Source organism: Alteromonas gracilis (assembly GCF_036870955.2).
In the GTDB taxonomy this organism is placed as follows: domain Bacteria; phylum Pseudomonadota; class Gammaproteobacteria; order Enterobacterales; family Alteromonadaceae; genus Alteromonas; species Alteromonas gracilis_A.
On record NZ_CP145482.2, the window covers coordinates 922,744 to 980,414 of the forward strand.

Genomic DNA, 57,671 nt, shown 5'->3' on the forward strand with positions numbered 1-57,671 from the left:
CATAGGTTTGCGCAGTGCCTTCAATAGTAACGCGCATATAGCCAAGGCCAGGTGCAATTCCGCCACCTTGTGGGTTGTACAGCCTAACAAAGAACAGTTCGTCACCTTCGTTGGCAGCATTCGGTGCAATAGCAAGCGAGATGTTTTGAGCGGCATCATCACCTTGTGCCCACGTAAGCTCGCCTTGGCTCATTACAACATCATCAGCATTTGCTGAGCCGCGAATGACTTGGTAGCCGACGCTAAGCGCATCGTTACCCATTTTCATCACAGGCAGCGTAAGTATTGTGTCGCTTTGGGTCGTTGTTACACTGTCAGCAAATGCCGCGACGGTAGAAGAGGCTAACGTATTGTCTTTTAATACAAAAAGTCCACGCTGAATATCGCTGATTAATACGTTACCACTTGGCAGAAAAGGGTATACACCCCACGCGCCATTAAAATTAGTGGTATTGAGAGCAGGGTAGGTATCGAAAAAGCCTGCCTGGAAGGGAGAACTCGGATCTGAAATATCCAAAATAGTGAGTCCGCGCTCGTAATTCGACATGTAATATCGATTTCCCCTCACATATCCATTGTGGTCGATGGTTGGGTTGTCGCTAGTCCATCTACCTAAGCAAATACTGGCGTGGTCAAAGACGTAATGTCGAACACCAAAACACGGGTGTTCAGGTTGAAATTTCTTTCATCTAACTCGTCGTGAACAAACGCATAGCGCTGGTCTTCGCTAAACCATCCGCTGTGGGTGTAAGCTACATTCGAGTAACTTATGCTACTAAGTTCTTCAACAGAAGCGGCATCGCTATGATCCCACAGCCGCATTTCGCTTTCGTTAAAGTCCAGCATCACGGTGCAGCCCTCATCAATGGCATTGTTGCAATCGCTTTGTGCCCTTGCGTCGGTAATCAACATAGATGAAGCGTCGTGAGTATAGTATCCCCCAGACGAAACAGTAGGTTCATAGCTGGCTGAAGGTGTCTGTGGTACTTGTAGTGCATAGGAGCGAAATGCACCGCCACTGCTGTCTTGCCCCATTAAGTGTAGCTGTGGGCGTGCATCGTTAAGCGCCGTATTAAAGGTATAATCGACATTAGAGATATAGATGTTATGAGCGCGGTTGTCGTCGTTGTTACGCTTTAATAAACTTACACTGTTGGGTAAGTCGTTAAGGTCAATAATAGTAAACCCTTCTGTAACGCTGTCAGCGCTAGAATAAGCATAAGCTCGCCAACGCGCTGCATTGCGATCAAAGTACTGATAAACCTTTACGTCGCGCCATGAGGTACTTTGCCCCGTTACTTCACCGACTACATTAGGTGCAGTGGGCTCGGTTACGTCAACCACCACAATACTGCTGCGCATGCCTACAATGGCGTACTCACGCTGCGTATTTAAGTCAACATGACCCCAAATGTCATTTGCGCTTGTTGATACACTAGACAGCAAACTAACGGGTACATTTGCAAGTAGCTCAACCTTGTCGCACGGATAACGTCCTGCCGCTAGACCATCTTCACACGCTTCGCTAGTAAGGAGTTGGTTGCTAACCTGCATGGCATTGGCTGCTGTTTGGAAGGCCGCGGTTGAACTTTTGCCATCGGCGATACTGTTGAACCCCTTGGTGTATAAAGACTCAGTCAAATAGGCGGGTACGTTTACTAACGTCGTTTTATTAATGGTTGGGTTTTGAACTTGAAAGTGGTCGCTACGAGAAAAACCACCCAACACTGGGAGTAAGCTGTCGTTTAGTACCTGGCTATGTTGTGCACTATCAAAGGTGTACTGGCCTTCAGCAACTAAAATTTTGTCGCCTTTATTTGCTTGGCGTGCGGCGTAAAGAAGCGTTTTACAGGGTCTAAACCTGTTGTCACACTTTCCGCTATCTACACCATCTTGGGCCACGAAGCGCGCTTTATCATGGTCGGTATGCGCGGTTGTGCCTTGACTAATAAATGCTAAAAGCAGCACTATTGGCAGTAATTTTGATGGGGTCATCTTGTCATCCATGCTTTTGATGATTGTGAGTTCTGTTTAGAAAAGTATCAGATATTTAAGGGAAGTACATAAACGAATGAAAATGCTTTTGCGCAAATGTGGAATCACTACGTTACTGGCAGCGTTAATGCTCTCGTTATCAGGATGCGACGGGCTTGATTTTGGAAGTCGACAGCCTGGCGAAATACTCGGTGAAAATAGTAGGTATAGATTCAGGTGCATGCCCCATGATTATGCACGTTGGCCAACAGGGGTGGAACATTGACTACTTTGGTTTTTACTTAAGCAAGCCCGAAATGAAAATTGATGGGAAATGGCAGCGAGTGAAGTTCAAGCAAAATGAGTGGCAAACTCAGGATGTGGCGCTTTTAAAATTTCATACGTTATGCAATTCGCCTGCAGACGCGAATGACAAGATACTCTTGGACGTGTCTGATGCATTTTTGAAGCTATCAACTAGTTTGCGTTTTACGATGGGCTTACCTTTCGACACAAACCATGCCAATCCACTTACTCAGCCATCGCCACTTAACGACAGTTCAATGTTTTGGAGTTGGCAGAATGGGCATAAGTTTTTGCGTTTAGACTTATCAAAAAGCGGCGCTGAATCGAGCAAATGGTCTTATCACCTTGGCAGCGTAGGGTGTGAGTCTGATTCGGCCGTTAGACCTCCTGAAACATCTTGTGCATTTACTAATCGCGTTGAGTTTGTTTTACCTATGGTTCAGCTCGACAGTGACCTCGATTTAGAAGTGTCATTGGCCGACATCATTACCAAAGTGGATATTAATGAGGCGCCTAATTGCATGTTCGAGTCGCCAGATAGTGAACCGTGTAAACGCCTAATTCAAAATCTGGTAAATCGACCATGGATAAAGTGGCAATCTGTTGTCTTTTAACCCGTTGTATATTTACCTACTATGACAACCTGCCTAATCAAGCGGTTTACACTTTGTCTTTTATGTGGCGTATTATTAAGCTGCAGTAAACCGCCTACCCCTTACCAATGGCCCCTGCCTGACTACGTACCAGCACCTATTGTTCCTTCGGATAACCCCATGACAGAAGAAGGAGTGTTGCTGGGGAAAGCCCTTTTTTTGACAAGGCGTTAAGTGGTGACAAGAGCATGTCTTGCAGTAGTTGCCATTTACCTGAACATGCATTTGCTGAGCCCAAGCGCGTTTCGGTAGGCGCAAAGGGTGAGCAACTCAATCGTAATGCGCTGGCGCTGGTAAATGTGGCGTATAACGCGTCGTTTACGTGGGCACACAACAATCTCGATAGCATAGAAAAACAGATTCTTATCCCGTTGTTTAACGAGCATCCTGTCGAAATGGGCGTCACAGGAAATGAACAAGAAATATTGAAGCGAATAAACACACCGCATTACCAACACTTGTTTAAAGATGCCTTTGGCGATGACGAAGTAAATATGAATAGGGTTGTTTTGGCGCTTGCCAGTTATGTAAGAAGTTTAGTGTCGTTTAACAGCGCCTTCGATGCCTATGCCTATCTTGGCGATGACAATGCGTTAACACCGCAGCAGATAGAGGGGCTCAACTTGTTTTTCTCCGAACGTACTGAGTGCTTTCATTGTCACGGCGGGGTTAACTTTACCCAATCATCAAAACATAGTTTTCAAATGTTCTCTGTTCAGCCTTTCCACAATACAGGGTTATATAACGTAGACGGAAAGGGAAGTTATCCAAAATCTGATATGGGGCTTTACAGTGTTACGCATAACAAAAGTGATATGGGCAAATTTAGGGCTCCTACACTGAGAAATATTGCGCTAACGGCTCCTTATATGCACGACGGCAGCATTACAAGTCTTGAAGAAGTGATAGATTTTTATGCTCGAGGGGGTAATAAAGTAGATGAAATTAACCCTCATCGTAGTCCTTTTATTAAGGGGTTTGTAATTTCAGATAAGGAAAAAGCAGCGTTAGTGGCTTTTTTACACAGTTTAACGGACGATAATTTTGTAAAAACGCATAATGCACCCAAAAATTAGCGTTTTTTTGTCCAATACCACTAATATATGGTTATACTTTGTACTTAGATATCAACCAAATGCTTATGTGCTGTTTGTTAACATCGTGGTAGACTCAACAAATTGTGTTCGTTGTTAATATTTTGAAAAAAGCAGGTAAGTAGTCGCGGAGATGATAATGACTGAAAAACCTTTTATTACTAGTGGTCGTAATACCATCATTCACAAAATAAGAAAATTAGATCTATTGGTAATCAATGGTGATGAGCATCCGCCAGTCCTTGTAACTTACAAGGGTATTAAGCAGTATGAAGGCAAAGTGCCTGAGAACAAGCGTGATGCAAAAATGATGGATATGGAGTTGGTGGATGTAACTACCAGCGACGTGTTTGGTGACGAGAAAACGCTTCTGTTTGTCCAAACGCTAAATGGTAAAGAGTACAAAATCGATTATTCGAAAATTGGTACAAGCATGTTTATTAAAATCCACCAAGACAGCTTTTTTTGATTGTGGCGCTGTGCACTCAAAGTGCACAGCTTTGTTATTGGGGTCAGGCGATTTGCCCCCAATTGTCTGCCTCTAACGAGTTGAAGCCCCCAATAGCTCGTCCTTTCCCTTTTAGTTGAACATAACGTTGTTTAAATATATTAAATCGACAAATGTCGACAGGTGTCACTTCAGAAGCATTAACACCGCTAATTATTCCAGCAGTTTCTAAACCTTCAGCAATAAGTTCAGAGCAAAACCAGCTATTAAAATCTTCTTGATTGTAACTGATACCACCAAATATAGGGTGGTCGTCTAGGCCGTCAACGGCCGAGCCAAACAGCTGCAGTACGTCGTAGGGTTTGCCGTCTTGTTCAAACATATAATTGAAAAAACGTTTTTTATTTTGCTCGAAAATGCTTCGAGATTCGCTTGAGAGCGGTAACCACCAAATATCGCCATCATAAGATGCCACGCGTTCGCTCAGCCTATTCGTCATAACGCCGCGTTTCCCTTTATAAGATGTCGCCTCCATTACCTGATTGAAGTATCGGTTGGTGTCTTCATCGCGCATTTTAGTTTGCATCACTATAGCCACGTGAGTCACTGCCGATCGGGTTGTCAGTTTAGTCCAACGAGAAAATAAGCTATTGCCTCCAAATGCGATGATGTCGCCCGGTTGCATGTGCTGTCTTATAAGATGGTATTGCTGTTGTTCTAGCATAACGCTTCCCTGACTGTAATGGTGTTAAAACCTGCAATTCACTCGAATGTTTCAAAGTATGTGTAACGTACGACTAATAACAGTTTATACCGATTATTAAACCTCGCAAATGGGGTACTTATCGCAACGTCGCAAATACAGGGGGTTTAACGAATTTATAGCGTTATGCTCGAAAAGTTTCACTAATTTAATGATGCGGAGGCAAAAAGAGGTAGTCACCGCGTTGCCGAATATTATCAGAGGAACTTGTTATGTTTATGTCACGCCGCATTACTAAAATGGCCCTTATTGGTCTTACTCTTTCACTTGGTGCAACTGCCGCGCAAGCGGGTGGTTACCCTAAAGAAATGGAAAATGATTTAATTGCCGTCTGCGAAGCTGTAAAAAGCGACCGTCCACTTGCCCTTCACAATGCTGTAAAAAGTACTGGGTTGAGCCTACGAGATTTGCATGAAGGTCTAGTGTGCAATGGAGAAGATATGATCACATTTGCACTAACGCATAATGCTGTCAAAAACGGGGCGCTTATAGCACGTCGTGTTAATGCAGAACCTAACGTACTTACAGCGAAGCGATAGTTATATGTTGTTTAACCCTAGCGATTTGGGCTGCAATGCCTGCAGCTCCTTTTTCGCCGAGGTCAACAAGGCGCTATCTATAGTCGTTGGATAGCAGAAGATCATATTAGCGTATTCAAGGAAAGCAGATGATCGCACTGGTTTTCTTACAATCAATATCTTGCCAATCAAGCCTCGTCGATGTTTTGAAAAGACTAGGCTAGGTTCACGCGTATTTTTGAGGCTGAATCAACCGGGCATTGTTTAGCGTTAGCTGAAAAGCATCCTAACTCCATTGGCTTTTATTCTGTTGCACAATCTAGTCGAAACCTTGCGTCTCGCTATTGGATAGCCGTGGGCGAGAAAGAGCAAGAGGCTTTACTGGCATTTCAACATAACGCCTCGGGCTTTATTTCTTTTCCATTTGAAGAAGCGCAAATTGAACATGCAGTCAGTCGAGTGCAAGATAAATATCATTATTTTGAACGAGGCTTTCAGTTTAATTTAATGGTTGAAGGGCTTTGTAAGCAATATGGCGTTACTGAGTCAGCGCTTTTAGCCACGCTTCGCCGCCAACTTTCTCAACATCACCAGCCTAATGTTGTTGGCGTACGCTCAGAAAACGGTTGGAGTTGCCTAAACCCCGCAGAAATAAAATGGATTGAAGCGGCTGGAGACTACATGTGCGTACAAACACTGTCTGAAAATATCATTGTACGTACCACGCTTTGCGACTTACTTAAGCGCCTAGGTGAACACAACTTTAAACGCTGCAATCGTTCTGTCGCGGTTAACGAGCGACATGTCGCTCATCTTGAGCAAAAACTTAATCAGCAGCGTGTCGTTATGCAAGGAGGTGAAGCATTTAAGATCACTCATAAGTATTTCTACCAGTTTTGGCAAACACGCTAGTCGTCAAAATGTTGCAACATTGAGTTCACTAAGACCATTGTCTCGCTGGCATCAATGACTTTCTGTCGTTACACTCGTCTTACTTGCTAACACGGTGTCAAAAGCGGGAAGGGCGTGCGACAGGTTTTACATTATATAACGGGTGCTGTACTTGTTTTTGGTGCGTATTTTCTTGGTACTTTTATCGCCCAGCGCGCGGACATGTCAATTCCTGGCGCCTTGATTGGCCTGCTAATATTGCTTTCAGTACTTCTTTTTTTCCCCGCACTCGAGCGCCACCTAACCCAATTTGCCGCCAGTCCACTTAAACACATGTCATTGTTATTTGTACCAGCTGTACTTGGCATCAGTTTGTATTGGGGTGATATTATCAATAATGCACTAGCTATTTTTATTGCCATCGTTTTGACCACGGCGATAAGCCTAGGCATTACTGCATGGTGTTCTCAGTGGTTACTCAACAAAAAAACGAACACTGATGATTGACGCTCTACAGCAGGCATTTACACTATCTGGATTAAGCTGGATCCTCATTTCTATTTTGAGCTATTGCATTGCGCTCGTTGTTAACCGCGCATTAAAAAGCCACCCTGTCGCTCACCCCCTTATTATCACCGCCACCCTTGTAGGGCTTTGTTTGCTTGGTACTCGCACTAGCGTGACAGAATATCAGCAACATGCTTCTTTGTTACATTGGTTACTGGGGCCCATCACTGTTGCGTTAGCATTACCAATATTTAAGCAATGGCAAAAGCTTAAGCACTATGGATGGCGATTATTTTTGAGTATTGCCATTGGCGGTGTCATTGCTCCTGTTACTGCATGGTTGAGTATTTTCCTATTAGATGCCCCAGTCGCACTTCAGCTAACTATGCTGGCAAAATCAATCACCACACCATTAGCCATGGAGGCCACAGCAAACATAGGTGGTATTCCCGCGCTCGCGGCAGTTTTTGTAATCGTCACAGGTATAGTCGGTGCTATTGTGTCCACTTCCGTATTTTCTGTACTCGGTGTTCATCATCGACAGGCCCAGGGAATTGCTTTGGGAACCGTAGCGCATGCAGTTGGAACGGCCAAAGCCATTAATATGGGCGATGATATTGCTGCCATGGCAACCTTAGGGCTATGTATTAATGGTGTTTTTACGGCTATTATTCTTCCTTTACTTTTTAATGCCCATTTTGTTTGAATAAACAAAAAAGTAGCTGGCAAATTTCTACAGAAGTGCTATTTGTTAGTGTGATGCACGCATCGCAATGTAATCATCTGCAAATCATCGCTTCAGTTCATAGAAGTAATGCCGATACAAAGCTAAGTGTCGAAAATGTCGGTGAAAGCTGGTTTCAAAAACTAGGTGGTAAAAGAGCTTAATGTTTTCTGTTCTCGTCTGTGACGACTCGTTAGTTGCGCGTAAACAAGTAGCCAAATGTCTTCCTCAGGATTGGGAAGTAGCGGTTCACTTTGCAAAAAATGGCCAAGAAGCACTGTCTGCACTTGCCGAGGGAAAAGGCGATTTACTTCTTTTGGACCTAAACATGCCTGTACTCGATGGGTACGGCACTCTTGAAGCTATTAAACAGCAAGGCCTCAAAACTAAGGTGGTTGTTGTGTCTGGCGATATTCAGCCTGAGGCGCATGAGCGAGTGACGACGCTTGGTGCATTAGACTTTATAAGAAAGCCTGTCGACCCCAAAACACTTGCTGATGTACTAGATAAATACAATATCCTTCACGCTGAAGAGGTGGAAGAAGAAGAGGTGTCGCCTCTCGACCCCGATATACGTGACTGTTACCAAGAAATTACGAATATTGCCATGGGACAAGCGGGTGACCATCTTGCGCGGATCATGAATGTATTTGTCGAACTCCCTATCCCTAATGTAAACCTCATCGAAGTTTCTGAACTTCATATGATGTTGTCCGATATCGAGAGTCATGAGCAAGTAACGGCAGTTTGCCAAGGTTTCCTTGGGCCAGGCGTAAGCGGCGAGGCATTATGTATTTTAAGTGACTCCAGTTTTGATGACGTAGCCAAAATTTTGAATGTCGAAGGTGAGGTCGATGATCAGCTCCAGCTTGAACTGCTGATGGATGCCGCCAGTATTTTAATTGGCACATGCCTCACTGGTCTTGCGAACCAAATGGACATCAATTTCAGCCAGGGACATCCAATTGTACTAGGGCAGCACAGGGCGATAACTGAAATTATCAGTATGAACCAAATTAAATGGAAACGGACGCTAGCCATAGAGTTGAGTTACGGTCTTGAAGGTTACAATGTCCAGTGTGACTTGATTTTGTTGTTTACAGAAGAATCGATGAAAATGATGAATTCAAAACTTGCACATTTGTTGGAGGATTTTTAATGAGCCAGCAATTAGACGAGTTACAAGAATTCCATTGGATGATGGACATGCTGCAGTCGGTTGACGTAGGCATCGTTGTACTAGACAGAAACTTTACTGTACAAGTGTGGAACGGCTTTATGGAAAGCCACAGCGGTCTTCTACCAAGTGAAGTGCGTGATAAATCTATTTTTTCTTTATTTCCCGCTATCAAACAAGACTGGTTTATGAAAAAAGCAAAACCTGTGTTTGATCTTAAAACCCGTGCCTTTATGACATGGGAACAGCGCCCATATCTACTTAAGTTTCCCAACTATCGGCCGATTACAGGAAGTGAGTCGTTCATGTATCAGAACATTACCTTATCACCGCTTACGTCAGCAACGGGTAAGGTCGATTATATAAGTATGATGATTTACGACATGACCGATGTGGCTGTGGGGAAAAAGCAGCTGGAAGCGCTTCAAGTAATGGTGTCAGAGGCTCAAGAAGCCAAGGGCACGATGTAGCAAGTAATTGTAGCGAGTATGAGTGCAGCAAGCTTTATTGGCCGCTGCGCTGCTAACCTTCTTTCTAAGCAAGCCCCGTGGTCTCTTCGCTTTAATCAATATATACGCGCACCCAATTGGATTGTTCGTTGTGTGTGCTGGGAGCTGTTATGCCTTCAAGTCATCGTTGGTTTCGTCTTATTAGCCCAAATACTAAGTGCGCTGTATTAATGCTATGTGCCTTAGTCACTATGTCTGCCTGCGGTGGTGGAGGTAGCAGTGACTCAGGTGAAAGTTCGGGTAATCCAACGCTAGTTGTTAATGCTGGCCCAGATGCTACTGTCACTGAAGGTGCGACCTATACGCTTAGCGCTCAGGTAAGCGGTGGAGACGGTACATACACATATAATTGGAGTGCATCGCCGTCGCTGAGCATAACGCACGAAGATACCAGTGCGGCAGCGGCTAGTTTTATTGCACCTGCATTAAGCAGTGAAACACAATACACGCTGACGGTGTTGGTCAACGACCAAAGTGGCAATACTGCAAGTGACGCAACTGTGATTACGGTTTCTCCTGTCAATATTACACCCGAGGCCAGTATCAGTTTACCCCAATGGGAGGGGCTTGCTGCTAACACATTCCCAGGTGGCGTAGAGCTTGTCCTAGACGGTTCGGGAAGCAGCGATGCTGATAGTCAATCTGCTGATAACGCGATAGCGGATTACCGCTGGTCTCAAACGAGTGGTACTAATGTTATTACGGGAGTGGATACCAACCTCTCAACGCTAACCATCGTTACACCTATAGCTAATGACACACAATCAATGTCGTTTGAGCTTGTGGTAACAGATTCTGAAGGTGCGACCGATAGCGACTCAGTATCAATTACGGTTCAGTCCCAACAAGACACGGTACCTGTTGTTGATGCGGGGTTCTCACAAGGTGTTTTTTCCGGGGAAGTCGTGATTTTAGACGGGCAGGCAAGCACTAGTATTCCTGATGCGCAGCCGCTTATTTATTCTTGGGAAAGAAGTAACAATGTCAGTGCTACTGACGTGTCAGATAAAGGTAGCCTCACGGAAATAAGTACTATCGATGATAATAGTGCGTTGTCTACGTTTGCCGTTGCGCCCCTTGTATCAACGACCACGGTTGTCACTTATACCTTAACGGTGGTCGATGCTAATGGTAATAGCGTGGAAGACACCATTAACGTACAAATTCGTCCTATGCCTACGCCGTTGTTAAATGATACGGGATTCTTACAGCAAGCTACCAATGATGCACTGACGCAGGCACAGCAAAACGACTTCCCAGGCCAAGATGGTCAGCGTGGTGCTGACATTATTGAGCAGAACGGATTGATTGAAAAAGCTGGTAGAGGCAAGGCGGGTTTTGACTTCACGCGGCTGAATGCGAACGGTGATGAACAGGATGCCGATGCAACCAGTTGGTCATGCGTGAGAGACAATGTCACAGGGTTGGTGTGGGAAGTAAAAACGGACGACGGCACTTTTCAAGATGGTGACTTCACCTACGCATGGTACAGCGATGAAGTTAACGGTGGATTTGAGGGCGACTTAACTGGCGCAAATGCCACGTGTTTATTGACCAATTGTAACACCAGCGCCTATGTAGAGGCGATTAACACCCAAGGTCTATGTGGCTTCTTTGACTGGCGTATGCCTACCCACGATGAATTGTTTTCTTTGATGCATCTTGGCGTTGCTGATGATGTGGCCATTGATGAAGATTATTTCCCTAATTCAGGAAGTGTGTCTAGCACACCGCTATGGTATTGGACCTCTGTGCCAAGTGCTGATGGAGTTAATAATGACAATGCTCAAAATGCCTGGGCGTTAGACTTTGACTCTGGGGTAGACAATTTTCTTAATAAATCATCGGCAGCACGTGTGCGACTCGTAAGAGCGGGGCGGTAACTATGAACACTATATTTAATATAAAAATTGGTCTTAAAGCGTTGGCCATATCCTCATCGCTAGTGTTATGCGCCACTGCAAGTGCGCAGCAGTGCTTGTCAGATGGACTTGAAACAACGCCAAGTGGAAACTTTTCAGCAGTTACAACAAGTAGTTTGCTTGATACCACCACAGATCTTGTTTGGCGTCGCTGCGCTGAGGGGCAAACCTGGAATGGTTCTACATGCAGTGGTGAAGCAGTAAAATACACCTGGCAACAAGCACTTCAACTGGCTCAGGAAGCAAGCGATGAAGACTTGCTGGGATGGCGCTTGCCTAATGTAAAAGAATTAGCAACGCTGACAGAACGAGATTGCGTAAGGCCAGCAATTAATTCATCACTTTTTCCTGCAACGCCGCCAGATGATTTTTGGACATCTACACCCTCTATCGATGACCCTGATAGAGCTTGGGTAGTTGCATTTTTCAATGCTAGTCACTCTATTAAGCAGAAAGACAGGTTTATTTACGTAAGATTAGTACGTACTTATACCAATGAATAAAACCTAGAGTGCGGATGGAAAAATACGACGTAAAGGCAATGCATTTCCCTTGATAATTGTACTTTGGTATAAGTTACCCTTCTTATACTTTTACTTATAAAAGCACGCCCTATAATGCGTGCTTTCTTATTTGCCCAGATTCAACCTGATTTTTAGCACGTTAGACTCATGATGGCTTTCATTTTTTTGTAAGCTAGCCACAATGTTGTTATGAAAATGATTTCGCGCCTCAAGGCAGCCTTTTTTACACTTTGTTTGTTCGCTGGACTATCAACCTCGGCGCAAGCGGAGTATACCTGCAACATCGATTTTGCTTACGGCATTGCCGTGAACAATAACCAACTTAGGGTTATGGACAAAACCCGCACTGTTTTACAAATTAACGGACAATCTCAGTTATTCATAGGTGGTCGTTGGCAAACTCTGGATGATGAACAGCTTATGTGGCTGAAAGATTATGCGTCGGGACTTCACTATGTTGTGCCCAAGATGATTGTACTTGCCACCGAAGGTGTTGATCTGGCAATCGATACTATCGAGCACGTTTATTTAGGTTTGGTTGGAAGCGACCATGATAGTTATGAACGTTTAAATGCCGCGATGAAACGTGTTCAAAATCGCGTTAAAGATAAATTTCGGCATGCCAGTAATCACTACTTTATTGGTCCAGGGTCGCTAGAAAGCGTAGATGACTTTGTTGATAGTGAAATTGAAGCACAGCTTGAAGAAGCTATTTCTACATCTGTGGGCGGTATTTTGTCGGCAATCAGTGGCATAAATACAAGCAGTGGTGAAGTTAACCAAGAAAAAGTGGCTGAAATTACCCGCCAATTAAACAATGTCGGCGAGCATTTAGATGTAGGTGACAAAGCCACAACATTGAGAAAGAAAGCTGAATGGTTTTGTGAAAAGCTAAAACGTTTAGATATTGCAGAAGAAAAGCTGAGGGCGAGCGTGCCAGCGTTCGAGCCTTATAACATTATTACTAAACAAAAAAGAAAGCCCGATTAAATCGGGCTTTTTTATGTCATACAAAACACGATAGCAGTGAATTCAAATATCTTCTGCCTTTATTCGTGACTTGCCAATGTGAGTCATTAGCAGTAAGCAACTCCTGTTGCTGTGCATCATCAAGTGCTCGCTTTACATCCGTTGATAAACTAATACCTATGAAGCTAGCAAAGTCATCAATAGGGCAGGGTTCAACTAGCCTAAAGCGGTTCATAAAGAACTCAAAAGGGAGGTCGTCACTGGCAACCTGCGTTTCGCTATCCAGATATGGCTAAGCTTAGTTCCATATAGCCACGAGGGTGTTTAACCTTTACTGTTCTATGTATTGTGCCATTCTCAGCATCTGTTATTTTGCCATGCGCGCCACATCCGATACCAAGATAATCTCCAAAACGCCAGTAGTTCAAATTGTGGCGACATTGGTGCCCCGTTTTCGCATAACCTGATATTTCATATTGATGGTAGCCAGCCGCTTCTAAAAGCGCGTGACCTTTTTCCTGAATGTCCCATAACACATCGTCATCAGGAAGCTCCGGAGGACGAGAATAAAAAGGCGTGTTTGGCTCAATCGTCAGCTGGTACCAAGACAGATGATAAGGGTCTAGCGCAATGCCTTGCTGTAAATCAGCCATTGCATTGTCGACGCTTTGCTCTGGTAGGCCGTGCATAAGATCTAAGTTAAATGTAGGCAGGCCTGCACTGTGTGCTTGCTTTACGGCATTTTCGGCTTGGCTCTCATTATGAATACGGCCAAGTACTTTTAGGTGCTTTGGCTGAAAGCTTTGGATACCTACAGATATTCGATTAACGCCAGCCTGATAAAAGCCAGCAAATCTTCCTGCTTCTACCGTGCCTGGGTTGGCTTCCATGGTTATTTCAGCGTTATCACTTAAGTTAACTCGCGCTCTCACGCCGTTTAAAATGTCGGCCATGGCGTCTGGGGAAAGCAAGCTGGGTGTACCACCCCCAATAAAAATGGTTTCTACAGGACGATCGCCAATGCGTTTAGCATCAATAGCTAAATCATCTAATAGGTGTGCAACGTACTCTTTCTCAGGGAGCTCAGATTTAAGCCCATGAGAATTAAAGTCGCAGTAAGGACATTTCTGAACACACCAAGGTATGTGAATGTAAAGGCTAAGCGGAGGATTACGCAAAGTTGGCTCTCATGCTATCAAGCAAAATGGCCAATGCCTTACCGCGGTGGCTAATACGGTTCTTTTCCGCTTTTTCAAGCTCCGCCGCGGTACAGCCATGACTAGGTACATAAAACACTGGATCGTAGCCAAAGCCATCAGTACCAGAGCGCTCGGTAAGTATTTCGCCTTCCCATTTTCCTTGGCTAACTAAAGGAACGGGATCATCTGCATGGCGCAGAAACACTAATGTACAGAAGAAATGCGCTTTACGCTTGGCTTCGCCATCAAGCGAAGCTAGTAGCTTGTCAATATTAGAATCGTCCGTAGCATCAGCACCAGCATAACGCGCAGAGTAAATACCAGGTGCACCACCAAGAGCATCTACCACTAAGCCTGAGTCGTCAGCAATCGCAGGAAGACCTGTCACCTGTGCCGCATGACGCGCTTTTATAATGGCATTCTCAACAAAGGTAGTACCTGTTTCAGGCACATCAGATACCCCTAATTCTTTTTGTGCCACAACGTCTACACCATAATCTGCAAACAGTGACGCAAACTCGCGCACCTTGCCTTGATTACCCGTTGCTAAAACAATTTTCTCAGGAAATTTCATAGTACTCTCTTTTGAACTGGCTGCGGGGTCGCGCGATGAACATCGGCTGCGTGAGGGGTAATGCTTCCACAAACACGCTGTAAACACATCCGTGTGCGCTCCGCTGCCGCATCCATGCGGCAGAGGGTTTGTTCCAGCATTACCCCTCCCACATCCTTGTACATCACGTGACCCCGTGCGCTTTCTTTGTAGTGCTTAGAATCAGGGGAGTATCAAAAGAAAAATATGCTTTCTTTAGCTCGCATACCCTGATTCGTGCCTATTTACTTGCGCTTTTTTGGCTTTGCTTTGCTCTTAGCTTTGTCTTTGGCCTTTACTTTTTTCTTTTTCGGGCCAATCTTTGGTGTTTTGTTTTTGGGGCGGAGCTCATCAATAACACGAGCTTTTAAGGGCTCGCCCATGTAACGTGCTACTTTCGCTATCATTTCAAAGTCGTGTGCTTCAACTAGCGAGATTGCTGTGCCCTTGGCGCCTGCACGACCTGTTCTACCAATACGGTGAACATACACATCGGCTTTGCGCGGCATATCAAAGTTAATTACATGGCTTACGTTTGGTACATCAATACCACGTGCCGCAACGTCTGTGGCAAGCAAGATAGGTACTTCACCGCTTTTAAAACGCGCCAGTGCTGCAATCCGTTTATCTTGTGGCATTTCGCCCTGTAGCCAACACACCGGAATATCTTTTGACGCCAAAAAGTCTTTCAACATTTGTAGGCGGTCGCGGGTTTTAACAAAAACAACCGCTGTGGTGGTCGCTTCTTGCTGAAGAATATTAACCAATAGCGCTTGCTTGTGATTCATGTCATCAGCAAGGTGATACCACTGGTGAATTTTGTTTTTCTCTTTGCGCGAAGGATTTGCCTCAATCACTTCTGGGTTGTTCAGAATGTCATGAGCAAAGTTTCTTACGCCTGCACCTTCTAACGTAGCTGAAAACAATAAATTCTGTTTGCGCCAGCGTGCTTCCGCGGCAATCTGATTTACTACGGTGGAGAAGCCCATGTCTAGCATGCGATCGGCTTCATCAAGAATTAGGCATTCGATATCACGGCAGTCCGCGGTTTCTTTCTCGATGTGTTCAAGTAGGCGACCAGGTGTTGCGACAAGAATGTCCAAGTTTTTGCTTAACGTTTCCTTGTCGGTGCCGTAGTTAATACCATAGGTTATCACACCGCACACAATTTGTGTGTGCTTGGTTATGGCAACGGCTTGCTCGTATACCTGAAGCGCTAACTCACGAGTTGGTGTCAAAATGAGTATACGCGTCGCGCCTGGCTGCTTACGAGGGTAGTCGAGTAAAAACTGACAAGCTGGCAGTAAAAAAGCTGCCGTTTTGCCAGTACCAGTCGGCGCTGACGCTAAGATATCACGCCCGTCTAACGCATGGGGGATCACTAATTCTTGTATGCTAGTTGGAGTTTCAAACCCCATATCTGCAACTGCATGACACAGTGCATCGTCTAATTCGAGTTCTTCGAAAGTCATAGTATAAAAAACGCTCTAAATGAATGGGGCGTATTGTAGCATTGCTGTACCAAAACATAGAGAAAAACTGCGGTTAAATTCGAACACCATGGGTAAATACACATTCAGGTGCCAACGGGTTAGCACTATTGGCATTGAGCAACTGTAAGTGGATAAGACTGAGTTTACTTACTTGGTCTTCGCTCAGCTCGCGCGATATTTCAAAGTAGTAGTTCGCATAAGGCGAGTTTAGCTCCCGTAATTCAAGGTAGGGGAATTGTCGGTATTTCCAGTGACCTTGTGCGCTAACGGTGGACTTATCGATTTCAAGGGTAAGTTGATAGGTTCCGTCTTTATTCAAACGTAACCGTTGGCCATCGCCACATTCCTTACTTACGTAGCTATGTACAAGGTCTTGAGCAAGTAAGGTGCCTTTGGGGCGTTTTCCATCAGGAAATAAGAAAACAGCGAGTGAGTTTTTGGTATACCAGTGATTACCCTGTGAAAGTGGTTGAACACTTTTTATTGGTAAACCATTAGATTGGGCGGCATCGGTAGTGTAGTCGATGGCTTCTGGCGCTTGCAATAACAGCGAGTAAAGCAGCGTATTAGAGGTTATGGTAGTAGGGAATTCAAAGTCATTTACTTCAACGTTGAGCCCTTTATCACCGAGGCTTTCACTTAACGATTGTACTTGCGAAGGCGCTATGTATTTTCCGTAAATATGTACAGTGGGTTTGCTGCTGCAGCCTGCAATGGTTAATAAGCATAACAGTAGTCCGATACCGTTAAATACGGTATTAGTGAGTAAGTGCGTTATGGGTTTCGAATAAAGTATTTTAGATATTGTCACAATGCATCACCCTTATGTTTTTTGAAATTAGACTGGACTTCATCTTTTTGTCATTTGCTTTTGTTTCTTGTTTTGGTTTTATGATTACACTTGTAATCCTTGCTTTGTTGTAGCATAGCGATAAGGGATATGAAAGCAAAGTGTTTTTTTGAAATCACATAGTGGTTACTTATTTCTTTGTATTGATAAACAAAAATTTTTTATCGTTTATCAATAAAATTTTGTTGTTTTGTAATAAATTTGCGCTATAGTTGGTGAGTGAATTTTAAACAGGACTTCGCTATGGACTCGAACACTACAACAACGCCTATATTGGCCTTGCGGTTAAAAAAACTATTTGATGGGGTATTTTATCTTTTTGGTGCACTGATGATTGTTGGTCTAGTGATGATAGCCGTCGTAGGTCTCAATATTCCGTCTGACCAAGAGGCTCGTCATACAGATATTAATTATCCACTGAGTTTTAGGGTATTACCTAGTGATGAAGTCGCGAATGCAACAAAGAATGATACAAATAAGATCAGTGAAATCATACAAGGCCAAGCAGAAATAAAGCTCAACAATACGCTTGGTAAATCGGCTTGGTATATTTCTAATTGTATCTATGTTCTTCAAGCCATTGTTGTGATGATTACGCTTCATTACTTACGAAAGTTGTTCGCTAATTTTGCTCAGCGTCACTACTTTACGCAAGCTAATGCAATGTATATCAGGCGTATCGCATTTATCGTTATAGGGAGTTGCGTTGTATACCCTATCGTTATTTATTCTGGTGGATTAATGATTTTGAACGACATTGGCAGCTTTAATGCTCAAATCGAGCTATCTCCCTCAATATCATTACCTATTACCGGACTTATTATAGGGTTGGCGTTGTTGGTGCTTGCGCAGCTATTAGACGAGGCCGTGGAAATTTATAAAGAGCAGACGCTGACAATTTAAAATGAAGAAAACAATAAAAATAAATTTAGATATGGTGATGCTTCAACGAAAAATGTCACTAACTGAGTTGTCAGAAAGAGTGGGTATTACTATGGCCAACCTTTCTACCCTTAAAACAGGAAAAGCGAAAGCAATTCGTTTTAGTACCTTGCTCGCGTTGTGCGAGGCTCTTGACTGCGAGCCGGGTGATTTAATTAAAACGGAGTGACCAATTATACATTGGTATTGTTTAGAACATATTTTGTGCAGATGGCCTAAAGATAGGATATTGTGTAGTTAAGCTCAATACCGTAATTATCTTTAAGTGGGTACAGGGAAGTATAGGAAGCGTATTAATGTCATTAAAAACAAGATTGTTGTTTGCCGTTGTTCTGCTTGTGTCACTATCTGTTCTTATATTAGCTGCTTTTACGACGTATATTTCCGTGAATAATTCAACTGAAGCATTAGCTGCCTCTTCAGAAGATAAAATGCGCCAGCAGGGCGTTCAAACGAAGCAAGCTATCGAAAACTATATGGCTTTCAATGAAGGCCAAATTCGTAATTTTTCGTCTTCTTCCTTTATCAAACAAGCGGCCAATGATTTTATTCCTGCGTTCGGTCGATATACCGAACAAAGGGGGCAGCTAACGAGCGCGCAAAAAAATACACTTTTCAATTATTACAACACTGATTTTGCGACGCTTTACAGCAAACGAAATGATTCGGTGTTATCTGAACCAACGCGATTAGTGAATGTCCTTTCTAATACTTCTCAAACATTGCAACACGACTTTATAGCGGCATCCCAATTCCCAATTGGCGAGAAAGATAAGTTATTACAACTGAGTAATAGTAGCGATTATGCGAAGTCGCATGCGACTTACCACAGTGAAATTCGTGATTTCCTTCAGGAATTTGGCTATTACGACATTTTTATAGTCGAGCCTAGTAGTGGGAATATTGTTTACAGTGTGTATAAAGAACTCGATTTTGCCACTAGCTTAAAGGATGGCCCCTATGCTGATACGGGTATTGGTGAGGCATTCGCGGCTGTAATGGCGAAAAATGACAGTAATTTTGTTGCTATCAGCAAACTTAAAACATATCTACCTTCCTATGATGCCATGGCGGGCTTCTTAGCTTCAGCAATAACGGATGGTTCAGGTGACATAAAGGCCGTTTTAATTTTTCAAATTCCCATTGATAGAATTGGAGCAATACTTACTCACAATCAAAAATGGAAAGAGTATGGATTTGGTGATTCAGGAGAAACCTATTTAGTGTCTCCTGATGGTTTATTGGTTACCGAAAGTCGGTTTTTCTTAGAAGACAGAGAAAACTACTTAAAAACAATTAGTGCAAGCTCACCTAGTACTGCCAATAAGATACGAGAGGCCGGGACATCAGTAGGGCTTCAGCGGGTGGACAGCGTCTCTAGCCGTAAGGCACTTAACAGGGCAGAAGGCTTCGAAGAGGTAAAAGATTATAGAGGGGTGTCTGTTTTTTCATCGTATTTACCATTAACAATTGGTGAACATACCTATGCTCTCCTAGCTGAAGTTGATGTAGCAGAAGCGCTAGCACCAGCGAAGCAGCTGCAGTCGACATTAGTGTATTCAACCATTGTTGTAGCTGTTGTCATTCTGGCAATCGCTGTAGGGGTTTCTTTACTGCTAGCGAGAAAGATTATTGAACCTTTGGAAGAACTTGGGGAAGCTTTTAAAACATTATCGAGCGGTAATGGCGACCTTACAGTTAGACTGAAGGAAACACGAATTCCTGAAATCAATGGTGTGATATCACCTTTTAATACATTCATAGGCCAAATTCAGCATATTGTAGAGCAGATAAAAAATAATTCAGAAAAGCTGTTGTCGTCATCAGATGAATTGGCTGCACTGGTAGAACAAAGTAAGAGAGGTGTAGCGACTCAGCTTGGTGAAACAGAGATGGTAGCTGCGTCTGTTGAAGAGCTCTCTGTGTCTATTGCTGAAGTATCGCGGAACACAGTGGAAACAAGAGATGCGAGTACATCAGCCATGGCAAGCCTTAAAGAAAACATGGAGCGCGCCGACCTTGCTGCGGGTAACATAAAGTTGTTGGTGAAACTAATTAGAGATTCTCAAAATGTTATTAGCACATTGCAAAACGAAGTTGGCCTTATCAATAGCTTACTCAGTGACATTACCTCCATTGCAGATCAAACCAACTTACTTGCATTGAATGCGGCTATCGAGGCAGCAAGAGCAGGGGAAGCAGGTCGCGGGTTTTCAGTGGTTGCCGATGAGGTCAGAGCGTTGGCAAATCGCTCTCAAGACAGTACACATAAGATATCGGCAATCGTAGAGAGAATGAATGACGCGTCTAGCCTTTCAGTAAAAGAGATGGAAAAAGCTTCAACAGCAGCAGATGGTGGTATACATTTAGTCGACCTTGTGACCACCGCAATGAATGAACTGTCTCACATCATCTCTCAAGTAAGCACAATGGCTGAAACGGTAGCTGCTGCAACGGAAGAGCAAAATGCGACTTCGGATAGCGTTAGCGGGAACGTCAATAGTATTGCCGAGCAAGCTGAAGAGCTTAATTCGGGGATTGGTTTGGTGGCTGACTCAGCGAAGTCACTTTCAACTATGGCTAAAGAATCAAGCAAGCTGGTAAGTGGATTTACTGTGTAACACCCAAAGCTATGATTGCGGTTAGTCTTGCTTCTTCCAGTGCAGGCTTTATGGCAGGCCCTTTTATGCCTTGAGCAATAATTTGTTGCACGTCAACCTGTGTCGCGGCACTTAATGCTGAAAGGATTTGCTTTTGGCGTATGTTCCAATTATTACCCCGGTATTGCGCATAAGGTGCAACCGCATCCAGTATCATTAAAAAGCGTTCTGCTCGTCGCCACGCGTCACACCCATTAAAAAGGGTAAGCAATGCTTGAGCTGTATTGTCTTCCTCTAGCAATAACGCCTTAAATTTGCACACTAGCAGCGCGACATCACTTACTTGGTTTTGCACTTTTAGTCGTGTACACAAGCTCTTTACTTCATCTTCGGATAGGTGTGCTGTGAGTGCCGCGAATCTAACTATTAGGCTATCTGTGTTACTGCTGGTTTTTATTGTTGCTGACAGTGCCAAGGTTGGTAAGGCGTCTTCAATGGTTGGTACAATCTCACAAAACCAGTCTTCAAGCGCGTGTACGTTGCTCAGTACCTGGAAAAATACTTCAGGCGTTTTTTCTTGTAGACTTCGTTTGGTTTCTTGCCATACTCGTTCCGCCGTGAGGCTTTTAAGCTCCCCACTTTTTGCCATTTGCGTCATTAGTGCTTCGGTTTCAGGCGCAATGGTAAATCCTAAATAGGCATAGCGTGTTGCGAATCGTGCCACACGGAATACACGTAGAGGGTCTTCACTAAACGCATCAGACACGTGGCGTAATATACGACTTTCAAGATCTACCCGGCCGTTATACGGGTCGATAATAGTGCCATTGCTATCTTGCGCCATGGCATTCACAGTGAGGTCGCGCCGCATAAGATCTTCTTCCAGCGTGACTGAGGTTGACGCGTCACAAATAAAGCCTGTATATCCTTTTCCCGATTTTCTCTCTGTTCGCGCAAGGGCATATTCGTCAGAGGTTTTTGGGTGCAAAAATACCGGAAAGTCTTTACCTACTTGTGTATAGCCTTTGCGTAACATTTCGTCTGGCGATGCACCCACTACTACATAGTCACGTTCTGTGACATCGCGATTAAGTAAAGCATCGCGCACTGCACCGCCTACTAAATATACCTGCATGCTACCTCGTACAAACCGATCTGAAGAGAACAACGTGGTACTGAATAACCACTAAAGAATAAATATGACGCGAAGTATACCAATCTTAAAGATAATTTCGCAGTGTATGGGCTATCTGCTCCATTCATTATTGTTTCAGTGCTTTCACTAAGGCCTAGCGTCTGGTAGTTTAATCGTCGTTTTTAACTATTTTTAGCAGCGACCATGTATTTGAATTACTTCGGGTTAAGCGATAATCCTTTTTCTATCGCGCCAAACCCCGATTATTTGTATATGAGCCCTAGGCACAAGGAAGCGTTAGCCCATTTAACGTTTGGGCTAAGAGAAAGCGGCGGTTTTGTTATGCTTACAGGTGAAGTAGGTACAGGCAAAACAACGGTGTCGAGAAAGCTACTTCAGCAGCTACCTGATAATACGCAGGTGGCTATGATTTTAAACCCAACGCTTTCTGCGCTTGAGCTTTTGGCGACGGTGTGTGATGAACTTGGGCTTGAGTATCAGCCTCAACAAGCCAGCCTTAAGTACTTCACCGACTTAATTCTTAGTAAGTTAGCCGAAAATCATCAAGCGGGTATTAACACGGTATTGATGGTTGACGAGGCGCAACATTTATTACCTGAAGTGCTTGAGCAACTTCGCTTGCTAACCAATTTGGAAACTAACCGTGAAAAGTTACTTAAGGTAGTGCTAATAGGTCAACCAGAACTACAGCAATTACTAAAGCGTAACGAGCTGCGCCAACTCGCGCAGCGTATTACCGCTAGGTACCACCTTCTGCCGCTAACCGCGCCCGAAGTGAGCGCTTACATAGCGCACCGCCTCAGCGTGGCTGATGGTGACATAAGCATTTTCAGTAAGTCGACACTGCGTGCGGTCCATCAAATTACGGGCGGTATACCTCGCGTGATTAACTTGTTGTGCGACAGAGCACTGACATTATCGTTTACTAAGCAACACGCGGTAGTACAAAAGCCCATATTCTTAGCGGCTGCAGAGCAAATCTTAGGCGATGACGTAGTGAGTCAGCGCGTACAAAGTCAACGTAAGTGGGTGTTAGTGGCGACCTTTGTAATAGCAATTCTGTGTGGCTATGGGGTAGGGAGCTTGTATGTCTAATGTAGTTTCAATAGATAAGCTCAAGCCTGGCATGGTGATCGTTCAAATCACTCAACAAAATGGATCGGTAAAAATAAGAAAGTCTGGGCTTGTGACAAGTGAGGCCATGGTGCAGGGCTTGTCTGAAATGGGCGTTCAAGAACTGGAAATCGACCCTGAACAAACCGTAGAAATAGCCCTTGCGGTAGGACAGCATCGCACGCAAACACAAGCGTTACTTCGTGGTCAGCACGACACGTCTGCTAAATTCGATAAATCGCTTAACGAGCAGTTTAACCGTAGTCTATTCCTGCCAACTGTCGAAAGCTTACCTTCTGCTTGGAAAATATACAGTAAGCAGGTGGCAACGTTTGCCATTGTAATCTTAGGTGGTTTGGCTATTGGGTTTACGGGTGCAACAACCGAACGCTGGTGGCCTGTTATCACAGGTAAATTGTCAGAAAATTCTGTAGCCCAAAGTGTTCCACCCGCCTCAGATGTTGTGCCTAGTGGGCCTACCAGTGAAAAAGCGGCCTCAAATAATGATAGTGGACAAGTTGCTAAAGGCGATTTGAGTACAGTGGGAAAAACAGCGCCTGAATCGGGTACAAATTTAGATACTCCCTCAGCGGGTAGCTTGTCAGAACCAGTTGTTCAAAACAGCGCGCTTGAATCTGCGCAAGTACCTTCTGTTAAAAGTACGTCTGTGTCTCAGCCTCAAACACCAGACAATGACTATGAGGGAAGAGTATTAAATGACGGGCAAAACAATTCAGATGTATCGGTGTCGCCTGAATTGATGGCAAAATTCAACGCTGCGGTAAAAGCGCTAGACTCGCAAGCTCGCGACGATACTGAAGAAGCTGAGATTCCCGTAACGACAAGAGATGACATCCCTCGCGTAGACCAACTTCCAGTGCGACTTTTAACGCGTCTACCCACCATGAACTTTAGTGCACACATGTATGCTTCTCGCCCGTCTGACCGATGGGTGCGTGTAAATGGGCGACAGATGGGAGAAGGAGAGTGGATTGCCGATAAGGTACAAATTGTCAATATTGAAGCCCAGCGCGTAGTACTCTCTTTTGAGGATGAGCTATTTACTATGGCTGCATTAACCGACTGGTAAACGCTAACCTAATCGAGAACCAAAAAGGCCACATGCGTTTATCGCTGTGGCCTTTTTTAGTTTTATTGACGACTAAGGTAGATGAAATCTAGAGAGGCATTTGGTTTACGAAGACATCTTTAAAAAACTTTGGAAGGTTTAAATTGAATTCTTCTGGTCTAACACCTGATACAATTTCGTCGTCGTGAACGGCTAAGTCAATGCGTTTCACTTCATTGAAATGCTGAGACGTAACACTATAGAACGTCATTATCTGAGGACTTACAGGATCTTTCGGGTTAACTCTACTGACAATACCGAGCTTGCCACTTTTTAATCTTACCAGTGAGCCCACTGGGTGCACGCCAATGCATTGAATAAACTGTTTAACCAAATCTTGGTCGAGATGCTCTGAATTCGTCAAGCGCTTAAGCGCCTGAGTTGGTGTAATACTGTCTTTGTGTTTGCGGTTGGACGTCATGGCATCGTACGCGTCTACAATAGCTGCAATACGCGCAAATTCACTTATCTCTTCACCAGCAAGGCCTTTCGGATAGCCGCTGCCGTCCACGTGTTCATGATGCTGTTCAATAATGTTGAGAGATAAGTCTGATATTTCGCCGCATTGCTCAACAAGGTCTACACCAATTTCCACATGGGTTTTCATGACTTCCCAATCATCACTAGAGAACTTTCCAGTGTTGTTTCTAATTTCATCTGGGAGCGATGACATGCCAATATCCATCAGCAAAATACCTAAGCTGACTTGTTCGATGGTATCTCTGTCGTAACCGAGGTACTCGCAAAATATACCGCCTAAGATGCTGCAATTTATTGAGTGTTCCAATAAGTACTTATCGGTTTCTTTTATCATCGTTAGGCAGCTGAGCGCGTCTTTATTGTCGAAAACACTTTCTATTAGGCTTTCAGATAACGACTCCATAGGTGATAGGTCTTTCACCGCACCATTTTTGAGGCCTTTCAAAAAGCTGCTTTGTATTGTCAGTGCATTTTCGTAAAGGTCGCTCGCCTCGCTGATGGACTCTCTGCCAACGGGCTTGGCGACTGCTTTAGGTCTGTCTTCATTAACTTTATCTTGAGTTGCTAGAGAAGGCGTTGAGGTTTTTGTTTCGGGAAGCTTTGACTTTGCCATGTCTACTTCTAGCACTAAAATACCTTTAGCTTTTAACGCGTTGATAATGGCTTGTGTCTTTACAATCCCTTTAGAGCGCATTTTTAGTGCGCCTTTTTGTTCAAGTACTTGATTGACGTACATCCCTGGTATCAATTCATCAATAGGTACTTGTTCTAGCATCATCTCTCCTGCTAGGTCTTGGTTTGACCACTTAATATTACTTACAATAGGTGTGAATGCTACGATAATCCACTGAAAAAGGTGAGTTGTTTCGTCTTTTTTTGAATCAATTAGACGTAGTATATGCGAAAAAAACGACATACACCGCGTTTAGTAATGCGTGCATGCCGTTTTTAATGCATTGCCATTAAATATAAAGTTTAAGCGATGTTGCCTATAAGCTATCGCAATCTACAGCCATGCTGGCTGATTCTTCTCAAAAGTCTCGATAGCGCTTGTAAGCTCTAACGTTTGACCAATAGCATCTAAACCTTTAATTAGGTTATTTTTATGATGCTCGGCAATATCGAAGCTGAAACTAATATCGTTGAAGTTCACAGATTGCGCTGGAAGATCAACAGTAATCTTAGTTGCTGGATCAGCTTTTACCGCAGCAAATAAAGCGTCCATTTGTTCGCTTGATAGCGCCACTGGCACTAACTGATTATTGATGCAGTTACCGTAAAAGATATCTGCAAAGCTGGTGGCAATTACCGCTTTAAAACCAAAATCGGCCAACGCCCATGGCGCGTGTTCGCGGCTTGAGCCACAGCCGAAGTTTTCGCGAGCCAGCAGCAGACTTGCGCTTTTGTGCTCTGGCTTGTTTAACGCAAACGCAGGGTTTGGTTCTTTTTCTTCTAAATCCAAATAGCGCCAGTCGTGAAACAAATGTTTGCCGTAGCCTGCACGAGTTACATAGGTTAGAAACTGTTTTGGAATTATTTGGTCGGTATCGACATTAGCTTGGTCAAGTGGCGCAGCAATGCCTGTGTGTTGTGTAAAACCTTGTTCAGACATAACTTACTCCTGATAATCTCGTACGTCAGCAAAGCGACCAGTAATCGCCGCAGCCGCTGCCATTGCAGGGCTTACTAAGTGAGTGCGTGCACCGCGGCCCTGTCTGCCTTCAAAGTTACGGTTGCTGGTAGAAGCACATCTATCGCCTGCTACTAATTTGTCGTCATTCATTCCAAGGCACATTGAGCAGCCCGGCAAACGCCATTCAAAACCCGCATCGATAAAGATTTTATCTAAACCCTCGGCCTCTGCTTGGCGCTTAACATTACCCGACCCTGGAACCACTATAGCTGTTACTGAATTGGCTACTTTGCCGCGCTTGGCAATTTGCGCTGCGGCGCGCATGTCTTCAATACGTCCGTTAGTGCACGAGCCGATAAATACGTGGTTAACGGCAACGTCGGCAAGTTTTTCGCCCGGTTGTAGACCCATGTATTTAAGTGCTTTTACCGCACTTTCTTTTTCAATTGGGTCGTTGAAATCTTCTGGCGCTGGAACTGGTGTATTTACGCCAATTACTTGGCCTGGATTGGTTCCCCACGTAACCTGAGGCGCGATATCTGCCGCTTCAAGCTCAACGACAGTGTCAAAGGTAGCGCCTTCTTCGGTGTAAAGGGTTTTCCAGTAAGCGACTGCGTCTTCCCAGTCTTGGCCTTTAGGTGCGTATTCACGCCCCTCAAGATAAGCAAAGGTTTTTTCATCTGGTGCAACAAGACCAGCTTTAGCACCCGCTTCGATGCTCATATTACATACGGTCATGCGCTCTTCCATGCTTAAACCCCGAATGGCCTCGCCCGCATATTCAATGACATGGTAAGTAGCGCTAGCATGGCCAATTTTACCGATAATGGCAAGAATGATGTCTTTTGCGGTAATACCCACTGGAAGCTTTCCATTTACGTTGATAAGCATGCTTTTCGCGCGGCTTTGCTTCAACGTTTGTGTAGCCAGTACGTGCTCTACCTGAGAAGTACCAATACCAAAAGCCAGTGCCCCAAATGCACCATGAGTTGCAGTGTGAGAGTCTCCACATACCACTGTCATACCTGGCTGAATTAATCCTAATTCCGGGCCCATGACGTGCACAATACCTTGCTTTTGGTGACCTACTGGAAATAACTGTATGCCGTGTTCTTCACAGTTTTTTGCCAAGGTTTGTAACTGAAGCGCATTGGCTGGGCCACATGCATCAATTGCCAGTGAACGGGTTGAAATACTGTGATCCATGGTGCCAACAGTGCGATCAGGACGTCGTACTTTACGGCCTTTTTCATTGAGGCCAGCGAATGCCTGAGGCGATGTCACTTCGTGAATTAGGTGGCGGTCTATATAAATTAAGCTGTCTTCACCAATTTGGTCGATAATGTGGGCTTGCCACACTTTGTCATATAAGGTCTTGGCCATGAGGGTGTTTTACTCCTGCGCCATTAATTGTTTAACGATTTCATCGCCTACTTGAGACGTGCTCGCCGCTTGGCTGCGTTTGTCAGAAGGGAGTAACTCGCCTGTAAGTACACCTGCTTCTAATGTTGCAACAACGGCTTTTTCAATAGCGTCTGCTGCATTACCTAAGTTCAAGCTAAAACGCAGCATCATGGCGGCTGATAAAATTTGTGCAATAGGGTTTGCTATACCTTGGCCTGCAATATCAGGCGCTGAACCGCCTGCTGGCTCGTAAAGACCAAAGCCATCTTCGTTCATACTTGCCGATGGTAACAAGCCCATAGAGCCTGTCATCATGGCGCATTCATCAGAAACGATATCACCAAAAAGGTTTGAACATAGCATGACATCGAATTGCGCCGGGTTTTTCATAATTTGCATGGTGGCGTTATCGATATAGATGTGGTCAAGCTCAACATCCGGGTAGTCTTTTGCGACTTCCTCTGCAATCTCACGCCATAAACGACTGGTTACCAACACGTTGGCTTTGTCTACGGAGGTAACTTTGCCGCGACGTTTTTGCGCCGCTTCAAATGCTGCAATAGCTATTCGGCGAATTTCACGTTTGCTATAGCGCATAGTGTCATAGGCGAACTCTTCTTCGCCTTCACCTTCACGGCCTTTTGGCTGACCAAAATAAATGCCGCTTGTTAATTCGCGCACTACCAAAACGTCTACGCCTGATTTGGCAATGTCTTCGCGAAGCGGAGACAAGCTTTCAAGGCCCGGATAAATGCGCGCTGGGCGTAAGTTACTGAATAAGTCAAAATGGCTGCGAAGGGTAAGTAGCGCAGCACGTTCCGGGCGCTGTTCAAGTGGTAGCGTGTCCCACTTAGGGCCGCCAATACTGCCAAATAAAATGGCATCGGCTTGCTCACAACCTAACAGCGTTTTTGAGGGCAAGGCTTCGCCTTCAGTATCAATGGCGTAGCCACCTACCGGGTATGCAGTGCGGTTTAGGGTGACGTTAAACTTCTTTTCAACAGCATCTAAAACCTTGTTGGCTTCCTGCATAACTTCTGGGCCGATACCGTCTCCGGCTAATACGGCAATTGAATACTGGCTCATTTAAACTCCTGCAACGCGTTCTTGTTGGTTTTTCTGCTGATCGATTTTGTCAGCTAAATAAGTGTTGTTTAGTACAAATATCAGTGCTTTTACACCTGCTTCTACGATGTCTGTGGCAAGGCCAATACCGTGAAAGCGGCGGCCTTTGTAAGTGGCAATAACGCTCACTTGTGCCAAGGCGTCGGCACCTTCACCTTTTGAATCTAGTTTAAAGTCGACAACTTCTAAGTCTTCGTGACCTAGTATAGACATAATGGCTTTATAAGCCGCGTCTACCGGGCCGTTACCAATGCTGGATTGGGTAATTTCTTCAGTGCCCACTTTCATTTTTACTGTAGCGCTTGGGATAATTTCACGCCCTGAGTTCGCTTGAAGATAAAGCAGCTGGAAGTGCGCTTGGTCGTGTTTTTGTTTGTCAAAGAACAACAAAGCTTCAAGGTCATAGTCGTACACTTGGCCTTTCTTATCAGCTAACTTTAAGAAGGCGTCATAGACTGCTTCTAAGTCGTAATCTTCAGTCTTATAACCAAGCTCGGTTAAGCGATGTTTGATCACATGGCGACCCGAGCGAGAGGTAAGATTAAGGTTGTTCTTATTTATGCCCACACTTTCCGGGGTCATAATTTCATACGTGTTTTGCGCTTTTAAGACACCGTCTTGGTGAATACCCGAAGAGTGACTAAATGCATTTGCCCCTACAATAGCTTTGTTGGCTTGAACCTGCATATTACAAAGCTGGCTGACCAGCTTCGATGTACGTGAAATCTCAGTAGAGTTAATATTGGTGTCAAAACCTAGCATGTTCTTACGGGTTTGTAAGATCATGGCTATTTCTTCAAGTGATGCATTATAGGCACGTTCGCCGATACCATTGATGGTGCATTCAACTTGTCTCGCACCTTGCTCTACCGCAGCCAATGAGTTTGCTACCGCTAACCCTAAATCGTTATGGCAATGTACAGAGATAGTTGCTTTGTCTATGTTAGGGACGCGATTAAATAATTGCTGGATAATGCCGCCAAACTCAGTTGGTGTGGTGTAGCCTACGGTATCTGGGATGTTGACGGTTGTAGCACCCGCCTCAATGGCGGCTTCAACCATGCGACATAAATAATCGATATGAGTACGGCTAGGCGTCTTCGCACGAAAACTCTACGTCATCGGTATATTGTCTGGCGTGTTTTACTGCTTTTACCGCCATCTCTACAATTTCGTCTTGAGACTTTCGAAGTTTGGCGCCTACGTGAATTTCAGACGTCGCAATAAAGGTGTGAATTCGGAACTGTTCTGCAACGCTCAATGCTTGTCCACATGCGTCAATATCACCTGGCAATGCACGAGATAACCCGCAAACAATAGAGTTTTTAACCTCCTTTGCAATCATTTGTACAGAACGGAAGTCTCCTGGCGACGATACAGGAAATCCTGCTTCAATAATATCAACGCCTAAGCGTTCGAGCGCCAGTGCAATCTGTAACTTCTCTTTGGCACTTAGGCTGGCAGGCAGTGCCTGCTCGCCGTCTCGCAATGTGGTATCAAAGATCTTCACTTGATTTGTCATGACGCTCTCTCAGTTGAATAGTTAAAAAAAAACCCGTGCTTGGCACGGGTTTTTGTATGTTTAATCGCTGGTCGCAATCTACCCGTGCAGTCTGGCTGCCATAAGGAGTAGAGATAGAAGAATGAAACGAGTACGCATGTGCTGTTGTTTCTTTGCTGACCAAGTTGATAGCGACAATGTAACCATGTGAGCGCAACAGGTCAACCATTGATTTCTATAATGACTATATTTTTAGTGTATAAAAGTCACATTTTAATTATTTAGGATGTTTGTCCTAATATGTTTGGTCGCAGAGATGATTATTTGGCTTTTTTCACAATTCGATATACTTAGTAGTTGCACTATTAGTAGTAGTTAGGATGTTTGTACTAAATTGATGGCGTACGGGCGTGGGTTGTTTTTGGTTTTTTATGCTTTTTAATAGGGTTTTTATTCTCATTTGTCCGCATTATTTGTTAGGCCGCGTAAAGTTCTTCCAGTTGATTTGGGTCGATAAACGCATTTCACGTAAGGTCAATGCCCGAGGTGAACGCTTCGATTTAAAGCTCCATGCATGGCCACAGCATGCAGCAGTTATTATCGGTTTTGAAGGTCGAAGTAAAACCTTGTTACGAACAGAAAGAGCCTTAGGTGAAGAAAAGTCGTCAAGCTGTGTGGATGAATTAATGTTCTCCCCTGAATTTGCAAACCACCCACTCTTATTGAGGTGAAGTTGTGTGTTGTCTTGATTGACCATATCAATTGAATCAAGCTCAATATGCGAACCCTCTATACTTAACACTAAAACGGGTACAACGAGACCATATTCTGCATTTTTCTTATACCAAATTTTACGTTTTTCGGTGTCATCTAAGTGATTTATTCCTGGGCATTTCTGCGATTGTTTCGCATACCAGCTACCGTTGTGTGTGTCGACTTTTAGCGGCGATGGGTTAGTTGAAGTGTCGTTGTTGACCATGTATCTCGCAATCGCTTTTACGTGATAGGGTAGGCCGCCCATTCGACGCTTCAGTAATGAAAGGTTCGTTATTTCACTGTGGGCAAGAGAGATAACCTCTCTTTCATACAAGGCCGTACATATCTCATTGAACTGCGGATGGCTTGCGCCTAGTTCGCCTGCCTCATTAAAAAAGCCAACTTGAGAGTGAGAAAGTTTGTCGCCTACAGCCATTGGGGGTCGGATACTTATTAGTCTTTTCTTAACCCTAGCAAGATTCGTTGCTTCATGCTACTTAGATTAAAAAGTGCGCACAAAAAAGCCGCTAATGTTAGCGGCTTTGTATTGCTTCTAAGGCAGTATTACTGACCTTTGATTTCGCTACGACCTTTATAGGTAGCTGCATCGCCAAGCGCTTCTTCAATGCGAAGTAGCTGGTTGTACTTAGCAACACGGTCAGAACGGCATAGTGAACCCGTTTTGATTTGGCCTGCGGCTGTACCTACGGCAAGATCTGCAATTGTGGCATCTTCAGTTTCACCAGAGCGGTGAGAGATAACCGCAGTAAAGCCTGCGTCTTTTGCCATCTTAATTGCGTTAAGCGTTTCTGTTAGTGAACCGATTTGGTTGAACTTGATAAGGATTGAGTTACCAATGCCGTTATCGATACCGCGCTTAAGAATTTTAGTGTTAGTTACAAACAAGTCGTCACCAACAAGCTGTACTTTGTCACCAATTTTCTTAGTTAGGCTTGCCCAGCCGTCCCAGTCGCTTTCATCTAGGCCGTCTTCAATAGAAACGATTGGGTACTGTGAAGAAAGGTCAGCAAGATAGTCACCGAACGCTTCTGAATCAAAGCTCTTGTCTTCGCCAGATAGTACGTATTTGCCTTCTTTGTAGAATTCAGACGCCGCACAGTCTAGTGCAAGCGTGATGTCTTCATTCATTTTATAGCCAGCACTTTCAACTGCTTCTACGATTACCGCTAGTGCTTCAGCGTTTGAACTAAGGTTAGGCGCAAAACCACCTTCGTCGCCAACTGCCGTGTTAAGGCCTTTAGCAGAAAGTACTTTCTTAAGTGCGTGGAAGATTTCTGCACCCATACGTAGTGCTTCTTTGAAGCTCTTCGCGCCAACAGGCTGAACCATGAACTCTTGAATATCGACGTTGTTGTCAGCGTGCTCACCACCGTTGATGATGTTCATCATAGGTACTGGCATTGAGTATTGACCAGATGTACCGTTTAGGTCTGCAATGTGCTCGTAAAGCGCTACGCCTTTTTCAGCGGCCGCTGCTTTCGCTACTGCAAGTGAAACCGCTAGGATTGCGTTCGCGCCAAGGGTTTCTTTGTTCTCTGTACCATCAAGGTCAATCATGATGCCGTCGATGTCAGCTTGTGCTAATGCATCTTTGCCGATAAGTGCTGGCGCGATGGTATCGTTAACTGCTGCAACTGCCTTTGTTACACCTTTACCTAGGTAACGAGACTTGTCGCCGTCGCGTAGTTCTAGTGCTTCGCGGCTACCAGTAGAGGCACCAGAAGGTGCTGCAGCACGGCCCATAACGCCAGACTCTAAATATACATCTGCTTCTACTGTTGGATTACCACGAGAATCTAAGATCTCGCGTCCGATAATGCGACTAATTTTCGCCATGTTTTTTCCTCAACAATTGATTGGGGCGCAACGGGAGAGAGCGCCCCTTTATTAGAAATTAGTGATTTTCTTTCTGGTATTTGCCAGCCGCAGCTACAAAACCAGTAAATAATGGGTGTCCATCCCGAGGGGTTGAAGTGAACTCAGGGTGGAATTGGCCCGCAATGAACCATGGATGATCAGGGATTTCGACAACTTCTACAAGTCGCTTATCAGTGGACAAACCACTTACTTTTAAACCCGCAGCTTCAATTTGGTCACGCAAATTGTTATTAACTTCGTAACGATGGCGGTGACGTTCGTAAATTTCAGCACTGCCATACATTTCGTGCACTTTGGTGCCTTCAATAAGGTGGCAAAGTTGACTGCCTAGGCGCATTGTGCCACCAAGGTCTGACTGTTCTGTACGGGTTTCGGTAGTCCCTGCCGCGTCCAGCCATTCTGTAATAAGGCCTACCACTGGGTATGGTGTTTCAGTATCAAACTCAGTACTGTTTGCGTTTTCCATACCTGCCACATTACGTGCGTATTCGATAAGCGCGACTTGCATACCTAAACAAATGCCTAAGTAAGGCACCTTGTTTTCACGGGCATAACGGGCTGCTGCGATTTTACCCTCAATGCCGCGTTCACCAAAGCCGCCAGGTACCAAGATAGCGTCTAACTGCTCTAGAATTTGTGTGCCTTTGCTTTCCACATCTTGTGAGTCGATGTGATGAATATTCACGGTCAGACGGTTTTTAAGGCCTGCGTGCTTAAGCGCTTCGTTAACTGACTTATAGGCGTCTGGTAGCTCGACGTATTTACCTACCATACCAATGTTTACTTCAGCTGTAGGGTTAGACTCAGCGTAAAGTACTTGTTCCCACTCAGATAGGTCTGCTTCGTTGCACTCTAAGCCAAAGCGGTCTACCACTAGCTGGTCCATACCTTGTGCTTTAAGCGCCGCTGGAATGCGGTAGATGCTGTCTACGTCTTTCAATGAAATAACGGCTTTGTCTGCAACATTCGTGAAAAGTGCAATTTTAGAACGCTCGCTGGCTGGCAACGCGCCCACTGAGCGACATACTAAGATGTCTGGCTGGATACCAATTGAGCGAAGCTCTTTTACAGAGTGCTGAGTAGGCTTAGTTTTTACTTCACCTGATGCAGGCATATAAGGTACTAGCGTTAAGTGCATAAACATCGCACGTTCGCGGCCTACTTCAGTACCTAGCTGACGAATAGCTTCTAAGAAAGGTTGTGATTCGATATCACCTACCGTTCCGCCTACCTCTACAATAGCGACATCATGACCTTCAGCACCTTCAATTACACGGCGCTTGATTTCATTAGTGATGTGAGGAATAACCTGAATAGTAGCACCAAGGTAATCACCTCGACGTTCACGCTTCAATACTTCTTCATACACGCGACCGGTAGTGAAGTTGTTGCGTTTAGTCATGCGGGTGCGAATAAAACGCTCGTAGTGACCAAGATCAAGGTCGGTCTCAGCGCCGTCATCAGTAACAAATACTTCACCATGCTGAATAGGGCTCATAGTGCCTGGGTCGACGTTGATGTATGGGTCGAGTTTTAACATGGTTACGGTGAGACCGCGAGCTTCAAGAATTGCGGCCAACGATGCTGCAGCAATACCTTTACCTAGCGATGAAACTACACCACCTGTGACGAAAATATAATTTGTCATGCGAAACCTAGAACGTTTGGGTTGTATGGTAAATATAGGCTGAGTTTAGAACAAAACCAGCTACACTTTGGACGGGGCGATAGTATACGCAAAATCATGTGGGCAGACAATCAATTTGCCCACATGATGCACAATTTGTATGCGCTTAAGATTGGCTTAAGCGTTTTAATGTATAGATAAGATCAAGTGCTTGGCGAGGCGATAGTTCGTCTGGCGCTAAGTTCTCTAGGGCTTCTATAACTGGATGTGGTTTATCCGGGAACAGCATTTCGGCTTGACCGACGACAGAAGACCCCTTGGATTTAGCAGAGGTACTTTGGCTCGTTTTTTTCTCCTCATCGCTACTCATTATGTGCGACGACTCAAGAATAGCGAGCTTTTGCTGCGCAGCTTTTATCACCGGTTTAGGAACTCCGGCTAACTGTGCAACTTGTAAACCAAAACTCTTACTGGCAGCGCCCTCTGACACCGTGTGCATAAAGCGAATGGTATCTTCGTGCTCTATGGCATCAAGATGAACGTTTACCACGCCTGGCTGAGAATCAGGCAGTTCAGTAAGTTCGAAATAGTGCGTTGCAAATAACGTGTATGCATTTAGCTGCTTTGCGAGATAACTGGCACACGCCCACGCCAAGGATAAGCCATCGTACGTACTGGTTCCGCGACCAATCTCATCCATTAATACCAGTGAGTGTTCTGTGGCATTATTTAAGATATTCGCGGTTTCTGTCATTTCCACCATAAAGGTTGAACGTCCAGACGCCAAATCGTCAGAGGCACCAATGCGGGTGAAGATACGGTCTATCTTTCCAATATGCGCATTTTCAGCAGGCACAAAACTACCGATACAGGCCAGTAATGCAATGAGCGCCGTTTGGCGCATGTATGTCGATTTACCGCCCATATTAGGACCTGTGATGACTAGCATTCGTCGTGTATCGTTAAGCACAAGAGGGTTAGCGATAAACGGGTCCTTCATGACATTTTCGACAACAGGATGACGACCAGCGTCATAAGCTAGCGCGCATTCGTGACTTAACTGCGGACGGTGCCAGTCAAGCGAGAGCGCACGTTCTGCAAAACAACAGAGCACATCAAGTTTTGCCAACGCAGATGCAGTTTCAATCAGGTTATTAAGATAAGGCGCGAAGTTATCAAATAACGCCTCGTAAAGCTGCTTTTCAAGTGCAAGCGCCGCGCCTTGGCTGCTAAGTACCTTGTCTTCGTGCTCTTTTAACTCGGGCGTGATGTAGCGCTCGGTATTTTTTAAGGTTTGTCTGCGAATATACTCTGCTGGCGCTAAGGCACTATTTGCTCGGCTTATTTCAATGAAGAAACCGTGCACTTTGTTGTAGCCCACTTTAAGGGTAGAAATTCCAGTGCGCTCGCGTTCTCGCTGCTCCATAGCATCTAAGTAGTCGGTCGCACCTTGCGAAAGTTTGCGCAACTCATCAAGTTCAGCGTTGTAACCTTCAGCAATGACACCGCCATCGCGGATGACTACAGGTGGGTTGTCGATGATGGCTTCGTTCAATAACGCCTGTAGTTCAGGATAAGTGCCAATGATTTCGCTGATACTTTTTACTTGCCCTGTATCGAAACGGCCAAGGGCATCTTGCAAATCAGGCAGTGCGTTAAACGCATTTTTCAAACGCGCAAAGTCTCGAGGGCGAGCAGAGCGAAGCGCCAACCGCGCCATAATACGTTCTATGTCTCCGATGTGTTTTAGGGCGCCGCGAATGTCTTCTGGGTCATCGTTAATAAAGGTCTCTACTGCATCCAAACGGCTATGAAGCTCATGCTGGTCAGTAAGCGGTGAATGGATTATGCGCTGTAACATACGGCTACCCATGGCCGTAGTGGTGGTATCCATTACGCTAAATAAGGTGTTTTCCTGACCCCCAGATAGATTGTGAGTAAGCTCTAGGTTTCTGCGTGTGGCGGCGTCAAGCTGTACTCGGCTGTCTTGCTGCTCGGTTTGAATACGGCGAATGTGCGGTAATGCAGTTCGCTGAGTATCTTTTACATATTGTAAAACGCACCCTGCGGCACCTAAGCCTTTAGTGACCCCTTTGATACCAAAGCCGTCGAGGGTTTTTGTTTCAAACTGCGCATTTAGCTGCTCGTTAGCCGTGTCTATATCAAATTCCCACTCCGGGCGACGGCGAAGCCCTTTGCGGTTTTCAATCAGCGCTAGGCTCTCAAACCCTTCTGGGTAAAGCAACTCGGCGGGGTTTACTCGCTGTATTTCGGCAAGAAGCCCTTCATCGCTGTCGCTTTCAAAAATCACAAAGCGTCCGCTGGTAACATCAAGGGTAGCAAGGCCGTAGTGCATGCTGTGGCCGCACACCGCCGCTAGAATATTATCACGACGTTCCTCTAAGAGTGCTTCATCGGTTACTGTGCCAGGCGTTACAATACGCTGAACAGCACGCTCTACAGGGCCCTTACTGGTTGCTGGGTCGCCTACTTGCTCACAAATAGCAACAGATTCGCCCATTTTAACCAGGCGAGATAAGTAACTTTCAACCGCGTGATAGGGCACACCCGCCATAGGAATAGGCTCACCGCCTGACTTACCTCGAGCGGTTAAAGAAATATCCAACAGCTCGGCAGCTTTTTTGGCATCGTCATAAAACAACTCGTAAAAGTCACCCATGCGATAAAACAATAAAATATTCGGATGCTGCGCCTTAATAGTAAGGTATTGGCGCATCATGGGAGTATGTGATTCCAAAAAAAGCCTCTGTAATTTTGTTGCTGGGTTTAATGCCTGTTGAAGGGAATAAATGATAAACTCACGGCCATTAAGATCAAGCATGGATCTTATAAAGCGTATGCTTATAAAGAACAACCTTGCAAAGCGCATACTTATAAAAGCACAACAGGTGTAATCAGGTATAACGTTATGAATTCGACATTTTCAACTGAATCTAATGCAAACGCTAGCCCTTTACAGCTTGATAGCGCATTAACTGCACAAGTCTTGGCGCTAGGCGACGTGTTAAGGGAAAAAAAGTGGACGGTCTCTACAGCAGAGTCGTGCACAGGGGGCGGAGTTGCCTTTGCGTTTACAAGCGTTGCTGGCAGTTCAGATTGGTTTAATCAGTCGTGGGTGACCTATTCTAATGACGCAAAACAGCGCGAGCTTGGCGTTACTCTGCAAACACTTGAGCAATATGGTGCGGTATCAGAGAAAACGGTAAAAGAAATGGCCCAAGGCGTGTGTAGTAAAAGTGGTGCGCAGCTGGCGGTAACGGTTAGTGGAATAGCCGGGCCGGGGGGCGGTAGTGATGAAAAGCCGGTGGGCACCGTTTGGTTTGGGTTTGTTTGTGGTGATAGCACAGCACAGATAAAACAGGTGTTTAGTGGCGATCGTGACCAGGTGCGATGTGCTGCAATTTCCTTTGCCATCACCCATTTGATAAAAATGTTGAGTGAAAAATAAAAACACCGGTTGAAACTGTATGCTTGTACAGTATAGAATGCAGTCATCATTTGGTAGTGTTATTGATAACAACGCTACTTAATAAAGAATTTAACCGCTAATCCTAGAGGATAATGACGTGGACGATAATAAATCAAAAGCTTTAACCGCCGCAGTTGGCCAAATTGAAAAGCAATTTGGTAAAGGTGCAATCATGCGCTTGGGCGACAACCAAGCCATGGATATTGAAGCTATTTCAACGGGCTCACTTACCATCGATATTGCGTTGGGTATAGGCGGTTTGCCATGTGGTCGTGTTGTAGAAATTTATGGTCCAGAGTCGTCAGGTAAAACAACGCTAACTCTTCAGGTTATCGCTGAAGCACAGAAGAAAGGCAAAACTTGTGCGTTCGTTGATGCCGAGCATGCGCTTGACCCTGTGTATGCCGAAAAGCTTGGCGTAAACATTGATGAGCTACTTGTATCTCAGCCTGATACGGGTGAGCAAGCGTTAGAAATCTGCGACATGCTAGTACGCTCAGGCGCGGTAGATGTGGTTATTGTTGACTCGGTAGCGGCACTTACACCGAAAGCAGAAATTGAAGGTGACATGGGTGACTCTCACGTTGGTCTTCAAGCACGTCTTATGTCGCAAGCACTGCGTAAACTTACAGGAAACATCAAGCGTTCAAATACGCTTTGTATCTTCATTAACCAAATTCGTATGAAGATTGGTGTTATGTTTGGTAACCCTGAAACTACTACTGGTGGTAACGCACTTAAATTCTACTCATCTGTACGTCTAGATATCCGCCGTATTGGTGCAGTTAAAGAAGGCGATGAGGTAGTGGGTAACGAAACTCGCGTTAAGGTTGTGAAGAACAAAGTAGCACCTCCGTTTAAGCAAGCTGAATTTATGATCCGCTACGGTGAAGGTATTAGCAAAGAAGCTGAACTTATTGACCTAGGCGTCAAGCAAAAGTTAGTAGATAAAGCGGGCGCATGGTACAGCTACAAGGGCGATCGCATTGGTCAGGGTAAAGCGAACGTAATGAAGTTCCTTAAAGAGAACCCTGAAATTGCCAACGAAATAGAAACTAAGATTCGTCAGGAGCTTCTGCTATCTAAGACAATGCAGGCAGATGAAGCAATTCCTCAGCAAGAAGATGATGTGTTGCCAGAGTAAGACCCATTGTTAATAAGTTTAGAAAACCCACCGTAAGGTGGGTTTTTTTTTGCTTTTCATATGTAGTTGCAATATTAGGTTTTACATATTTATTAACACTTCTTTTGAGGTTTAATCTTGTGCATTTAAAAAAAAGAGGGAATGCTGTAATAAAAATAAAATTGCAAAGACTGTATCAGTAGATGGCGAAGCAGGTATCTGCCTTATAAAGTAGAGATTTTGGTAGCCGTTTAGAGCGTGTTGACCTTTGCCGTACGTTTTTGCAGCAAAGTGTTTAGCATTTAGACAAGGAAGTGCACACGTCGTGTAGCCATCTACATAAGTGTGCGCAGACGCAGGATAAATGCTAAACAATTGCTGCCTGAAAGGTTCATCCAAGCGAACCTCATGCGGCTTTACTCGTCGCTAATTTGGAATAACCAAACCACGCAACTCGTTCATTGCCTGATACTCGCTTGGAATGAACAAAAAGTGTACCGCAAAGGTCAACACGCTCTAATCTAATAACGAAAAAATGCAAAAAGTCATGTAAAAAAAGAGGGAAGGGAAATGATTGAGATATCAGGTCTCGCAAAGCGTTTTGAGGTTGAAAACCCCAAAAAGCTAAGCGAGCAAGAGAAGAAGGATCCGCGATTAAAAGGGCGTTATTTTCAGTCTGTAAGAGATGTTTCTTTTACATGTGAAAAAGGCCAAGTGCTTGGTCTGTTAGGGCCAAATGGGGCAGGTAAAACAACAACGCTTCGCATGCTTTCGACCGCACTTAAGCCAGACAGCGGTAAAGTGCTAATTGGCGGTGAAGATGTGTTGGCCAATCCCAATATTGCACGTAAGAAGATTGGTTTTTTATCTAGCTCAACTGGATTGTATGGGCGCTTAAGTGGTCGTGAAAATATAAGCTACTTTGGCGAACTTCACGGTATCTCAAAGGACGTAATAAACGCGCGTATTGAAGAGATGGCGGACTTACTTGATATGCAAAGCTTCTTAGATAGACGTGCGGAAAACTTCTCGTCAGGTATGAAGCAAAAAGTGTCTATTGCTCGCGCTGTCATCCACGAGCCTGCGCTTGTAGTGCTTGATGAACCTACTACTGGTTTGGATATTATGGCAACCAGCACGGTAATGGAGTTTATTCAGCGCCTTAAAGACAAAGGCACCCCAGTTATTTTTTCTACTCACCACCTAGACGAAGTACAAACCCTTTGCGACAAGGTTACTGTTATTAATCAAGGTGAAACGGTATTTAACGATACGTTATCAGCCTTTAGTGAGCTGTCTGGCGGACAGATGCACAAGAGCTTCCTAAAAACACTATCAATGGATTCTGAGGAGATGAGCAATGTGGTTAATCTTTAAGAAGGAATTCAAAGAGCTATTGCGCGATAAAAAAACCATTATCTTTATGATTGGTCTACCGCTCTTGTTGTTTCCCGCTATTTTCGGTGTGGCTTTTTTCTTTATGAGCTCCGCCGCTGACAAAGCTGAAAATAAAGTGCTGAAGTATGCCATTGTAGGTGAAGCCTATGCTCCCGCTATCGTACAGTCGTTCAATGATGCGGCAGACAAATTTGAGTCAGTGGCCATTGGTGATGATAAAGACTATGCAAAACTGATTAAAAACGAGACGTTAGATTTTGTGTTGGTTATTCCAGAAACCTTTAACAGTGATGTTTTGCAATCAGGACAGCACAAAATACAGCTGTATTTGAACGATGCGGGGCTGAATAAGGTAATGGGACGAGTGTCAGAAATCATTGACGAATACTCAGATGCATTCCAGCAAACTGCTTTTTCGCAACTTAACCTGAATGAGACGCAACAGGCTGCGGTTCTCAAGCCCATTGAGATTGAAAAGCAAAATGTTGCAGACGACCGAGAGGTATGGGGTGAGCGCTTAGGCGGCATGTTACCTTACTTTATCTTTATCTTGTGTTTGCAAGGGGCAATGGCGCCAGCAGCAGATTTAGGTGCAGGTGAAAAAGAGCGAGGCACGCTTGAAACGCTGCTTATTTCTCCTATGGACCGTCACAAACTTGTACTAGGTAAATTCATTACTATTGCCATGGCGGGGATTATTACTGCCCTTATCACCGTATCATCCATGGCCATATGGGGCTTGGTACTCTCGCAGGGTATGGCAGTGGAATTTGTAGTAAAAATCATGTCTATGATCGGTCTTGTTGACTTCTTACTTATTTTCTTGATGTTGGTACCTGTTGTTGCTGTGTTTGCCGCTATTTTATTGTCGCTATCTATTTACGCTCGTTCGTTTAAAGAAGCGCAAAGCTACATGGGCTCATTGATCATGGTGGTTATCTTTCCGGTAATTATTGCCATGATGCCTGGTGTAGAGCTAAAAGGCGGATGGGTCTGGGTGCCATTAACTAACGTGGCGCTGGCAATGAAAGAATTGTTTAAAGGCACAATGGACTACTTTGCATTGTTTGGTATTTTTACATCAACCGCTGTTATCGCTGCTTAGGTCTAATAATGTTCTGCATCCACTGGTTTAATAAAGAAAAAGTGCTGTTTAGATAAGCCATTATAAGTACAAAAATTGTACGTGGAAGGCGCTTGCTATGCATTGGTGAGCGCCTTTTTTTTATCTAGCGTGGGTAAGTCAGTACGAAGCAAGCACCACCTAAGTCACTCTTCCTTACTGAAGCTGTGCCTTTGTGCCAATGCTGAATGCGCTGGACAATAGCAAGCCCAAGCCCTGCGCCTCCAGAGTAGCGTACTCGACTGTTATCCGGCCTAAAAAAAGGCTCAAATATACGTTCTGCTATACTTTGCTCAACACCTTCCCCGTCATCACTTACAGAAATAGAAATGCTATCAACGGTTTGTTGAATATTGATAACAACGTGGGAAGCGGCATGACGAATTGCGTTAGTAAGCAGATTTGAGATAGCGCGTTCAATAAAATGACCATCTCCGCGAAGTATGACATTCTCGCCCGTTACTGTTAGTAACTTATCAGTGGTCAATGAAAGGTGGTCGGCTAGTTTTTGACAAAGTATTTTCGTGGGTATATCCGCGATACTTAGTTCTGGGGTTATCGCATCATATTGGGTGTAGTCGAGCATTTCCTGTACTAGGCCTTCTAACTCATCGATATCAGCGTGAATACCTTTCCAAGCTACACTGTCGGTTTCATGGTTCATTTCTAATGCGAACTTCAATCGTGCAATGGGGGTTCTAAACTCATGAGCCACTGCACCCGTTAATTCTCGCTGGTCACGCAAAAGATTGTGAACACGTTCACTGAGTAGGTTAAGACGATTGGCAATAGGCTGCATAATGGAGCGTTTCTTTAGTGCAATAGAAAAGCTCTCAGTTTCATGGCCAAGATCGCTGACTTTATTGGTAATGTAGGCAAGGTCACGCCACAACGGCCACAGCCACAGTGCCATTGCAAGCCCCAGTAATAATAAGAAAATCAGTAGGTAAAATACTAAATAAGGCGCCGAAACACGCTCATAGGGCAAAGTGAGTGAGATAAATTCATTTGTTCCAATAGGGGCATAGATGTACTTGGCTTCTTCATCGTAAAGCGTGACCACGTCTCTTTGTGCGAAAGACTGGCGTTCGTCTTTTGACCACCCTACGGCGCTAATGGGCTTTATTTCGAAATCTGCATCTATCTCTTCTAATCTTGAAATGAGCGCTGATTTATCCATTGCTGCTAAAGCCAGAACACTTTGAATAATTTGCGTCTCTTTACTTTCACTGTGGCTTTCGTTCGGCAAAATAAATTCTAGAGCGCTACTTATGACGACAAGTGAAATGGCGACAAAAAGATAAAAACTGACAAAAAGCCTTGTCATACATCTTCCCAAGCGTCACTGACAAAGAAGAAGCCTTTGCCCCAAATAGTCTTTATCCTGTAGGGGTTCTGCGGGTCGTCATTAAGTTTTTTACGCAAGCGAGAAACTCTTACATCTGCAGAACGATCGAGCCCATCATATTCTCTACCAATTAGCTCCTTATAAAGTGTTGAGCGGTCGACCACACTTGAGGCATTGTCAGCAAGCAGACATAAAAGGTCAAACTCGTGACTTGTAAGCGATATCATCTTTTCACCCAGAGTGACTTTTCGCGATGATTTATCAATGCTTAGTGCGCCGAACTGCATAACAGAACCATTGGCAGCGTGTGAACCAAGAGATGTAGTACGTCTTAGCAGTGCATTAATTCTAGCTAAAAGTACACGAGGCTCTACTGGTTTTACGACATAATCGTCGGCACCAATCTCTAGTCCAACCACTTGATCGAAATCTTCATTTTTTGCAGTCATGAAAAGAAGAGGACCTGTGAAAAACTGTCGGAGTTGATTGCATAAAGTGAAGCCATCTTCCCCTGGTAACATGACATCTAAAATGACAACATCGGGAGAAGTCAGTTTAACTAGCTCTATTAAGCCATCGCCATTAGGGAGTCGTTTAACACTAAAGTCATTGCTCTCTAAATACTGGCAAACTAGTGAAGCTAAGCGTTCATCATCTTCAACCAAAATTAACTTTTTCACTAGAATAAACTCCACGGGTTTCTTACGCGCTAAGCGATACATCGACGCCTTTCTGTATTTTAGCTTCAATACAACAGATGTACTCTTGTTACCCTTCTCATCTTTTAAAGTGAACGTTGAATCTTGTCTGAGTTCTACAGTGAACGTGGTGGGGAGCTGATGATTGGGCCAGCAGCCCAAGCGTTCCTCACCTATTAATAAGCAATAGATTTTAGATGACAATTTAGGATATGTGATAGCAAGTGGCAGTTCACATGTATCGCCCTTTTCGCTGGTGATACATTCATTTGGGATAACGGAAAATTCAGCCAAATTGTCTTCAGCGGCTTTTGCGTTGAAACATAAAAAGGGAATGATAAGAATCAACAAACGCATCAAGACACCTAAAACCGATAACCGATGCCAAAAAACACATTTGTTACTTGTCGCTTAGATACAAGAGGGCTATCGCTCATCCCGCTTCCCAGCGTTGTTAATTGATATCGTCCGAGCCAATACCAATGTTGATTTATTTGCTTACTTACAAACAGGCCAGCAGAAAACTGTATAGAATGGCTGGCTTCATACCAAAGGGATTGATCACTGGTATCTCTTTCACTAATTCCATAGTAATAGTCGATAAGGTTGTCGCTTTTATAACTGACTGATAAGTTGGTAGAAAAAGTCCAGTCTTTATAGAAAAAGTCCCGTTGGTAGCCGCCGTTAATACTGTATCCGCTATAAACGCCAAGTGCGTCATGCACAACGCTAAATGACCAACGAGAATTGTCTCTAAACCAATTTAATCTCACGCCAGCGTCGACAGTCCAGCGTAGGTTTGCGATATCGTTGACAGAAATATAGCGTGGCTCTGGTACTTCCCCTTCATCAGGAGATGGAGAGGGGGTGAGCGCACCATCGGTTAGGCTCTCTAGTGGAATCAGAAGATTACTGGGATGCCAGAAGACAAAATAAGCGCGTTCTGCGTTCGTACGTACGAAAGTCTCTGCGGTCACTTCGTCATATAATTGCATCTGATAGCCAAATTCACCATTATCGAAATAGACGTTATCTGAATACCAAGCAACATCTGGCAATACAATAAGCGGAATAGCATCACCGTCGACAAGCGGATTGGTCCGCGCTCCTGCTCCAAATGCGATACCAATTGACCAGTTGTCTTCCTCTATACAAAGGAGTTTGTTATCGCACGCCAACGCCGATTGAAAGCATGACATGGTCAAAAATAAACTCAACAAGAAACGAAGAAACACAAAAAGTCCTTTTTACAAGAATAGGTACCTTGATAGATTATCAAAGTGTGCTGTGTGAAACAGTACTCGATTACAAATTGTCACATTTATACTCAGTTTGGATCTGATTGATAACGAAAGCGATTCTATGATGGTTTTATGGTTTCAATTAACAAGGAAATGGAACATGAAATCGAGACACGGGATAGACAAAATATCAAGATGCATGGCGGTGCTCATTTTTTCTACGTGTGTGATTACAGCATGTAGCAATGACGGTGAGTCTGATAACGGTAACAATCAGCCCCCTCTACTTTCACTTACATCAGAGTCAAGTGCACCGCTTGGCCAACCTACTAACATCGCAGCAGACAGGTACATTAAGAACGGCTTATACGTCATAGGGACACAGGGCTTAGTTGACTCCAATGATGGTGGTACAGATGGCGCAGTAGCTCATCCAACCCCAGAATTTTCATCTACTAATACACAAGTAAGCGGTGTGGATGAAGCCGACAGAATCGAATACGACGGTGAGTACCTTTATGTTGCGAATCTGCCAAGCTGGGATAGCCAGTCGGGTATTGAAAATAGTGTCAGTGTTTTTAAACGAGACGTAGACTTTGCACTTCAATCCATAGCTAACATACCTCTAGAGTCTGACGTAGAGATATCGGGGATGTATCTTCATGAAAATAGTTTAGGGGTGATCACGCGCGTGTTTGGCTTTTATCCTCTAGAAGACGCGTTGACTGTGTCGAGTCCGTGGCAAAACCCGGATAATGATACACGCATTGACATTATTGACGTAAGTACACCTGAAACACCTGCAAAAACGCATCAGGTGAGTGTAGACGGTGGTCTTATAAGCTCAAGACGGATAGGTAACGATTTGTACTTGGCGCTGCAATATGTCCCTTACGTTGAAGGACTGCCTTCAGTAAATAGTAGCAATAGCAGTCTGGTGAATTATTACCGATACTTGTTGCAGCTTGATAATGATGTGTTAGCACCTCAAATTACCATTAACGATCAAACGCTCCCTCTTTACGATATTAACGATTGCTTATTACCTGAAAATGCTTAGGTCCACAAAACGGGCATATACAAATGGTCAGCGTTGTTAAAATAGACATGACGTCTCCAGCAAGTTACTCCGCTTTGTGCATGGTTGTTGAAGCTCGTGGCTTATATATGTCCAGTGAAAACCTCTATCTGCATGCGCAGCAAAATAGAGACACAGTGTTTCACAAAGTCTCATTACAGGATGACATCGCGTATCAGGCATCAGGCAAAGTTAATGGCATGTTCGGCTGGCGCAGCGCCCCCAATTCAAGATGGCTGAGAAAGAGGGGCATTTAATGGCGGTAACATCTGAAGGCATATGGGAAGATGACCCTGAACATTACTTACATGTATTACAGCAGCAAGGGAGTGAGCTTATTGAAGTTGCAACTTTGCCAAACAGTAATGAACCTAGCACCTATTGGAAAGCCTGGTGAGGATATCTATGCAGTACGCTTTTATGAAGACAAAGCTTATGTTGTCACTTTTGAGCGCATAGATCCTTTATATGTCATTGATTTAAGTTCAATCGATGCCCCTGTTATTAAGGGCGAGCTAAACATTCCAGGGTTTTCAAGTTACTTGCATCCTATGGAAAATGGGCTGTTGCTAGGCGTCGGTCAACAGGTTAACGCTGAGAACATTCCACTTCCTGGTGAGCAGCCATCAACAACGCCCATTGAAGAAGGAATGAAAGTAAGCTTGTTTGATGTTCTTGACCCTGAAAACCCCATATTGCTCGATGAGTACGTTTGGGCCGACTCTTACACGCCAGCAGAATACGATCATCGCGCACTTTCTGTATTGAAAACGGAACAAGGTTATCGATTTGCTGTGCCCTCTGAATCTTGGACCACTATAGATGAGGCTTGGACGTTACAATATTCGCTTCATATGCTGGAAGTGAACAGCGATACACGCACCTTGTCATTAGTGGATAGTGTCGAGAAAGCCCCTGAAGAAGAAAATTACTATGGTAGCTATGATGATAGGAGTGTTCTTCACGATGACCACGTTTACTACATCAGAGGAAACAGTGTCTTCCATACACTATGGCAGGAAGGCGCGCCTGTCACTGGGCCATTTTAAACACTAAAGTCGATACGTTTGATAATGGACTCCCAACCGGGGGAATTTTTCCCTGAAGTACGTACGAATAGGCAAGTAATTCAGCAATAACGTAATAAAGAGACTCAGGGATATCTTGCCCGACATCCAGCGTAGCAAGCACCTCGCTTAAATAGGGATCTTCATGGATGAGGATCCCCGTTTCTTCTGCCATTGCGATGATGGCTTGCGCAAGATCGCCATACCCTTTTGCAACCACCTTAGGTGTGTTCTTCTTATTACCGCCCTCGTAACGTAATCCAATTGCACGTTTGGTTTTATTTGTATCGTTCATACGCGCGTCTCGAAGATTTGGTGGGGCCGTGTGCTTAAGGTTTTGGGAATATGCCCCTTTTGAAAGCTAGATTGCTCAATAGTGAGCCCAAGTGATGATAGCCTACGCGTTAGGTAGGGAAGGGTATCGCCTAGTCTTTGTAAGATCGTATCGTTTGATGCGTATAAGTCTAGCGTAATTGTTGTATCGTTTATTTTCGACTTTGCCAACACTTCGCCACTACTTCCTATATCCAGTTTCATCGTCACGTTCCATAAGCTCCTTTGGCCGCGCTGCTTTTGCTCTTGATGAGATTTTTCATGTTCACGCTGTATAAGCAGTTCAGCGGGCAACTGATTTTGGGAAATGGAAGGAAACGCGTAATAAAAGCTGTCTTGACCCTGAATACGACTCTCGGCATTCGCTATCTTTGTTTGTTGGTGGCTTGCTAGCAAGGTCTTTAAGTGAGAAAGCAGCTGCTGTCGATTATCGAGTTGACTGAGTTCTTGACCTACTTTACTGGGCGTAGCCGTAGCGCCCACGTTAGACAGTGTTTTAGCGATAAAAGAGTCGGGCGTATCCATTAAACTCTTTAGGCTTGGTTGACGCTGTATTGCCCTACCTGCCAACGCAAGCTGGACGAGTGCTACTAACCCTTGCACAAAACTTGATGACGCCACGGGCGATGTCAAAGTAAGCGGTGTGGTTAAAAGGGCATTGGCAGTCAGGGCCTGATTGATACGTTGTGATAGTCCTTGTTCAAGGCTATCGGGTGAAGCATTGCCGTATTGTGAACTTGCACCTTTTGATACACCTTGCTGTTCGACGCCTTCACTTAGTTTTACATCGTTCGAAGACGGCACAGATTGGTCAGTTTTGATGCCAGCACCCGTGACGTGCTGCAGTGCACTATTAATAAGACCACTTGACGAAACTTTAGCTTGGGTTGCCAACATTTTAGCTAGTGTCATGAAGTGGCCTTGCTTAAGGCTGTCTTTGACATCAATGGATTCAGCAGAGGCCTTTGCACCATCTAAACGTGGTTTGTCGCCAGCATCTTTAGTTACCTCTATCGGTGATGCTTTTGTACTCTGCGCTGAGTTTGTATTTTGAGAAGAGGCGCTTCCCGTTTGCGTCATCGGTAATGATGGCTTAGCGCTCATCGCGTCAAAACCTTTAACCTGTTGCGCTATTTTATCAAATAGAGCGCGTGTGCCGTCATCTGGATTATTTATAGCACCGCTTTTTCCCTCAACAATCGTCAGTAGTTGGCTCAGCGCTTGGGAAGTATTGCCAGTTTGACTAAGTAAGACACGAGAAAGGGTGCCGATTGCCTTGTGCACGTCGCTGCCATTGAGCGAAGTGACATTCCCTTTTACATCTTTAAGTGTGTCAGCAGTCTCCGGATTTGACGTAGCTTGATTTTTGGTAGTTAAAGATGCGTTCTCTTTGATGCTCCCAACTACTTGGGCTTGTATCAAGGTTGCCGCATTAATTTTTGCGACTTGTTGTTTGTTTAGTGCCTTCAAGTCACTTGGCGCTTGTTCAAATGCTATGCGCATGACTGCACTGGTATTGGCGCTTTGTATATCAAGTCGCGAGACATTCTTCCCATTGGGTTGAAGCGTGAGTAATGCGGCATTTTTAAGCACATGTTGAGACGGAACTATCTCGCTGGGTAAAAAACGTTTTAGTGAATGTGAGTGTTGGGCGGTTAAATCGACTGATACCGTGTTTTGTTTTAGCCCACTCTCGACTATCTGTTTTTGAACCTGAGTAGTTAACTTACTCTGTTCAAGCGTAATTTTACTGTCAGATCCAGATGCGTTTTGAGAAGCGCTAGCTAGAGATAGTTGAGCGGTAACACCATGTTTTGACGAATTGGCTAATGTGAGCGTTACACTGGCGCCCAACCATGCTCTCAAGGCGTTTTTCAATGCGGTACTTTCAACTTCAAACGCGACAAATCGAGAAGACCCTGCGTTCTGCGGTATTGCCAATGCCCATTGGGACGAGCCATCTAGCTGAGTCAGCGTGCCTTTTACCGATGCCGCGCTACCTTCTGCTTTTAAAGCTTGAATGATAGCCGTGAATAAGTCGTTACGTTGGCTGTTGGTTATTGACACACTTTGCTGTGCTAAAGACGTGTTAGTCAGCACAGCTTCTGTACTCTTTTTATCAGATGAAAGCAGCGCTAGCGCCGGATTTTGAATAGTCTTAGAAGCAAATTCGGGCGGCACTTTGACATTAACTGTTTGGGCATTTTGCGCAGTTTGTGGCAACGTGCTAATCGCTAGAATGTGTTCGGGTAATTTGGCTATCGTTACGCGTGCTGCGTTATCCAGCGCTGCGGCTCTTGCAAGCGCGGCTGTCTGCGGTGTTGAAACTACGTTAGGTATTGCAGCATTGCTTTTTGCGCTACCAGCAGTGTTAGCAGATGCAGCTGTTTTCGCGGCTTCAGCGATAAGTGATGATGGAGGTGTTGTCATAGTTTGTATATCGACTTTGAACGCAAAAACATGATGACATTTTGTTATCTAACATTGCAAAAACAAGCATCGCCGTAGTGTCTGAGGTTTAAGTATAGACTGTTCATTTTCACACGTACCTTTGAGTACCAAGCCCAACACATCGAAATCGTCTTGTGATCTTCATTTAATGCGCTTTGTTATTGAAGTAAATCATATTTAATTGGAATTCACGACTGCGAAAAAGCCGTCATGTGGTAAACTGTCGCGGTTTTTTATGTATTGCGATTTTATGGGGTAGGCAAACTGTGTTAGAAGCATGCAGTTTAACGTGTAGCAAGAGAGATAGAACCCTTTTTGAAGGGCTGTCGCTGAATGTATCAGCGGGAGAACTCTTATATTTACGCGGTCCAAACGGTGCAGGGAAAACGAGTTTATTGCGTATTCTTACTGGCCTAAGCGAGCCAGATGTAGGTGAAGTGAAATACGACGGTAAAAACATAAAAATGTTTGCTTCAAGTTTCCACAAAGCGCTTTTCTATTTAGGCCATAAAACAGGTAATAGCAACGCCTTGTCTGCGTTAGATAACCTTACTTTCTGGTTGGCGCAACACAACGTAAGTCAGCCTCAAGAAGCTATTTTTGACGCTCTAGGGCGTGTTGGGCTAGTGGGAGTTGAGGATGTACCCGTGCGGTATTTATCTGCCGGGCAGCAGCGCAGAGTAGCGTTGGCTCGTTTGTGGTTAAAGCCAGCAAAAATGTGGATCTTAGATGAGCCATTTACTGCGTTAGATGTGAAAGGTATTGATTTGCTTGAACACACAATGAGGCGTCACGTTGAACAAGGTGGGGTAGTCATTACTACATCTCATCAACCCCTATCTAGTGTTGCAGGTAATCACCGCATATTTGATTTGGAGTATCGATACTGATGGCGCTTTACAAGGGAATATTTAAGCGTGATCTGTATATTGCGTTTAAACAAAAAGCAGAGCTTGTGCAGCCGCTGATGTTTCTAACAATGGTTGTTACTTTGTTTCCGCTTGGGGTAAGCCCGTCTCCAGATACCTTGCAGCGAATTGGGCCAGGAGTTATTTGGATTGCGGCAATCTTATCTTCTTTGATGGCAATGGAAAGGTTGTTTAGAGATGACTTTCAGGATGGCGCCCTTGAGCAGTATGTCTTATCTGGCATGGCGCTGCCTGCGATTAGTGCGATGAAAGTGGCGGCTCACTGGCTAGTGAGTTTTGTGCCATTGCTGCTTCTATCTCCTTTATTGGCAATGTTTCTGAATCTAACGGTTGATATGTATGTTGCGCTAGTGCTCACTTTATTACTCGGCACGCCGCTACTGTCACTCATAGGCGCTATTGCCGTAGGCTTAACCGTGGGATTACAAAAAGGTGGCGTGTTGTTAGCGTTATTGTTAATACCTGTATTTATTCCATTACTGATATTTGCCACATCTGCCGTGGATTCTGCCGCACTGCAATTACCTTATCATTCACAACTTGCTATCATCGCCGCCATGCTATTATTGGCCGCGGCATTAGCACCGTTTGCCATAGCGTATTCTTTAAGAGTGAGTCAAAACTAATGTGGAAGTGGTTACATCCTTACGCTAAAACAGAGCGAGCTTATGCGCTTTGCTTGACATTACAACCTTGGTTTTGGGTTGGTGCTGCCTTGTGTTTGAGCGTAGGTACCGTGTGGGGGCTAGCTTTTGCTCCACAAGATTATCAGCAAGGCGATTCGTTTCGAATTATCTACATTCATGTGCCGAGCGCTATTTTATCGATGGGCACCTACGTAGCCATGGCAATAGCGGCATTAGTGGGCATGGTGTGGCAATGGCGTACTGCGTATATGAGCATGATAGCCATGGCGCCTATTGGCGCTGTGATGACATTTATCGCCTTGTTTACTGGTGCAGCTTGGGGTAAACCCATGTGGGGCGCGTGGTGGGTATGGGATGCGCGTTTGACATCTGAACTTATTCTCCTTTTCCTCTACATGGGAGTTATTGCGCTTTACGGTGCATTTGAAGATAAACAGCAAGCAGGAAAGGCTGCAGGCGTTATGGCCCTTGTGGGTGTGATAAACATCCCCATTATTCATTACTCCGTTGAATGGTGGAATACGCTGCATCAAGGCGCCACCATTAGCAAATTTGACAACCCTTCGATCGCGCCTGAAATGCTATGGCCTTTGTTAATCAATTTGTTGGGTTTTGCGTTGTTCATTGGCGCTGTGACTACCGTTAGGCTGCGCAACGAGATTGTGCTAAGAGAAATGCACCGCCCTTGGGTGCAAAAGTTGGCGAGCCGGGCCTTGGAAGGAAGTAAGTAAAATGCAGTTTGATTCCTTTGCCGATTTTTTCAATATGGGTGGCTATGCGTTTTACGTGTGGCTGTCGTTTGGCATAACTTTCACAGCCATGTTAATCGTAGCGGTGCAAAGCTACGTGAAACATAAGTCTTTGCTCAATACGGTAATGGTTGAAAGGGCCAGAAAGGCGCGTATCAAAAAAGCACGCGAAGAAGAAAGTAGAAAAGCTTAGCAGTAGCTTAATGCGTTTCCTTATTCAGGCTTTTAGTAACTCGGGCAAGGGTGTGAGTTGGCATGCAAAAAGATGTGCCATTTTAGTTTTCAGTTTTTTCGAAGTGAGATAGTTGCATGAATCCTAGACGAAAACAGCGATTAGCCGTAGTAGGAATTGTCGGTTTTTTGGTTATTAGTGCAATTGGCTTAATGCTTTACGCATTAAACGACAGTATTGACTTGTTCTATACGCCAAGCGAGATTATCGAAGGCAAAAACGGGCAAAAGCCGCAAATTGGTCAGCGCCTTCGTATAGGCGGCATGGTTGTGCCAGGGAGCGTTAAGCGCGACAGTGAGAGCCTTGCGGTAAGCTTTGACCTTATGGATACGGGCCCGATAGTGACCGTAACGTATAGTGGCATATTGCCCGACCTGTTTCGCGAGGGGCAGGGAATTGTGGCTACGGGGGTTTTGACAGGTACTGGACGTATTGAAGCGCAAGAAGTGTTGGCAAAACACGACGAAGAATACATGCCGCCAGAATTAGCCGAAAAAATGAAGGGCATAAAGCACGTTAAGCCCGAGAATGTGCCTTCCTATGATAGCGCCTCAGATAGCACTTCAGACAGCGCGGTAAGCAACAGTGGGAGCAATGAATAATGGTTCCTGAGATTGGAAACATAGCACTCACGCTCGCACTGGTGCTATCGATACTGTTAGCGGTTTATCCTCTTTGGGGAGCGCATCGTCAGCACGAGGCATTAATGGCGACCGCTAAGCCCTTAGCTATAGGTTTGTTCATTTTTACGCTTATCGCCTATCTGTGCCTGACCTACGCATTTGTCACTGACGATTTTAGCGTGGCTTACGTAGCACAGCATTCCAATAGTCGATTGCCTATTTACTATAAAATAACGGCAGTGTGGGGCGGACACGAAGGCTCTTTCTTGCTGTGGGTGTTGATGCTGTCAGTTTGGACCGTTGCGGTAGCCATTTTTAGCAAAGGTATACCGCTGGCTATGGTGGCGCGCGTGCTTGCCGTGCTAGGCATGGTGGGTATCGGTTTCTATCTTTTCATGCTCCTAACTTCTAACCCGTTCAACAGTATGTTGCCCTTTTTTCCAGTAGATGGGCGAGATCTAAATCCGTTGCTGCAAGACTTTGGGATGATTATACACCCACCTATGCTTTACATGGGTTATGTGGGCTTTTCAGTCGCATTTGCTTTTGCAATTTCTGCACTCATATCCGGCCAACTCGATTCAACGTGGGCGCGATGGTCACGTCCATGGGTTATTGCTGCGTGGGCTTTTTTAACCGTGGGTATAGCGCTAGGTAGCTGGTGGGCCTATTACGAACTTGGTTGGGGCGGCTGGTGGTTCTGGGACCCAGTTGAGAATGCGTCATTTATGCCTTGGTTAGTGGGCACGGCACTGATGCACTCATTGGCTGTGACGGAAAAGCGAAAGGCATTTAAGTCGTGGACAGTATTATTGGCCATAGCCGCATTCAGCCTCAGTCTGCTAGGTACCTTCTTAGTGCGCTCAGGGGTTATTGTCTCGGTGCATTCATTTGCAAGCGACCCAACGCGCGGGCTTTTCATTTTAGGTATTTTAATTGTACTAAGCGGATTCGGTCTGTTGCTGTATGCGCTTCGTGCAGCATCACTGAAAAGTCCAGGTCGTTATCAAGCGTTTTCACGTGAAGTGCTTCTCATAGGAAATAATGTGTTTCTATGTGCTGCAACGCTTGTAGTACTCCTAGGAACACTGTTGCCACTTGTGCACAAAGAGCTTGGCCTTGGCAGTATTTCGGTTGGCGCTCCGTTTTTCAATCAGATGTTTACCCTATTAATAGTGCCGTTTGTGTTGATTTTAGGGCTAGGGCCACTTACGCGCTGGAAGCAGCAAAAAGCGAGTGAGTTGCAAAAACAGTTGCTAGTAGCTTGATGGCATAGCACTTAGTGCAGGTGTACTGATTAACTTCGCGTATGACGTGCCTTCCTATATGGGCATGCTGGGCATGGTTTTAGTTTTTTGGATCTTAGTGACAACCGTACAAGAAGTTATGCAGCGTATTGATGCCATGCCTAACAGTGAAAAAGACAGTGTGATAAGTAGATTGCGCAAGCTCACGCCAAGCCATTGGGGAATGGTTTTGGGGCATGTTGGCTTTGCCATCGTTATTATTGGGATCACGCTGGTATCCAACTATGAACTTGAACGAGACGTTCGAATGGATGTTGGGGATACGGTAAGCCTGGCCGGGTATGATTTTACGTTTAAAGACCTTAGAAAAGTACAAGGGCCTAACTACGAGGCTGATGCTGGCGTCTTTGATGTGACCCAAGATGGTAAAATGGTAGCCGTATTAATACCTGAAAAGCGTTTGTACATTGTTCAACGCATGCCAATGACAGAGGCGGCTATCCACTCGAATATCAAGCGCGATTTGTTTATCGCTATGGGCGAACCTCTTGATGATGGTGCCTGGGCCATTCGTATTTACATCAAACCTTTTGTGGTCTGGTTATGGGCTGGCGCTGTGGTGATGGCGATGGGTGGAATATTTTCAATTAGTGACAAACGCTACCGCATGGCGAAAGTGAAAAAAGCGAAAGCGATGCTGGATAAAGTGACAGGCAATCAAAAAAGACCGACCCGATCATCTGAGGATGCAGGCGTTGTACCTGTAACAACCGAGTCCGTGAAAGGAGAGGCGCGATGAAGAAAACCTCATTGGTTGCGATACCACTTGTACTATTTCTCTTACTCGTTGTCTTTTTGTTTAAAGGGCTTTTTTCTGACCCGCGCGAATTAGACTCACAAGTTAAAGATAAAACGCTGCTTAAGCTTTTTCGCTTCCAGATTTAATGCAGCCTGAGAAAATCTATACGCCAGAAGATCTTAAAGGCCGGGTGACTATTTTAAATGTCTGGGGTGTATGGTGTGTTACCTGTGCTGTGGAAATGCCTTATCTTACGCAGCTCAAGGAACAAAAAGGCGTTCATATTGTAGGCCTTTATTTTGACCAGGATCTCGACCCTGACTTTGGCACGAAAACACTTAGCCGTGTTCAACAAGAAGTCATCGATATGGTGAGTCGCTATGGTAACCCGTATGCGTTTAATATTTTCGATGTTTATCGTGATACGTCACTAGATTTGGGTGTTACTGGTGCTCCTGAACACTTCATAATTGATGCAGATGGTATTATTCGTATGCACCACATTGGCGATATCAACGAACGCGTTTGGAACAAAAAGGTTGGCCCGTTATACAGTAAGTTGGTTGCTCAGGCGTCAAATACCGATACTGATAATAGTGCAAAAGCACTCAGTGCAGGAGGGGCTAACTGATGAATCTGCTCCCCCTTAGTTTTCAAAGCCTTGACGAAGCAAAGTACGAGTGGCGTATGTTTCGCATCACTCAATGGCTATTAGCGTTGATGTTATTTAGTGCGTCAGGCTTTTTCTTCGCTCATGGTGCTGAAGAAAAATTTACCTTCGATTCGGCCGAGCAGCGCAAGAGCTTTTTACGCCTCACAGCAGAGTTACGCTGTCCAATGTGCCAAAATCAGAATATTGCAGATAGTGATGCCATGATTGCTCATGATATGCGCCGTAAAGTGTATAACTTATTAAAGCAGGGCAAAACAGAGCAAGAAGTGATTGACTACATGAAGTCACGATATGGCGACTTTGTGCACTATCAGCCGCCGGTAACCGCGGCGACGCTGTGGCTATGGGCTGGTCCTTTGTTATTCATCATCATTGCGTTAGTCGTTGTAGTGCGACGAAAAACCGTTACCCCACCTGAAGATATGGCTGCGAAGCTTGCGAGAGCCGACGCTATGCTGGAGCAAGAAAAAGAATGAGTTGGTCTGAGTTTTATTTAGTTGTTTCAGGGCTCATCACTTTTGTTGTCCTCGTAGTTTGGTTTCCTTGGTTGTTCAGAAAAAATCACGCTAAACGTGACAGTTTAAGCAATACGCAAATTGTTAAACAGCGACTATCTGAATTAGAACGCGAAGTTCGAGAAGGTCTAATTAGCGAACACGATAAACGACAAGCCGTTGATGAACTCAAATTGGCACTCGTTGATGAAAGTGCATTTGTAGCGCAAAAGAAAGGCAATGCTGTATTGCCGCTGATTGTAGGCGGTGTTATTGCGCTTGGTGCTGGTGCCGTGGTGTACAGCCAAGTAAATCAAATGGATAGGGTTGCCAAGATAACAGATGCCGTAGAGGCGCTTCCAGAATTAAGCCGACAGCTAACGAGTGGTAACGCTAATAACCTAACTCAGCAGGACGTCGCAAGTTTAGCCCTAGCAATTAGGCAGAGATTGCGCTCAGAACCTAATGATGACACAGGCTGGATGTATTTCGGTCGGCTGATGTTAAGCGTTGGTCAGGAAGTGCAAGCCATAGAAGCAATAGATAAAGCTGTTGAGTTAGCCCCGTCTAACACAGCAAACCGGATAACCCTTGCGCAAGCATTGATGACCACGGGTGATGTTAACAACCTAGAGCGCGCTCAGCGACTTTTGCAAGGTTTACTTGCTGAAAACCCGCAGAACGATAATCTTGCGCTTATGATGGCAGTTGTTTCGGCACAACTCGGCGATTTGGACAATACCAAACGTTTCTTTGCACAAGTTAGAAACAAATTGCCTGCAGACAGTGACATGTTTAAGCGTTTAAGTGCACGCATTATTGAACTTGAGCAGCGCTCGATAGTCGCAGTACAAAGCGAAGAATTAAACGGTGAATTGAAAAATGAGAGCAGTACGTTTGAGACAAGTGTAGAGACATCTAATGATGATACGACTGGGTTCTCTGTCACTGTTGACTTGTCTGTGCAGGCTAAAGAAAGTGCGCCTTCAACTGGCTTCTTGATTGTTTTTGCTCAAGACCTTAATTCAGATAACCGCATGCCAGCAGCGGTAGTGAAGCTACCCATTCCAGCCTTTCCGGCGACGATTAGTTTAACTACGGAAAATGCGATGATGCCGCAGTATACGCTTTCTTCGCTGACCGACGTGGTAATAACTGCGAGACTGTCATTGGATGGGAATGTGGCAGTGGCACAAGGAGAGTGGCAGGGTAGTGTAGAAAGTCCAGTAAAGCAAAGCCAATTATCCTCAGTGAACATTACGATTAATAAGGAACTGTAGTATGAATTTTTCTAAATCACTTATTGCTGGGGTGATTGTAATTAGCAGTGTATTAAGTGGATGTGCCAGTAACCAAGCACAAGAACAAGCTGCCGCGTCTAACGCAGAAGCTGTAGTTGATACGTCTGATCCAAGAGACCCTCTTGAATCCGTAAACCGTGAAGTGTGGG

At 44.7% G+C, this 57,671-nt stretch carries 49 protein-coding genes and 8 pseudogenes (2 of these 57 only partly in view); 33 read left to right on the top strand and 24 right to left on the bottom strand.

Going from position 1 to position 57,671, the window contains the following annotated elements:
- Positions 1 to 568: the 5' portion of a choice-of-anchor B family protein gene (locus tag V6N89_RS04465; protein WP_346993472.1), read on the bottom strand. Its footprint begins 749 nt before the window's first position; the window shows 568 of its 1,317 coding nt (coding positions 1-568); its start codon is at positions 566 to 568; its stop codon lies beyond the left edge, outside the window.
- 44 nt (positions 569 to 612) lie between these two features.
- Positions 613 to 1,995 (bottom strand): choice-of-anchor B family protein, encoded by a 1,383-nt coding sequence (locus tag V6N89_RS04470; RefSeq protein ID WP_346993473.1) that lies wholly within the window; start codon positions 1,993 to 1,995, stop codon positions 613 to 615.
- Positions 1,996 to 2,150: 155 nt separating this feature from the next.
- Here V6N89_RS04470 and V6N89_RS04475 point away from each other — a divergent pair, with 155 nt between their 5' ends.
- From V6N89_RS04475 to V6N89_RS04485, 3 genes are all read left to right on the top strand, one after another.
- Positions 2,151 to 2,894 (top strand): MbnP family copper-binding protein, encoded by a 744-nt coding sequence (locus tag V6N89_RS04475; RefSeq protein ID WP_346993474.1) that lies wholly within the window; start codon positions 2,151 to 2,153, stop codon positions 2,892 to 2,894.
- A gap of 227 nt (positions 2,895 to 3,121) precedes the next feature.
- Positions 3,122 to 4,009 carry an MbnH family di-heme enzyme gene (locus V6N89_RS04480; protein ID WP_346993475.1) on the top strand — a complete coding sequence of 296 codons (888 nt, stop codon included), beginning with the start codon at positions 3,122 to 3,124 and terminating at the stop codon, positions 4,007 to 4,009.
- A gap of 157 nt (positions 4,010 to 4,166) precedes the next feature.
- Positions 4,167 to 4,496: a hypothetical protein gene (locus tag V6N89_RS04485; protein WP_334019253.1), complete on the top strand. Its 330-nt coding sequence runs from the start codon at positions 4,167 to 4,169 to the stop codon at positions 4,494 to 4,496.
- 43 nt (positions 4,497 to 4,539) lie between these two features.
- Here the strand turns inward: V6N89_RS04485 and V6N89_RS04490 are convergent, their stop codons facing one another.
- On the bottom strand, positions 4,540 to 5,199 hold the full coding sequence (locus V6N89_RS04490) for a hypothetical protein (protein WP_338516525.1): 660 nt from the start codon (positions 5,197 to 5,199) through the stop codon (positions 4,540 to 4,542).
- Between the two features lie 251 nt (positions 5,200 to 5,450).
- Here V6N89_RS04490 and V6N89_RS04495 point away from each other — a divergent pair, with 251 nt between their 5' ends.
- The 9 genes from V6N89_RS04495 (at position 5,451) to V6N89_RS04535 (ending at position 13,000) form a co-directional block, all read left to right on the top strand.
- Positions 5,451 to 5,777 (top strand): DUF3718 domain-containing protein, encoded by a 327-nt coding sequence (locus tag V6N89_RS04495; protein ID WP_338516526.1) that lies wholly within the window; start codon positions 5,451 to 5,453, stop codon positions 5,775 to 5,777.
- Between the two features lie 333 nt (positions 5,778 to 6,110).
- Entirely contained in the window at positions 6,111 to 6,668 is a 558-nt protein-coding gene (locus tag V6N89_RS04500) for a LytR/AlgR family response regulator transcription factor (protein WP_338516527.1), read from the top strand.
- Between the two features lie 114 nt (positions 6,669 to 6,782).
- On the top strand, positions 6,783 to 7,154 hold the full coding sequence (locus tag V6N89_RS04505; protein WP_338516528.1) for a CidA/LrgA family protein: 372 nt from the start codon (positions 6,783 to 6,785) through the stop codon (positions 7,152 to 7,154).
- Positions 7,147 to 7,860: an LrgB family protein gene (locus tag V6N89_RS04510; protein ID WP_338516529.1), complete on the top strand. Its 714-nt coding sequence runs from the start codon at positions 7,147 to 7,149 to the stop codon at positions 7,858 to 7,860. The genes V6N89_RS04505 and V6N89_RS04510 overlap by 8 nt, the downstream gene beginning before the upstream one ends.
- 181 nt (positions 7,861 to 8,041) lie before the next feature.
- Positions 8,042 to 9,037, top strand: a complete 996-nt coding sequence (locus V6N89_RS04515) for a response regulator (RefSeq protein ID WP_338516530.1) — start codon at positions 8,042 to 8,044, stop codon at positions 9,035 to 9,037.
- On the top strand, positions 9,037 to 9,525 hold the full coding sequence (locus tag V6N89_RS04520) for a PAS domain-containing protein (RefSeq protein ID WP_338516531.1): 489 nt from the start codon (positions 9,037 to 9,039) through the stop codon (positions 9,523 to 9,525). The genes V6N89_RS04515 and V6N89_RS04520 overlap by 1 nt, the downstream gene beginning before the upstream one ends.
- Before the next feature lie 209 nt (positions 9,526 to 9,734).
- Positions 9,735 to 11,447 carry a DUF1566 domain-containing protein gene (locus V6N89_RS04525; RefSeq protein ID WP_338520219.1) on the top strand — a complete coding sequence of 571 codons (1,713 nt, stop codon included), beginning with the start codon at positions 9,735 to 9,737 and terminating at the stop codon, positions 11,445 to 11,447.
- A 2-nt stretch (positions 11,448 to 11,449) separates the two neighbouring features.
- Positions 11,450 to 11,989 carry a DUF1566 domain-containing protein gene (locus V6N89_RS04530; RefSeq protein WP_338516532.1) on the top strand — a complete coding sequence of 180 codons (540 nt, stop codon included), beginning with the start codon at positions 11,450 to 11,452 and terminating at the stop codon, positions 11,987 to 11,989.
- A 216-nt stretch (positions 11,990 to 12,205) separates the two neighbouring features.
- On the top strand, positions 12,206 to 13,000 hold the full coding sequence (locus V6N89_RS04535) for a DUF2884 family protein (protein WP_346993780.1): 795 nt from the start codon (positions 12,206 to 12,208) through the stop codon (positions 12,998 to 13,000).
- 16 nt (positions 13,001 to 13,016) lie between these two features.
- On the opposite strand, the pseudogene hemW reads toward V6N89_RS04535, so the two are convergent.
- From hemW to V6N89_RS04555, 4 genes and pseudogenes are all read right to left on the bottom strand, one after another.
- Positions 13,017 to 14,157 (bottom strand): annotated as a pseudogene (gene hemW, locus V6N89_RS04540) (radical SAM family heme chaperone HemW).
- Positions 14,150 to 14,752, bottom strand: a complete 603-nt coding sequence (locus tag V6N89_RS04545; protein WP_338516533.1) for an XTP/dITP diphosphatase — start codon at positions 14,750 to 14,752, stop codon at positions 14,150 to 14,152. Before V6N89_RS04545 ends, hemW begins: the two are co-directional and overlap by 8 nt.
- Positions 14,753 to 15,015: 263 nt before the next feature.
- Positions 15,016 to 16,242, bottom strand: coding sequence for an ATP-dependent RNA helicase SrmB (srmB, locus tag V6N89_RS04550; protein ID WP_346993476.1), 1,227 nt, complete (start codon positions 16,240 to 16,242; stop codon positions 15,016 to 15,018).
- Positions 16,243 to 16,315: 73 nt separating this feature from the next.
- Positions 16,316 to 17,074 carry a hypothetical protein gene (locus V6N89_RS04555; RefSeq protein WP_338516534.1) on the bottom strand — a complete coding sequence of 253 codons (759 nt, stop codon included), beginning with the start codon at positions 17,072 to 17,074 and terminating at the stop codon, positions 16,316 to 16,318.
- Between the two features lie 282 nt (positions 17,075 to 17,356).
- On the opposite strand from V6N89_RS04555, the gene V6N89_RS04560 reads away from it, so the two are divergent.
- From V6N89_RS04560 to V6N89_RS04570, 3 genes are all read left to right on the top strand, one after another.
- Positions 17,357 to 18,016 (top strand): DUF2975 domain-containing protein, encoded by a 660-nt coding sequence (locus V6N89_RS04560; RefSeq protein ID WP_338516535.1) that lies wholly within the window; start codon positions 17,357 to 17,359, stop codon positions 18,014 to 18,016.
- Between the two features lies 1 nt (position 18,017).
- Positions 18,018 to 18,224: a helix-turn-helix domain-containing protein gene (locus V6N89_RS04565; protein ID WP_338516536.1), complete on the top strand. Its 207-nt coding sequence runs from the start codon at positions 18,018 to 18,020 to the stop codon at positions 18,222 to 18,224.
- Between the two features lie 127 nt (positions 18,225 to 18,351).
- Entirely contained in the window at positions 18,352 to 20,676 is a 2,325-nt protein-coding gene (locus tag V6N89_RS04570) for a methyl-accepting chemotaxis protein (protein WP_338516537.1), read from the top strand.
- On the opposite strand, the gene V6N89_RS04575 is transcribed toward V6N89_RS04570, so the two are convergent.
- Entirely contained in the window at positions 20,666 to 21,790 is a 1,125-nt protein-coding gene (locus V6N89_RS04575) for a CCA tRNA nucleotidyltransferase (RefSeq protein WP_338516538.1), read from the bottom strand. The two genes, V6N89_RS04570 and V6N89_RS04575, sit on opposite strands and share 11 nt — an antisense overlap.
- Positions 21,791 to 21,994: 204 nt before the next feature.
- Here V6N89_RS04575 and V6N89_RS04580 point away from each other — a divergent pair, with 204 nt between their 5' ends.
- Positions 21,995 to 22,906: an ExeA family protein gene (locus tag V6N89_RS04580; RefSeq protein ID WP_202264015.1), complete on the top strand. Its 912-nt coding sequence runs from the start codon at positions 21,995 to 21,997 to the stop codon at positions 22,904 to 22,906.
- Positions 22,899 to 24,014 (top strand): general secretion pathway protein GspB, encoded by a 1,116-nt coding sequence (locus V6N89_RS04585; RefSeq protein WP_346993477.1) that lies wholly within the window; start codon positions 22,899 to 22,901, stop codon positions 24,012 to 24,014. The genes V6N89_RS04580 and V6N89_RS04585 overlap by 8 nt, the downstream gene beginning before the upstream one ends.
- An 88-nt stretch (positions 24,015 to 24,102) precedes the next feature.
- Here the strand turns inward: V6N89_RS04585 and V6N89_RS04590 are convergent, their stop codons facing one another.
- The 10 genes and pseudogenes from V6N89_RS04590 to mutS form a co-directional block, all read right to left on the bottom strand.
- Positions 24,103 to 25,308 (bottom strand): HD-GYP domain-containing protein, encoded by a 1,206-nt coding sequence (locus V6N89_RS04590; protein ID WP_338520220.1) that lies wholly within the window; start codon positions 25,306 to 25,308, stop codon positions 24,103 to 24,105.
- 231 nt (positions 25,309 to 25,539) lie between these two features.
- Positions 25,540 to 26,145 (bottom strand): 3-isopropylmalate dehydratase small subunit, encoded by a 606-nt coding sequence (gene leuD, locus V6N89_RS04595; protein WP_346993478.1) that lies wholly within the window; start codon positions 26,143 to 26,145, stop codon positions 25,540 to 25,542.
- A 3-nt stretch (positions 26,146 to 26,148) separates the two neighbouring features.
- Positions 26,149 to 27,549 carry a 3-isopropylmalate dehydratase large subunit gene (gene leuC / locus V6N89_RS04600; RefSeq protein ID WP_346993479.1) on the bottom strand — a complete coding sequence of 467 codons (1,401 nt, stop codon included), beginning with the start codon at positions 27,547 to 27,549 and terminating at the stop codon, positions 26,149 to 26,151.
- A 9-nt stretch (positions 27,550 to 27,558) separates the two neighbouring features.
- Positions 27,559 to 28,656: a 3-isopropylmalate dehydrogenase gene (leuB, locus tag V6N89_RS04605; protein WP_338516540.1), complete on the bottom strand. Its 1,098-nt coding sequence runs from the start codon at positions 28,654 to 28,656 to the stop codon at positions 27,559 to 27,561.
- A pseudogene (leuA, locus tag V6N89_RS04610) lies at positions 28,657 to 30,217 on the bottom strand (2-isopropylmalate synthase).
- Positions 30,192 to 30,425, bottom strand: a complete 234-nt coding sequence (locus V6N89_RS04615) for a hypothetical protein (protein ID WP_226432370.1) — start codon at positions 30,423 to 30,425, stop codon at positions 30,192 to 30,194. Before V6N89_RS04615 ends, leuA begins: the two are co-directional and overlap by 26 nt.
- Before the next feature lie 240 nt (positions 30,426 to 30,665).
- Positions 30,666 to 31,388, bottom strand: coding sequence for a hypothetical protein (locus tag V6N89_RS04620; RefSeq protein WP_338516541.1), 723 nt, complete (start codon positions 31,386 to 31,388; stop codon positions 30,666 to 30,668).
- 128 nt (positions 31,389 to 31,516) lie between these two features.
- On the bottom strand, positions 31,517 to 32,809 hold the full coding sequence (gene eno, locus V6N89_RS04625) for a phosphopyruvate hydratase (RefSeq protein ID WP_338516542.1): 1,293 nt from the start codon (positions 32,807 to 32,809) through the stop codon (positions 31,517 to 31,519).
- Between the two features lie 58 nt (positions 32,810 to 32,867).
- The gene (locus V6N89_RS04630) at positions 32,868 to 34,499 is read right to left on the bottom strand and encodes a CTP synthase (protein ID WP_338516543.1); all 1,632 of its coding nucleotides are present in this window, start codon (positions 34,497 to 34,499) and stop codon (positions 32,868 to 32,870) included.
- A 145-nt stretch (positions 34,500 to 34,644) separates the two neighbouring features.
- The gene (gene mutS, locus V6N89_RS04635) at positions 34,645 to 37,218 is read right to left on the bottom strand and encodes a DNA mismatch repair protein MutS (protein ID WP_346993781.1); all 2,574 of its coding nucleotides are present in this window, start codon (positions 37,216 to 37,218) and stop codon (positions 34,645 to 34,647) included.
- A 189-nt stretch (positions 37,219 to 37,407) separates the two neighbouring features.
- Here mutS and V6N89_RS04640 point away from each other — a divergent pair, with 189 nt between their 5' ends.
- The 4 genes and pseudogenes from V6N89_RS04640 to V6N89_RS04655 all read left to right on the top strand — a co-directional run bounded on the left by V6N89_RS04640 (position 37,408) and on the right by V6N89_RS04655 (position 41,650).
- Positions 37,408 to 37,947, top strand: coding sequence for a CinA family protein (locus tag V6N89_RS04640; RefSeq protein ID WP_346993480.1), 540 nt, complete (start codon positions 37,408 to 37,410; stop codon positions 37,945 to 37,947).
- Positions 37,948 to 38,065: 118 nt separating this feature from the next.
- Entirely contained in the window at positions 38,066 to 39,112 is a 1,047-nt protein-coding gene (gene recA / locus V6N89_RS04645) for a recombinase RecA (RefSeq protein ID WP_338516544.1), read from the top strand.
- A gap of 549 nt (positions 39,113 to 39,661) precedes the next feature.
- Complete coding sequence (locus V6N89_RS04650) at positions 39,662 to 40,468, top strand: ATP-binding cassette domain-containing protein (protein WP_226432367.1); 807 nt, start codon at positions 39,662 to 39,664, stop codon at positions 40,466 to 40,468.
- Positions 40,452 to 41,650, top strand: a pseudogene (locus V6N89_RS04655) (ABC transporter permease subunit). The gene V6N89_RS04650 and the pseudogene V6N89_RS04655 overlap by 17 nt, the downstream one beginning before the upstream one ends.
- A gap of 68 nt (positions 41,651 to 41,718) precedes the next feature.
- Here V6N89_RS04655 and V6N89_RS04660 read toward each other — a convergent pair.
- From V6N89_RS04660 to V6N89_RS04675, 4 genes and pseudogenes are all read right to left on the bottom strand, one after another.
- A complete protein-coding gene (locus tag V6N89_RS04660; protein WP_338516545.1) occupies positions 41,719 to 42,939 on the bottom strand; it encodes an ATP-binding protein in 1,221 nt (406 codons plus the stop codon).
- Entirely contained in the window at positions 42,936 to 43,640 is a 705-nt protein-coding gene (locus V6N89_RS04665) for a response regulator (protein WP_338516546.1), read from the bottom strand. The genes V6N89_RS04660 and V6N89_RS04665 overlap by 4 nt, the downstream gene beginning before the upstream one ends.
- Before the next feature lie 111 nt (positions 43,641 to 43,751).
- A pseudogene (locus V6N89_RS04670) lies at positions 43,752 to 44,015 on the bottom strand (DUF3019 domain-containing protein); the annotation flags it as partial.
- Between the two features lie 8 nt (positions 44,016 to 44,023).
- The gene (locus V6N89_RS04675; RefSeq protein ID WP_346993481.1) at positions 44,024 to 44,893 is read right to left on the bottom strand and encodes a MipA/OmpV family protein; all 870 of its coding nucleotides are present in this window, start codon (positions 44,891 to 44,893) and stop codon (positions 44,024 to 44,026) included.
- A gap of 166 nt (positions 44,894 to 45,059) precedes the next feature.
- Here V6N89_RS04675 and V6N89_RS04680 point away from each other — a divergent pair, with 166 nt between their 5' ends.
- Together V6N89_RS04680 and V6N89_RS04685 are read left to right on the top strand one after the other, a co-directional pair.
- Positions 45,060 to 45,959: a beta-propeller domain-containing protein gene (locus V6N89_RS04680; protein WP_338516550.1), complete on the top strand. Its 900-nt coding sequence runs from the start codon at positions 45,060 to 45,062 to the stop codon at positions 45,957 to 45,959.
- 47 nt (positions 45,960 to 46,006) lie between these two features.
- A pseudogene (locus V6N89_RS04685) lies at positions 46,007 to 47,026 on the top strand (beta-propeller domain-containing protein).
- Here V6N89_RS04685 and V6N89_RS04690 read toward each other — a convergent pair.
- Both V6N89_RS04690 and V6N89_RS04695 read right to left on the bottom strand, forming a co-directional pair.
- Positions 47,010 to 47,339: an EscU/YscU/HrcU family type III secretion system export apparatus switch protein gene (locus V6N89_RS04690; protein WP_431189767.1), complete on the bottom strand. Its 330-nt coding sequence runs from the start codon at positions 47,337 to 47,339 to the stop codon at positions 47,010 to 47,012. The pseudogene V6N89_RS04685 and the gene V6N89_RS04690 sit on opposite strands and share 17 nt — an antisense overlap.
- Positions 47,336 to 49,807 carry a flagellar hook-length control protein FliK gene (locus V6N89_RS04695; protein ID WP_346993482.1) on the bottom strand — a complete coding sequence of 824 codons (2,472 nt, stop codon included), beginning with the start codon at positions 49,805 to 49,807 and terminating at the stop codon, positions 47,336 to 47,338. Before V6N89_RS04695 ends, V6N89_RS04690 begins: the two co-directional genes overlap by 4 nt.
- Before the next feature lie 287 nt (positions 49,808 to 50,094).
- Between V6N89_RS04695 and ccmA the strand changes: the two genes are divergently transcribed.
- From ccmA to V6N89_RS04745, 10 genes and pseudogenes are all read left to right on the top strand, one after another.
- The gene (gene ccmA, locus V6N89_RS04700; protein WP_338516553.1) at positions 50,095 to 50,718 is read left to right on the top strand and encodes a cytochrome c biogenesis heme-transporting ATPase CcmA; all 624 of its coding nucleotides are present in this window, start codon (positions 50,095 to 50,097) and stop codon (positions 50,716 to 50,718) included.
- Positions 50,718 to 51,383, top strand: a complete 666-nt coding sequence (gene ccmB / locus V6N89_RS04705) for a heme exporter protein CcmB (RefSeq protein WP_346993483.1) — start codon at positions 50,718 to 50,720, stop codon at positions 51,381 to 51,383. Before ccmA ends, ccmB begins: the two co-directional genes overlap by 1 nt.
- Complete coding sequence (locus V6N89_RS04710) at positions 51,383 to 52,135, top strand: heme ABC transporter permease (RefSeq protein ID WP_346993484.1); 753 nt, start codon at positions 51,383 to 51,385, stop codon at positions 52,133 to 52,135. The genes ccmB and V6N89_RS04710 overlap by 1 nt, the downstream gene beginning before the upstream one ends.
- A gap of 1 nt (position 52,136) precedes the next feature.
- Positions 52,137 to 52,346: a heme exporter protein CcmD gene (ccmD, locus tag V6N89_RS04715; RefSeq protein ID WP_338516554.1), complete on the top strand. Its 210-nt coding sequence runs from the start codon at positions 52,137 to 52,139 to the stop codon at positions 52,344 to 52,346.
- Between the two features lie 116 nt (positions 52,347 to 52,462).
- Positions 52,463 to 52,987: a cytochrome c maturation protein CcmE gene (gene ccmE / locus V6N89_RS04720; protein ID WP_338516555.1), complete on the top strand. Its 525-nt coding sequence runs from the start codon at positions 52,463 to 52,465 to the stop codon at positions 52,985 to 52,987.
- A pseudogene (locus V6N89_RS04725) lies at positions 52,987 to 55,054 on the top strand (heme lyase CcmF/NrfE family subunit). The gene ccmE and the pseudogene V6N89_RS04725 overlap by 1 nt, the downstream one beginning before the upstream one ends.
- A pseudogene (locus tag V6N89_RS04730) lies at positions 55,051 to 55,685 on the top strand (redoxin family protein). The pseudogenes V6N89_RS04725 and V6N89_RS04730 overlap by 4 nt, the downstream one beginning before the upstream one ends.
- 89 nt (positions 55,686 to 55,774) lie before the next feature.
- Positions 55,775 to 56,203: a cytochrome c-type biogenesis protein gene (locus V6N89_RS04735; protein ID WP_346993782.1), complete on the top strand. Its 429-nt coding sequence runs from the start codon at positions 55,775 to 55,777 to the stop codon at positions 56,201 to 56,203.
- Positions 56,200 to 57,501 carry a c-type cytochrome biogenesis protein CcmI gene (gene ccmI / locus V6N89_RS04740; RefSeq protein ID WP_338516557.1) on the top strand — a complete coding sequence of 434 codons (1,302 nt, stop codon included), beginning with the start codon at positions 56,200 to 56,202 and terminating at the stop codon, positions 57,499 to 57,501. The genes V6N89_RS04735 and ccmI overlap by 4 nt, the downstream gene beginning before the upstream one ends.
- 1 nt (position 57,502) lies before the next feature.
- A pseudogene (locus tag V6N89_RS04745) lies at positions 57,503 to 57,671 on the top strand (MlaA family lipoprotein) (it continues 711 nt past the right edge of the window).

Bases quoted from the DNA above. Each gene is read 5' to 3' on its own strand.
- V6N89_RS04470 (WP_346993473.1), bottom strand. From the start codon at position 1,995: ATGACCCCATCAAAATTACTGCCAATAGTGCTGCTTTTAGCATTTATT.
- V6N89_RS04480 (WP_346993475.1), top strand. From the start codon at position 3,122: ATGTCTTGCAGTAGTTGCCATTTACCTGAACATGCATTTGCTGAGCCC.
- V6N89_RS04485 (WP_334019253.1), top strand. From the start codon at position 4,167: ATGACTGAAAAACCTTTTATTACTAGTGGTCGTAATACCATCATTCAC.
- V6N89_RS04490 (WP_338516525.1), bottom strand. From the start codon at position 5,199: ATGCTAGAACAACAGCAATACCATCTTATAAGACAGCACATGCAACCG.
- V6N89_RS04495 (WP_338516526.1), top strand. From the start codon at position 5,451: ATGTTTATGTCACGCCGCATTACTAAAATGGCCCTTATTGGTCTTACT.
- V6N89_RS04510 (WP_338516529.1), top strand. From the start codon at position 7,147: ATGATTGACGCTCTACAGCAGGCATTTACACTATCTGGATTAAGCTGG.
- V6N89_RS04515 (WP_338516530.1), top strand. From the start codon at position 8,042: ATGTTTTCTGTTCTCGTCTGTGACGACTCGTTAGTTGCGCGTAAACAA.
- V6N89_RS04520 (WP_338516531.1), top strand. From the start codon at position 9,037: ATGAGCCAGCAATTAGACGAGTTACAAGAATTCCATTGGATGATGGAC.
- V6N89_RS04525 (WP_338520219.1), top strand. From the start codon at position 9,735: ATGCTATGTGCCTTAGTCACTATGTCTGCCTGCGGTGGTGGAGGTAGC.
- V6N89_RS04530 (WP_338516532.1), top strand. From the start codon at position 11,450: ATGAACACTATATTTAATATAAAAATTGGTCTTAAAGCGTTGGCCATA.
- V6N89_RS04535 (WP_346993780.1), top strand. From the start codon at position 12,206: ATGATTTCGCGCCTCAAGGCAGCCTTTTTTACACTTTGTTTGTTCGCT.
- V6N89_RS04545 (WP_338516533.1), bottom strand. From the start codon at position 14,752: ATGAAATTTCCTGAGAAAATTGTTTTAGCAACGGGTAATCAAGGCAAG.
- srmB (WP_346993476.1), bottom strand. From the start codon at position 16,242: ATGACTTTCGAAGAACTCGAATTAGACGATGCACTGTGTCATGCAGTT.
- V6N89_RS04560 (WP_338516535.1), top strand. From the start codon at position 17,357: ATGGACTCGAACACTACAACAACGCCTATATTGGCCTTGCGGTTAAAA.
- V6N89_RS04565 (WP_338516536.1), top strand. From the start codon at position 18,018: ATGAAGAAAACAATAAAAATAAATTTAGATATGGTGATGCTTCAACGA.
- V6N89_RS04570 (WP_338516537.1), top strand. From the start codon at position 18,352: ATGTCATTAAAAACAAGATTGTTGTTTGCCGTTGTTCTGCTTGTGTCA.
- V6N89_RS04575 (WP_338516538.1), bottom strand. From the start codon at position 21,790: ATGCAGGTATATTTAGTAGGCGGTGCAGTGCGCGATGCTTTACTTAAT.
- V6N89_RS04580 (WP_202264015.1), top strand. From the start codon at position 21,995: ATGTATTTGAATTACTTCGGGTTAAGCGATAATCCTTTTTCTATCGCG.
- V6N89_RS04585 (WP_346993477.1), top strand. From the start codon at position 22,899: ATGTCTAATGTAGTTTCAATAGATAAGCTCAAGCCTGGCATGGTGATC.
- V6N89_RS04590 (WP_338520220.1), bottom strand. From the start codon at position 25,308: ATGCTAGAACAAGTACCTATTGATGAATTGATACCAGGGATGTACGTC.
- leuD (WP_346993478.1), bottom strand. From the start codon at position 26,145: ATGTCTGAACAAGGTTTTACACAACACACAGGCATTGCTGCGCCACTT.
- leuC (WP_346993479.1), bottom strand. From the start codon at position 27,549: ATGGCCAAGACCTTATATGACAAAGTGTGGCAAGCCCACATTATCGAC.
- leuB (WP_338516540.1), bottom strand. From the start codon at position 28,656: ATGAGCCAGTATTCAATTGCCGTATTAGCCGGAGACGGTATCGGCCCA.
- V6N89_RS04615 (WP_226432370.1), bottom strand. From the start codon at position 30,425: ATGGTTGACCTGTTGCGCTCACATGGTTACATTGTCGCTATCAACTTG.
- V6N89_RS04620 (WP_338516541.1), bottom strand. From the start codon at position 31,388: ATGGCTGTAGGCGACAAACTTTCTCACTCTCAAGTTGGCTTTTTTAAT.
- eno (WP_338516542.1), bottom strand. From the start codon at position 32,809: ATGGCGAAAATTAGTCGCATTATCGGACGCGAGATCTTAGATTCTCGT.
- V6N89_RS04630 (WP_338516543.1), bottom strand. From the start codon at position 34,499: ATGACAAATTATATTTTCGTCACAGGTGGTGTAGTTTCATCGCTAGGT.
- mutS (WP_346993781.1), bottom strand. From the start codon at position 37,218: ATGATGCGCCAATACCTTACTATTAAGGCGCAGCATCCGAATATTTTA.
- V6N89_RS04640 (WP_346993480.1), top strand. From the start codon at position 37,408: ATGAATTCGACATTTTCAACTGAATCTAATGCAAACGCTAGCCCTTTA.
- V6N89_RS04650 (WP_226432367.1), top strand. From the start codon at position 39,662: ATGATTGAGATATCAGGTCTCGCAAAGCGTTTTGAGGTTGAAAACCCC.
- V6N89_RS04660 (WP_338516545.1), bottom strand. From the start codon at position 42,939: ATGACAAGGCTTTTTGTCAGTTTTTATCTTTTTGTCGCCATTTCACTT.
- V6N89_RS04680 (WP_338516550.1), top strand. From the start codon at position 45,060: ATGAAATCGAGACACGGGATAGACAAAATATCAAGATGCATGGCGGTG.
- V6N89_RS04690 (WP_431189767.1), bottom strand. From the start codon at position 47,339: ATGAACGATACAAATAAAACCAAACGTGCAATTGGATTACGTTACGAG.
- V6N89_RS04695 (WP_346993482.1), bottom strand. From the start codon at position 49,807: ATGACAACACCTCCATCATCACTTATCGCTGAAGCCGCGAAAACAGCT.
- ccmB (WP_346993483.1), top strand. From the start codon at position 50,718: ATGGCGCTTTACAAGGGAATATTTAAGCGTGATCTGTATATTGCGTTT.
- V6N89_RS04710 (WP_346993484.1), top strand. From the start codon at position 51,383: ATGTGGAAGTGGTTACATCCTTACGCTAAAACAGAGCGAGCTTATGCG.
- ccmD (WP_338516554.1), top strand. From the start codon at position 52,137: ATGCAGTTTGATTCCTTTGCCGATTTTTTCAATATGGGTGGCTATGCG.
- ccmE (WP_338516555.1), top strand. From the start codon at position 52,463: ATGAATCCTAGACGAAAACAGCGATTAGCCGTAGTAGGAATTGTCGGT.
- V6N89_RS04735 (WP_346993782.1), top strand. From the start codon at position 55,775: ATGTTATTTAGTGCGTCAGGCTTTTTCTTCGCTCATGGTGCTGAAGAA.
- ccmI (WP_338516557.1), top strand. From the start codon at position 56,200: ATGAGTTGGTCTGAGTTTTATTTAGTTGTTTCAGGGCTCATCACTTTT.